Annotated in this window: 52 protein-coding genes and 1 pseudogene (1 of these 53 only partly in view); 33 read left to right on the forward strand and 20 right to left on the reverse strand. The window is 64.5% G+C overall.

The features are described from left to right. Window positions 1–36 precede the first annotated feature (36 nt). The 12 genes from BW990_RS13985 to mobC all read right to left on the reverse strand — a co-directional run bounded on the left by BW990_RS13985 (window position 37) and on the right by mobC (window position 10,068). Window positions 37–390 carry a hypothetical protein gene (locus tag BW990_RS13985; RefSeq protein WP_076448771.1) on the reverse strand — a complete coding sequence of 118 codons (354 nt, stop codon included), beginning with the start codon at window positions 388–390 and terminating at the stop codon, window positions 37–39. A gap of 1 nt (window position 391) precedes the next feature. Next, the gene (locus tag BW990_RS13990) at window positions 392–634 is read right to left on the reverse strand and encodes a hypothetical protein (RefSeq protein ID WP_076448774.1); all 243 of its coding nucleotides are present in this window, start codon (window positions 632–634) and stop codon (window positions 392–394) included. Window positions 635–707: 73 nt separating this feature from the next. Then, window positions 708–2,525, reverse strand: coding sequence for a type IV secretory system conjugative DNA transfer family protein (locus tag BW990_RS13995; protein WP_076448776.1), 1,818 nt, complete (start codon window positions 2,523–2,525; stop codon window positions 708–710). 129 nt (window positions 2,526–2,654) lie between these two features. Then, window positions 2,655–3,140 (reverse strand): hypothetical protein, encoded by a 486-nt coding sequence (locus BW990_RS14000; RefSeq protein WP_076448779.1) that lies wholly within the window; start codon window positions 3,138–3,140, stop codon window positions 2,655–2,657. A gap of 329 nt (window positions 3,141–3,469) precedes the next feature. Continuing rightward, window positions 3,470–3,847, reverse strand: a complete 378-nt coding sequence (locus BW990_RS21455) for a hypothetical protein (protein WP_143526202.1) — start codon at window positions 3,845–3,847, stop codon at window positions 3,470–3,472. Continuing rightward, on the reverse strand, window positions 3,840–4,214 hold the full coding sequence (locus BW990_RS21460; protein WP_159441659.1) for a hypothetical protein: 375 nt from the start codon (window positions 4,212–4,214) through the stop codon (window positions 3,840–3,842). Before BW990_RS21460 ends, BW990_RS21455 begins: the two co-directional genes overlap by 8 nt. 212 nt (window positions 4,215–4,426) lie before the next feature. Further along, window positions 4,427–4,690: a hypothetical protein gene (locus BW990_RS14005; RefSeq protein WP_076448782.1), complete on the reverse strand. Its 264-nt coding sequence runs from the start codon at window positions 4,688–4,690 to the stop codon at window positions 4,427–4,429. Between the two features lie 30 nt (window positions 4,691–4,720). Then, complete coding sequence (locus BW990_RS14010) at window positions 4,721–4,996, reverse strand: hypothetical protein (protein WP_076448784.1); 276 nt, start codon at window positions 4,994–4,996, stop codon at window positions 4,721–4,723. A gap of 443 nt (window positions 4,997–5,439) precedes the next feature. Beyond that, window positions 5,440–6,342: a hypothetical protein gene (locus BW990_RS21465; RefSeq protein WP_143526204.1), complete on the reverse strand. Its 903-nt coding sequence runs from the start codon at window positions 6,340–6,342 to the stop codon at window positions 5,440–5,442. 883 nt (window positions 6,343–7,225) lie between these two features. After that, entirely contained in the window at window positions 7,226–8,215 is a 990-nt protein-coding gene (locus BW990_RS21470) for a hypothetical protein (protein ID WP_143526205.1), read from the reverse strand. 454 nt (window positions 8,216–8,669) lie between these two features. Continuing rightward, on the reverse strand, window positions 8,670–9,659 hold the full coding sequence (locus BW990_RS14015; RefSeq protein ID WP_076448785.1) for a relaxase/mobilization nuclease domain-containing protein: 990 nt from the start codon (window positions 9,657–9,659) through the stop codon (window positions 8,670–8,672). Window positions 9,660–9,717: 58 nt separating this feature from the next. Beyond that, the gene (gene mobC, locus BW990_RS14020) at window positions 9,718–10,068 is read right to left on the reverse strand and encodes a plasmid mobilization relaxosome protein MobC (protein ID WP_076448786.1); all 351 of its coding nucleotides are present in this window, start codon (window positions 10,066–10,068) and stop codon (window positions 9,718–9,720) included. A gap of 761 nt (window positions 10,069–10,829) precedes the next feature. Here mobC and BW990_RS14025 point away from each other — a divergent pair. The 7 genes from BW990_RS14025 (at window position 10,830) to BW990_RS14055 (ending at window position 20,135) form a co-directional block, all read left to right on the forward strand. Next, window positions 10,830–11,969 carry a glycosyltransferase gene (locus BW990_RS14025; RefSeq protein WP_076448788.1) on the forward strand — a complete coding sequence of 380 codons (1,140 nt, stop codon included), beginning with the start codon at window positions 10,830–10,832 and terminating at the stop codon, window positions 11,967–11,969. 58 nt (window positions 11,970–12,027) lie between these two features. Further along, window positions 12,028–13,272: a 3-deoxy-D-manno-octulosonic acid transferase gene (locus tag BW990_RS14030; protein WP_234990266.1), complete on the forward strand. Its 1,245-nt coding sequence runs from the start codon at window positions 12,028–12,030 to the stop codon at window positions 13,270–13,272. 51 nt (window positions 13,273–13,323) lie between these two features. Next, window positions 13,324–13,773, forward strand: a complete 450-nt coding sequence (locus tag BW990_RS14035; protein WP_076448791.1) for a DUF1178 family protein — start codon at window positions 13,324–13,326, stop codon at window positions 13,771–13,773. An 8-nt stretch (window positions 13,774–13,781) separates the two neighbouring features. Continuing rightward, window positions 13,782–14,429 carry an SDR family oxidoreductase gene (locus tag BW990_RS14040; RefSeq protein ID WP_076448792.1) on the forward strand — a complete coding sequence of 216 codons (648 nt, stop codon included), beginning with the start codon at window positions 13,782–13,784 and terminating at the stop codon, window positions 14,427–14,429. Between the two features lie 242 nt (window positions 14,430–14,671). Then, the gene (locus BW990_RS14045) at window positions 14,672–15,928 is read left to right on the forward strand and encodes an aspartate kinase (RefSeq protein ID WP_076448793.1); all 1,257 of its coding nucleotides are present in this window, start codon (window positions 14,672–14,674) and stop codon (window positions 15,926–15,928) included. 145 nt (window positions 15,929–16,073) lie between these two features. Next, the gene (gene ptsP / locus BW990_RS14050; protein WP_076448794.1) at window positions 16,074–18,317 is read left to right on the forward strand and encodes a phosphoenolpyruvate--protein phosphotransferase; all 2,244 of its coding nucleotides are present in this window, start codon (window positions 16,074–16,076) and stop codon (window positions 18,315–18,317) included. 189 nt (window positions 18,318–18,506) lie between these two features. Then, window positions 18,507–20,135 carry a SulP family inorganic anion transporter gene (locus BW990_RS14055; RefSeq protein WP_076448991.1) on the forward strand — a complete coding sequence of 543 codons (1,629 nt, stop codon included), beginning with the start codon at window positions 18,507–18,509 and terminating at the stop codon, window positions 20,133–20,135. Window positions 20,136–20,361: 226 nt separating this feature from the next. On the opposite strand, the gene BW990_RS14060 is transcribed toward BW990_RS14055, so the two are convergent. Continuing rightward, window positions 20,362–20,967, reverse strand: a complete 606-nt coding sequence (locus tag BW990_RS14060) for a flavin reductase family protein (protein WP_076448795.1) — start codon at window positions 20,965–20,967, stop codon at window positions 20,362–20,364. 202 nt (window positions 20,968–21,169) lie between these two features. Here BW990_RS14060 and BW990_RS14065 point away from each other — a divergent pair, with 202 nt between their 5' ends. The 7 genes from BW990_RS14065 (at window position 21,170) to BW990_RS14095 (ending at window position 27,990) form a co-directional block, all read left to right on the forward strand. Then, window positions 21,170–21,655: a GNAT family N-acetyltransferase gene (locus BW990_RS14065; protein ID WP_076448796.1), complete on the forward strand. Its 486-nt coding sequence runs from the start codon at window positions 21,170–21,172 to the stop codon at window positions 21,653–21,655. A gap of 51 nt (window positions 21,656–21,706) precedes the next feature. After that, entirely contained in the window at window positions 21,707–22,450 is a 744-nt protein-coding gene (locus tag BW990_RS14070; RefSeq protein WP_076448992.1) for an EcsC family protein, read from the forward strand. Between the two features lie 450 nt (window positions 22,451–22,900). Further along, window positions 22,901–23,782: an S-methyl-5'-thioadenosine phosphorylase gene (locus BW990_RS14075; protein ID WP_076448798.1), complete on the forward strand. Its 882-nt coding sequence runs from the start codon at window positions 22,901–22,903 to the stop codon at window positions 23,780–23,782. A gap of 38 nt (window positions 23,783–23,820) precedes the next feature. After that, complete coding sequence (locus tag BW990_RS14080; protein WP_076448801.1) at window positions 23,821–24,351, forward strand: adenine phosphoribosyltransferase; 531 nt, start codon at window positions 23,821–23,823, stop codon at window positions 24,349–24,351. Between the two features lie 89 nt (window positions 24,352–24,440). Then, entirely contained in the window at window positions 24,441–26,588 is a 2,148-nt protein-coding gene (locus BW990_RS14085; RefSeq protein ID WP_076448803.1) for a malate synthase G, read from the forward strand. A 127-nt stretch (window positions 26,589–26,715) separates the two neighbouring features. Continuing rightward, the gene (locus tag BW990_RS14090) at window positions 26,716–27,144 is read left to right on the forward strand and encodes a GlcG/HbpS family heme-binding protein (RefSeq protein WP_076448806.1); all 429 of its coding nucleotides are present in this window, start codon (window positions 26,716–26,718) and stop codon (window positions 27,142–27,144) included. A gap of 69 nt (window positions 27,145–27,213) precedes the next feature. After that, window positions 27,214–27,990 (forward strand): gamma-glutamyl-gamma-aminobutyrate hydrolase family protein, encoded by a 777-nt coding sequence (locus BW990_RS14095; protein WP_076448809.1) that lies wholly within the window; start codon window positions 27,214–27,216, stop codon window positions 27,988–27,990. A 310-nt stretch (window positions 27,991–28,300) separates the two neighbouring features. Here BW990_RS14095 and BW990_RS14100 read toward each other — a convergent pair whose 3' ends face one another. Beyond that, window positions 28,301–29,053, reverse strand: a complete 753-nt coding sequence (locus tag BW990_RS14100; protein WP_076448812.1) for an SDR family NAD(P)-dependent oxidoreductase — start codon at window positions 29,051–29,053, stop codon at window positions 28,301–28,303. A 120-nt stretch (window positions 29,054–29,173) separates the two neighbouring features. Here BW990_RS14100 and BW990_RS14105 point away from each other — a divergent pair, with 120 nt between their 5' ends. From BW990_RS14105 to BW990_RS14120, 4 genes are all read left to right on the forward strand, one after another. Next, window positions 29,174–29,605, forward strand: coding sequence for a methyltransferase family protein (locus BW990_RS14105; protein ID WP_076448813.1), 432 nt, complete (start codon window positions 29,174–29,176; stop codon window positions 29,603–29,605). A gap of 122 nt (window positions 29,606–29,727) precedes the next feature. Next, window positions 29,728–31,302 (forward strand): Re/Si-specific NAD(P)(+) transhydrogenase subunit alpha, encoded by a 1,575-nt coding sequence (locus tag BW990_RS14110; RefSeq protein ID WP_076448815.1) that lies wholly within the window; start codon window positions 29,728–29,730, stop codon window positions 31,300–31,302. Between the two features lie 15 nt (window positions 31,303–31,317). Next, window positions 31,318–32,754 (forward strand): NAD(P)(+) transhydrogenase (Re/Si-specific) subunit beta, encoded by a 1,437-nt coding sequence (locus BW990_RS14115; RefSeq protein WP_076448817.1) that lies wholly within the window; start codon window positions 31,318–31,320, stop codon window positions 32,752–32,754. 597 nt (window positions 32,755–33,351) lie between these two features. Further along, window positions 33,352–34,653: a DUF3422 family protein gene (locus BW990_RS14120; RefSeq protein WP_076448820.1), complete on the forward strand. Its 1,302-nt coding sequence runs from the start codon at window positions 33,352–33,354 to the stop codon at window positions 34,651–34,653. A gap of 382 nt (window positions 34,654–35,035) precedes the next feature. Here BW990_RS14120 and BW990_RS14125 read toward each other — a convergent pair whose 3' ends face one another. From BW990_RS14125 to BW990_RS14140, 4 genes are all read right to left on the reverse strand, one after another. Beyond that, window positions 35,036–36,088, reverse strand: coding sequence for a YeeE/YedE family protein (locus BW990_RS14125; RefSeq protein ID WP_076448823.1), 1,053 nt, complete (start codon window positions 36,086–36,088; stop codon window positions 35,036–35,038). 210 nt (window positions 36,089–36,298) lie between these two features. Beyond that, window positions 36,299–37,279 (reverse strand): ABC transporter permease, encoded by a 981-nt coding sequence (locus tag BW990_RS14130; RefSeq protein WP_076448825.1) that lies wholly within the window; start codon window positions 37,277–37,279, stop codon window positions 36,299–36,301. Further along, window positions 37,272–38,309 (reverse strand): ABC transporter permease, encoded by a 1,038-nt coding sequence (locus BW990_RS14135; RefSeq protein ID WP_076448827.1) that lies wholly within the window; start codon window positions 38,307–38,309, stop codon window positions 37,272–37,274. Before BW990_RS14135 ends, BW990_RS14130 begins: the two co-directional genes overlap by 8 nt. 85 nt (window positions 38,310–38,394) lie before the next feature. After that, window positions 38,395–40,092: a peptide ABC transporter substrate-binding protein gene (locus BW990_RS14140; RefSeq protein WP_076448830.1), complete on the reverse strand. Its 1,698-nt coding sequence runs from the start codon at window positions 40,090–40,092 to the stop codon at window positions 38,395–38,397. A gap of 297 nt (window positions 40,093–40,389) precedes the next feature. Between BW990_RS14140 and BW990_RS14145 the strand changes: the two genes are divergently transcribed. The 8 genes and pseudogenes from BW990_RS14145 (at window position 40,390) to BW990_RS14170 (ending at window position 48,543) form a co-directional block, all read left to right on the forward strand. Next, a complete protein-coding gene (locus BW990_RS14145; RefSeq protein WP_076448832.1) occupies window positions 40,390–42,228 on the forward strand; it encodes an ABC transporter ATP-binding protein in 1,839 nt (612 codons plus the stop codon). Between the two features lie 35 nt (window positions 42,229–42,263). Continuing rightward, a complete protein-coding gene (locus BW990_RS21475) occupies window positions 42,264–43,271 on the forward strand; it encodes a DUF6602 domain-containing protein (RefSeq protein ID WP_143526206.1) in 1,008 nt (335 codons plus the stop codon). A 60-nt stretch (window positions 43,272–43,331) separates the two neighbouring features. After that, window positions 43,332–43,418 (forward strand): annotated as a pseudogene (locus BW990_RS22550) (glycosyl transferase); the annotation flags it as partial. Between the two features lie 151 nt (window positions 43,419–43,569). Beyond that, window positions 43,570–44,427: a DUF2189 domain-containing protein gene (locus BW990_RS14150; protein WP_076448834.1), complete on the forward strand. Its 858-nt coding sequence runs from the start codon at window positions 43,570–43,572 to the stop codon at window positions 44,425–44,427. 116 nt (window positions 44,428–44,543) lie between these two features. Continuing rightward, the gene (locus tag BW990_RS14155) at window positions 44,544–45,341 is read left to right on the forward strand and encodes a glycosyl transferase (RefSeq protein WP_076448837.1); all 798 of its coding nucleotides are present in this window, start codon (window positions 44,544–44,546) and stop codon (window positions 45,339–45,341) included. 134 nt (window positions 45,342–45,475) lie between these two features. Next, on the forward strand, window positions 45,476–46,735 hold the full coding sequence (gene fabF / locus BW990_RS14160; protein WP_076448994.1) for a beta-ketoacyl-ACP synthase II: 1,260 nt from the start codon (window positions 45,476–45,478) through the stop codon (window positions 46,733–46,735). 129 nt (window positions 46,736–46,864) lie between these two features. Then, a complete protein-coding gene (gene mltG / locus BW990_RS14165) occupies window positions 46,865–48,025 on the forward strand; it encodes an endolytic transglycosylase MltG (RefSeq protein ID WP_076448839.1) in 1,161 nt (386 codons plus the stop codon). Window positions 48,026–48,060: 35 nt separating this feature from the next. Continuing rightward, window positions 48,061–48,543, forward strand: coding sequence for an asparaginase domain-containing protein (locus BW990_RS14170; protein WP_234990267.1), 483 nt, complete (start codon window positions 48,061–48,063; stop codon window positions 48,541–48,543). 357 nt (window positions 48,544–48,900) lie between these two features. On the opposite strand, the gene BW990_RS14175 is transcribed toward BW990_RS14170, so the two are convergent. Further along, on the reverse strand, window positions 48,901–49,641 hold the full coding sequence (locus BW990_RS14175) for a YebC/PmpR family DNA-binding transcriptional regulator (protein ID WP_076448841.1): 741 nt from the start codon (window positions 49,639–49,641) through the stop codon (window positions 48,901–48,903). Window positions 49,642–49,765: 124 nt separating this feature from the next. On the opposite strand from BW990_RS14175, the gene BW990_RS14180 reads away from it, so the two are divergent. From BW990_RS14180 to BW990_RS14210, 7 genes are all read left to right on the forward strand, one after another. Further along, a complete protein-coding gene (locus BW990_RS14180) occupies window positions 49,766–50,359 on the forward strand; it encodes a LysE/ArgO family amino acid transporter (protein ID WP_076448842.1) in 594 nt (197 codons plus the stop codon). A 43-nt stretch (window positions 50,360–50,402) separates the two neighbouring features. Then, complete coding sequence (locus tag BW990_RS14185) at window positions 50,403–51,305, forward strand: DMT family transporter (protein WP_076448843.1); 903 nt, start codon at window positions 50,403–50,405, stop codon at window positions 51,303–51,305. A 125-nt stretch (window positions 51,306–51,430) separates the two neighbouring features. Further along, window positions 51,431–51,628, forward strand: coding sequence for a hypothetical protein (locus BW990_RS14190; protein ID WP_076448844.1), 198 nt, complete (start codon window positions 51,431–51,433; stop codon window positions 51,626–51,628). 127 nt (window positions 51,629–51,755) lie between these two features. Then, window positions 51,756–53,282 (forward strand): choline-sulfatase, encoded by a 1,527-nt coding sequence (gene betC, locus BW990_RS14195; protein ID WP_076448845.1) that lies wholly within the window; start codon window positions 51,756–51,758, stop codon window positions 53,280–53,282. 2 nt (window positions 53,283–53,284) lie between these two features. Then, window positions 53,285–54,748 carry a betaine-aldehyde dehydrogenase gene (gene betB, locus BW990_RS14200; protein WP_076448846.1) on the forward strand — a complete coding sequence of 488 codons (1,464 nt, stop codon included), beginning with the start codon at window positions 53,285–53,287 and terminating at the stop codon, window positions 54,746–54,748. Window positions 54,749–54,989: 241 nt separating this feature from the next. Next, on the forward strand, window positions 54,990–56,630 hold the full coding sequence (betA, locus tag BW990_RS14205; protein ID WP_076448847.1) for a choline dehydrogenase: 1,641 nt from the start codon (window positions 54,990–54,992) through the stop codon (window positions 56,628–56,630). A gap of 132 nt (window positions 56,631–56,762) precedes the next feature. Beyond that, window positions 56,763–57,008: a YdcH family protein gene (locus tag BW990_RS14210; protein WP_076448849.1), complete on the forward strand. Its 246-nt coding sequence runs from the start codon at window positions 56,763–56,765 to the stop codon at window positions 57,006–57,008. On the opposite strand, the gene BW990_RS14215 is transcribed toward BW990_RS14210, so the two are convergent. Continuing rightward, on the reverse strand, window positions 56,989–57,171 hold the final stretch of the coding sequence (locus BW990_RS14215; RefSeq protein WP_076448850.1) for a glutathione peroxidase. It continues 348 nt past the right edge of the window; only the last 183 of its 531 coding nucleotides appear in the window; the start codon falls outside the window, past its right edge; its stop codon occupies window positions 56,989–56,991. The genes BW990_RS14210 and BW990_RS14215 overlap by 20 nt on opposite strands.

The raw sequence follows: 57,171 nt of genomic DNA on the forward strand, positions 1-57,171 counted from the left end.
TCCTAAACCCGCGGTCCGTCTCCCAGACAGCCGCTCTCAAACCGAGGCAGATGGGAAAACGTCCTTCAAGTCAGACTTCTTCAGCAACCTGTTAAACGTGTAGCCCGGCATCGTCACGATCCGCCCTTCAATCCATGGGGTGTCGTTGGACGGGCCTTCACTGACTGAGGGTTCGGCCTTGCCGTTGTTCGGCTGCGGGCCGGATGCGTGGGACAGGCCCGTTTTAATCCCTGACATGCCCGGAGGGGCCAGGTTGAAGGCCGTTGTCTTCACGCCAGCGGGTGGCTGGATTCTGGGCTGCGCATTATCTTTATCGCGCAGGCCATTGATATCCTTTGTCTTATCTTTGCTGACTTCGTTGAAGTCGGATTTGGATGTACGGCGGGCCATCTCAGATATCCTCCCCGTTCCAGTTGAACATGTGCTGCCTCAGCAGACCGTGGAGGCCCGCAGCAGCGTTTTCCGTGACAAAGAGGCGCAGCTTTGGATTGTCCTGCATCGTGCCCCACAAGGTGGCGCACCCCAGCTGCTCATCAGACAGCCCGCCAAGAGCAGCTGCATGAAACGCCTCAGTCGGCGACAGTAAAACCGTCACCTCGACGCAAGGCGGCAATGGAAATTTGAGAACCGTCATGGATCATCTCGCTTTGATTGACGATGGAGAGGAGAGGCACAGCGGCTGTATGGCCGCTGTGCTAGTGTGATCTTCACTTTGCGTGCAGGTTGACGCCTTTGGCGGCCAGTTCCGGCTCCTCGTACCACCGGATTTTGGTCGCCATGATCGGGTTGGTGTTCTCGATCAGGATCAGCTGCTTGTCCTGGTCGAGCCGCATCAGCTCATCCGGATAGGCCAGCTTTCGTTGCGCGGCAGCGCGCGTGTCTGTTGTGGTTGTTGATTTGCTGCTTGAGCCACCGCCAGACCCGCCCGTGCTTGAGCTCAAGGCCGTCGCCACCGCTGAGCTGAAATTCCAGACCGTGGTCACACCGCACAGATCAGAGAAATACTCAGCCGAGGTCTTATCCGGTGACCCGAAATAAGCCACCACGCCGCTATTGCCGATAAAGCTCTCATAATCTTCGCCATAGACCCGGCGCAGCTGGCAGAGGTCCTGGGCGATGCCCCAGAGCTGGATGCCAAAGCCCGCCATCAGACCATAGGCCTGCTCGACCATCGTCAGTCGCCCGAGTGCAGGCATCTCATCGAGGATGAAGAGCACTGGCTTTGAAGGTTGGTCTTCGATGTTGCGGGCATTGACCGTGATGGCCTGCTGGACCAACAACCGCAGCCACCGGCCAAAGGCATGCAACCGGTCGGCAGGCAGGATCAGATAGATCGACATTGGCTCTTTTTTCAAATCCTCGAACCGGAAATCGGAGGCCGAGAGGTTCTCGCGAAGGCGGGCACTATCGAGGAAGTGGGTTTCTGCCTGGGCCGATGCCAACACATTGGCCAGCAGCTTTTCTTCCTTTTGCAAGGACCGGGCCCCGGTTGAACGCACAATGTGATGGGGTGATTTCGCCATCGCCTGAAACTGCTTGGCCAGATCATCGCCGCTCAGCAGCAGAAGATCACGGACAGTGCCCAGATGCCGCTGTCCCTCAAAGGCTTCATCGAAAGCGACATACAGGATCAGCCCTTGCAGTAGCGCCTTGGCCTCTTCAGACCAGAAGCTATCGGCATGGCTGTCCTTTTGGACGAGCGCGTCAGCCAGCAACATGGCGTTTTCGACAGCATCGACGTCACCAAGCTCCAGCCAATCGAGCGGGTTAAACCGGGCAACGTCGCCGCCAGAAATGCCCCAGGGATCAACACGATAGACCTTTTGGCCCATCGCTTCGCGCGCATCACTGGTGATCATCGCGTTTTCTGCCTTGGAGTCGATCACCACGACCGAGCCTGTATAGTTCAGCAGGTTCGGAATGATGTGCGACACACCCTTGCCTGAACGCGTGGGTGCATTGGTCAACAAGTGGCGGTCGCCCTTATACGAAAACACCCGTTGGACCGCTTGGCCAATCTCATCGATGTATTCGTCATCCGGAAACGATCCCAGGATGATCCCGTCACTGCCAAACAAATCTTTTGCGTCCAGATGGTCCGCATCGGCCCACTGGCTGGAGCCGAAGGTTGTCGGCGTTCGCAGCATGGCTTTCACACCCCGCCCGATCCAGTAGCCCAGAGCGATGAAAAATCCGAAGAACGAGATCAGCCAGGCGGTTCCCCAACCCAGCATGCCCTGATTGAAGATGGCGACGATTAGCGTAACGACACCAAGACCAATCAGAATGATCCGGCGCAGTTCCTTGGCCTGCGGTGACAGAAACCAGCCAAGCGCGAAACCACAGCCGATGGACAAGGCCATCATCGCGATCCTCGCCAGAGTCATTTCGAAGTAGTAATCGAATGGCCGGTAATTATACCGATTATTGCTGCCGAATAGGCTCTGTGCGATTACGCCGTCTGCATTGAGGGCGAATAGCATTGTTATAGCGGTGAAAACCGCCATTCGTTTTTGCCAGCTCATGGCACTCTCCTTGATAAGGTGAACGTGCCATCAGCTTAGAATTAAATAGTGGGAGCTATCCTGGGTATAAGGCAGGTCGAAACAGGTAAAGAAACCAGGCCCGAAAGCTTCACTAGACGAGAGTCTAACTTATGAGGCCAGCCCCCGAAGCCTTTTCAAATTGGCTTCGCGCTTCAAATAAAATCGAGATGCCACGTCCGGCGCGATGTCGAGGATGGTTGCAGCAAACCAAACAAATTCTGCCATGTCGACTTTCGCTAGAGGTAGGATATCAACTGGCCCGTGTCGTGCGTGACGCAACCAGATTAGCAGAGAAGATAACGTCTCATCGATCAGTGATGCAGTATTGGGCTTGCCAGTGTACTGCTCGAAGGCCGTATAGGCGATCAGGAGGGCGTGGAGCTGGTCCAGCGGCAGGTTGAAGGTCGCAAGTTCGCCGGACGTGAATATCCATGGCCGCTTGCCGACCGGCTTGGTATCCATCCGCACCAGGTCCCGCAGCGGGAAATTGACCTTGTAGGTTTCGACTTCCTGGGCTGCGCGGGATCGCAGAACGGACAGCTTATCCGGATCGAGATCGGTTATACGTTTGGCTCCATTTTCTGCAGTGTTCAAATCGCAGAAATCCTGCGGTTCTGCTGGACCTTGCCTTCACCATAACCGACCCTGTACCCCACTGGGGGTGGCATGCTGGGTCTATAGATCATCCTGTGCATCGCGACGGGCATATGACCCGATCCGTCGGAGCCGAGACACAGTTTTATGGGCGTCGGTTCAGATGGTGGTAGTAGATTGATAATTGAGGTTTTTGTACCAAAAAATATCTTGCTACTCTCAATCCACCAACGGTTCTTTGAGCCCTTTTCCACAGGTTCCAGACACACAAAACCCCACCATCCCTACGGCCCTAAGAGTGGGCGCGGAATGGTGGAATTTTCCAAATGTTAGCGCGTGTACCCGTCGTACATATCGCTGATTTTGTCGACCTTTTGATTCACGTCTTTCGAGATACCTTTCCGAGCACGACCTGTACCCGGAACGACATCATTCACGGGAGCCTGTCCCGAAATTGTTGCAACGCTGCGCATAGCTCCAAGGTAGGTGGAGAACCCTTGCTCAGTATCACGACGGATTTGCTCCTCCCAAGTTCCTTGCTGAGCATACGTACCGCTCTGAGAGGATGACCACGAGTATGTGTTGACAGTCATATGCCCGCGCTCTGCGCTAGCGAGGTTTCTATCTTCAGCTGAAGCTGTTGTTGCAATGCTTGCAGATCCAATGAATGCAGCACAACAAGCACGTTTCATCACAGATTTAGTCATTTGCCATCTCCTGCAAATGCTTGAGTTCCGATTGAACACCATCAAAAACAATTTTTTCCACTTCAGATATGACGAGTTTAGACGTTGCTGGCCGATAGATTTCCATTTCACTATCAGAAAAGTCTGACCTGTCTTTCCATGTGTCAGCTTCAACCGCGACGCGGTACTCTTCCCTATACTCTTGGCACAGGCTCCGTACTTGCGTTTCAATCTGTTTTGTCAGGCTGAAGTTATTTTTATAGCCAAGTGTGACGCCACCGCGGAACAAACAATATCCATATACATACCGTGCATCCGTTAGTTGTTGGGGCGAGGTATCGGTAGCTGGTACTGTTGGGGTCTGAACACACGCGCTTACGGCGGTCATGCCAAAGAGTAGCGCCCCTGTTAGAAGTTTTATTCTCACAAGCATTTGTCCTTTTCAGTAATTTTATTCAGCCTAGCAGAATCACATTAGATGTATAGAGAATACACTAATGCTGTGCAATGATGTGGTAAAAGGCCTTCCATTTGGAGCGGCTTTGGCCGATGCCGTTTCGGATACGCCCCACGGTTCTCCGTTTAGCTGGCTGCATTGGATTAACCCCGATCGTGCGCAGCCTGCACGGTCTCCATGATGAAATCATCATAGGTCCGTGCGCCCTCAATCTTAGCGGCTAGGGCATCGTAGGCAGCCCGGCCTCGCAGATGGAGGCCCAACAGCTGCAATGACAGATCGCCAGATGAGGCAAAGCTTGGAACGGGCGCATCGTTCTCATCGAGCACGAAACAGCCTCGCAGGCGTAGAGAATAGATGTCGCTCACGAGTTCGAGCAACGGATCGATATCGGCTTGCGTCAACATCGGAACCTCCGGATTGGGCGGGGAATCATATCAGAACGGAATGGCTTCAAATTCTTCATCTGTCAGGGGCGTCGGTTCGCTCAATACGCCCGACTTGATCAGCTCGCGTTCGACATCTTGCCAGATCGGCCAAACCCGATGAAACGCACTTTCCATACCCCGCTTGAACTCATCCGAAGGCGCTTCGCGCGCATGCAGTGCGACGATGTTTGTTTCCGGCTCAGGCCAACGGCACGCATCCTTAGACACGCGGGCCAGAGCTTTTTTCATAGCGGTCAGGACGACAAGAAGATCATCATCAGTCATACAGGATTCTGCCCTAAAATTAAGTTGGAAATCTAGGCCGAAGACCGGCCTTGCGCACCTTGTCACCAAACGTGATGATTACCCCATGACATCCGAGATTGACGAACAAGCCGAAGTTTCACCTTTTTGCGTTTGGTACTGGCAGTGGCGCAATCGCACAGTTAATCAGCGGGCCGCCGAAATGGCGCGGCTCTACTATCGATCGCCTCGGTCGAAGGCCCAATAGGGCAGGAGGCGGTGTCATGAAAAATCGTCCCGAGTGGTGCGGGCGCAGGCGAAGCCGAGCCACGGTCGTGGCGATTTTACTTGATACCGCACATGACCGTCCACAGCTTAGTCCAGCACCCTGAAAGACAAAGTCCTTTCGGGGTCTGCCCTGCGGCGAGCATATAGGTATCGCAAGGAGGAAGAAATCCTCCTCGCAAGATAACATCAAAAGAAGCTCATCTTTGCCGAAACTGGTTACCATCCCATCCAAACTTAAAATTGCTAAGGTCATGTTGGAGAAACGACACGGTTGGTCGCTCACCATGACCAACCTCTATTCCAGTACCATTGAAAGATGTTACCCGGTCAAGAGTGCTTCCTCTTCGCATATAGACGATTGCTTCGCACACTTTGGTTCCACAGGTTTTACTTTGTTGTTGCGCGCCTTCGCACTCAATCCACTCATCAGAGAGAATAAGATCATCCCGTCCGTCGCCATCCAGGTCTGTGATGGTAATCCCCTGCTCAGAAAATGAACCGCTCCTCCCCTCACAACCTTGGTGAATATGCTGCTGAACGAGATAGCGGGCCGCGTTTGAGAGAGTGGGAGCTGGATTCTTCCAAGCGCTCAGTTTTTCACAAAATTCTGAGTCGCGGATCAAGTACTTAAAGGGGTCCTTACTAATAACATCTGTTGTTCCCTGGTTAGCCAAGCTGATTACCGCATTGTTAGCTGCCATCCCCGGCCCGCCAAAGCGATCAGAGAAATATTGAAATAATTCACCCTCTGATGAGGCGCAGCTTCCAGACATATCAGATCCCGGACCAGCAGGCGAAATGGTAAATGCCATTTTTGCGCCGCCAGAAAGAATAGAGATAACCTTTCCTGCCGGAGTGTTATTTGCAATGATGCCTGGAATTTTCTTTGTGATTTCGTTTAACTTCTCGTTGGCTATCTCATCCAATAGACGTTCAGTCAAATTCTGTCGGATTTTCTTTTTTATCTGTGAATCGAAGTGTTGATCTACTGCCTCAGAAAATTCGTCACCAGATGAGCTGCTTTCATCGCTCTCTTGGGAGAAGGCGGGTTCCGCCACAGCGAAAAATGCGGCGCAGGCACTCAAAGCAATAGGTTTCATACGGTCTATTCCTGGTTTTCATGGCTTGAAATATCAAAGAGTACGTCTTGTTGGATTTCAAAAATTATGGTTTCTCTAACGTAACGCTTAGCTTCGTCAGGTGATAAGGCGTTCGTCTCCATAGATTGTGAAATTGGTCCCTCCTCTAGGAACTTACTAATGAATTTGTCTTGGTCTTCCCGGCACTCATACGAGCCGCGGCCTACTGATTTTATAGGGTCGAGGCCCTTGCTTTCGTGAAAATGTGTTGCGGCAATATGTATGCATAAAACAAGAGAGACATATTCTTCGTGTATTGGCTGAAGGCTTTCCGAGGGCTGACCTTTCGAGCCAGAGCAAATGATCATTGCCGTTGTGAAAGCTATGAAAATACAGCTAAATCTTAAGTAATGCATATTTTGATTTCCAATCTACCAGTCTCAGTAGCCCCATAATAACGAATTTTAATTTGAAGATCATTCATCATGTTGCGAATTTTGGCAAGGCGGCCAAGCAAAAATAGAGAGCTGATCCTGATCGAGAGGCCTGTCATGGACGCCCAAGTGGGAGCACGCTCGCGGCTAACAGACTGCGCGCTGTCCTATGATTAAACACCAAGGGGCGATCATAATGTTGAGCCGCCCCTCAGATATTAATATTATCAACTCTTGTTCGGTACTGCTGCGCCACCAGAGTGGATAGTACCGACAGACTTGGTTCCGTCTGTGTTGTGGATGATTACAGGCGCAGTTCCACCGTACGGCTTTTCCCCGTTCGTCGTCGAGATCGTTTTTCCGTTTGCATCTTTCATGCTTTAGTCCTCCAGTTTCGATCGCTACACCGCGTAGCGCCGATGCCTAGGGACGTAGGCTTAACTGACCATGAAGTCAACAAGTTTATTAACTTACGGACTTGTGTTTGACCGCAGTCTTGCCATACCTTCACGTGATGCGCTCCGTTGCTTCGTCACAATCTCTGCATCGCTGCGAGACAGATCACTAATGGAACGACCTTGCGAAGGTGGGAGTAGAACATCAAAATTTTCTATTTTATCCCTGCGCTTATAAAGAGCTTCGTATAAAGATTTATCCCACGCCTTAATGTGACTGCGTACAATTTTGGCAGGGCGTTCAGATGTTCCGGTGAGCCCCACATAGACACGCTCAAGAAAGGCTTCAGGTTTTTCAGACCGATGCTCGCGATCTTTGTAAAGCTCTGGTGCTCGATCTGGTAGCGGGGCCTCTTGCTCAGTTGACTGTGCAGTCAGTTCTGCCAAATCAGCCTTAAATGCTTGAAAAGTCTTTTCATCATTGCGCCCAACTTCACGCGCCTCGTTGAAGAGTTGCCGAATCTGTTTTTTAATATCGTTAAGTCTTAACTCCGTATCGCTCAAAATATGGTGGTCCAAATTATCGCTGTTTAATTTTTCACCTTTAAGATAGCATAATTCAGTTTTCGACAGGAAGAATTTTATTAGATTTATGCGGGATAGGCCGCGCTGATCTGAGAAGTCAGCCCCGGGAATGTTATCAAGTGTGATAAGTTGATTGATGTAGCTATTCTCAATCCTACAAATTTCTTCATACATTGCCTGATTTACATCTTTATTCTTTGCGGCAAGGATGTCTTCTAAACGAAAATTATTTATAGCCTGTAATTCTAGGGCATGGATGCGATCCATTGCCTGAGCTGCTACGAATTGCCGGTGCCTTTGAAAACCCATCTCAGATCGTAGATGGTCCCGTTCTTGTTCAAAACTTGTATTTTCGTTTTGTCGTTCTCTCAAACGTTTAAGAGTTTCCGGTGTTCTTTCAATTTGATGTATGACGCCAGAGCGTTCTTTGCGAATTGCATCGCTGTCAGTTGGTGTTGCTGTTTCGTACGTTCGGGGCATGGCTGCTCTCACAAATCAAAAGTCAATATCTTAATACAACTTGTTGACTTCTGGTGCCAGATATCATCTTGCGGACATCGTTGGCGGTCATGTCTACCCTCTCTCCCCAGACGTCACGACAAAGCGATGCACGGACGAGCGCTGATGATGAGCGCGCTTTCGTGGGTAAGCTAGCCGTTTCGGCTGCAGGTTTTTCTTAGGCAAAGTGAATAATTTCTATATAAATCAGATCGATATACTTGGTCCGCGGTGAAGGCTCTTTTGATGTTGAGTGACTTTTTGATCGCGATGATCCTTCAACGTTTGACCGATAGACCGCACCAAGATTTTCCTATCCTGGGCTTGCCTCAGCCGTAGCTTCCGAAACTGCTCTTGAAGGCGTTGACGGTCTCGCATCTGCGCAAGCACAAGATTGTCTCGCTGCTCCTGATCCCGCTTTGCACAGTGCGCAGCCTCAAACTCGTTCTGCTCTCTGATTTTTGCTGTTCTTACCCGTCAGCCGGTCAAACAGTCCGCGAAGGCCTTTGTTCAACCGCTCTTGACGTTCCTTTGTTTCTGCTTGCCAGCGCTTGTCCTGGCCTTCTTTGAGACGTTGTCGCTCTTGCATGTGCTGCGCCTTCATTTCAGCCCTTGCATCGAGCAGTGGCTGCGTATCACGACGATGTTTGGCTTTAGTTTGATCGATGAATGACAGCAGTTGCTGTGTCACCTTCGATCGCACTGTCTCACGCACTGCGGCAACGCTTTGAAGCTGATCAGGTGAGCCAAGCTTGTCTCGTAACGTTTTTGCTTTTTCACCGATCAGGCGCGGCAGGAAAAAGACATCGCCGTTGACGTCCAAAGCGACAAAGCCGCGTCGATCCCCCTTGGCCAGAAAATACCCTTTCTCCTCCAGCGCGTTGCTGAACGCACGCAGAGTGTCCGATCTCGTCCAAGCCTCTTGAAAGGCCTGTTTGATTTCCCGTGGGTCGATGTCTTGCCGCTTGGCCTGCTGCCACTCGGCCAAGGTAAAGTTGAGAGGATTCTTGTTACCGTACGCCGCCAACCCGTCAGGCAGGGGCCAGCCGTGATCAAGAAACAGATCACGAGAGACGTCACGCAGCCTGTTCTTGTAGTGGGGAAGATTGATCGCCTTCATCTCGTCCACGTTAATTCTCGACCAGACGACATGGGCATGCCTTCTTCCTTCCTTTTCATGAATGATGACGGCGCGCGGCTGACCGCCAAGTCCCAGCGCCTGCTCAGCTCTGTTGGCCGCATCTATAAAGCCTTGCTCTGAGGCAACATGATCACTCGGAGGATTAAGGCTCAGGGAAAACATGAACTGCTTGCACCGCGTAGCAGTGGAGATGGCGCGCGCCTCGGATAACGCGCCATGAAGATTGTCGGCGACGAATCCCCGAATCTGCAAAACCGTGACATGGTCATTGTCACGGTCGTTCATGAGGTGATCTGCCAAGGCGGCAGCACCCGCTCGTTGTGATCCAACCAGTATCATGGGTTCACCCTTTAAGAGCTTGGATCAGGGTTGCCCGCATCCATGCGATATCCGCGAGAGCGGCTCTGATATCCGCCTCAAGCTCATCATCGACATACAGCGTGCCCTGGTTCAGCGCTTTGGCGATCTGGTTAAGGTTGTTGGCGTGGCGCGTCTGGCCGAGACGGGCCAGGACCTCGGCCAAGAGCCGTTGATGTTCGACCGGTGGCTTGCGGCGCTTCCTATATTTTGGCGCTGCCTCACTCAGAACGACGGATTTTATGTACGAGGCAAGCGGCATCACCCCTGCTTTAGCTTCAAGCTGTTGCCGTTCCTGTTCGCTCAACCGCAATGAAAATGGTGCGGGGCGGCTCATGGCTTTGGCCTCCTAGCATTAGGAGACTTGGTCGCTAAGTTTTCGCTGCGACTATCAAGAGTACGCAGCCAGTAAGCGTACTCAGGTTCGGATCGCAGATACTTCTCCCAATCCTCAAAGACCGACAGCAACTCATTGGGATCAATCTGTTCGATGAAGATATTGGTCGGTGCACCACTTCCCCGCCTTCCATTTCCTTGACGTGCCAGCGGATTACCGCCTGCGCAGGATCCGGCGGGAAGCGCCTATTCCCGCAACCGCCGGTCCGCCCGGAATGAGCCCGCCCGGCGTCGCGTCGGCCGCGCGCGACCGCGCCCCGGCGCGGCGCGGCACAAGAAATCGCCCGGATGCCGTCCGCGCCTCCCCCTGCTGAGCGCGCTTTTCACCCCGATCCGCACCCGGTGCGGCGCCGCCGAAACCCAATCCCACCGCGCCAGTCAAAGGCAAAAACCGCCTCTCTCGCCGCCCCGCAGCGCCCCGCCGGCCCGGCCTGACGCAACGCCAAGGCCATGCCGGACGGAACAAAACCGCCCTCCCAAGGCTTCCTCCCCTGCCAATCCGGCCAGAAGGAGAACCCATCATGCGCAATATCATTTACCTCGTCGGCCTCGTCGTCATCGTTCTGGCCATCGTCCAGTTCGTCCTCTGAGCGGCGACCTCCGCATTCTGATCCCCGCACCAAGCGCAGGCGGCGGGCCTGCACTTGTCTGCGCGGAAGCCGGTTGCTAAGCCCGGGCGGTCACAGCCCAAGGCCCCGGAACATGCGCGCAGCCATCGCCACCAGCGACTACCACGTCCCCGGCGAGACCTTCATCAATCGTCACATCGCTCATCTGTTCGGCGGCGATACGGTGATCGTGACCGGCCGGTTCAACGGCGACGACGCCCATGGCAAGCCGATCTTCGAACGCCGCGCGACGCCGCCGCTCTCGGACCTGATCCGCGCGCCGTTCTGGACGCTGTGGAATCGCGCGCGGCACAAGACGACGCGGCTGCCCTTCGGCCACCAGAAAGCCGCACTCGCCGCCTTCCTGCGCACCGAACGGGTGGAGGTGATCCTGGCGGAGTTCGGTACCCAGGCCCTGGCGCTGGCGCCCTTGGCCAACGAATTGGGCATCCCGATCTTTTCCTATTTCCGCGGCACCGACGCGTCGAAATCGCTGCGTCCCGCGCGGATGCAGGCGGCCTACCGGCGAATGATGCCGCGCCTTGCCGGGGTCATATCGGTCAGCCAGTTCCTGCTCGACAACCTCGCGGCGCATGGCGTCACGCATCCGAACGCGCATGTGATCCCTTCGGGCGTTGATGTGCGCCGCTTCGCGCCCGGCGACAAGCAGACGCTCTCCTGCCTCGCGGTCGGGCGCTTTGTCGAGAAGAAGGCCCCGCTGACCACCCTGCGCAGCTTCGCCGAGGCGTCCGAAGGGCTCGATGCCGCACGGCTCGATTTCGTCGGCGACGGCCCGCTTCTGGAGCACGCCAAGGCGCTTGCGGCCGATCTCGGCGTGACCGCGAAGGTCCGCTTTCACGGCGCCCAGCCGCATGATTTCGTGCGGTCGGCGCTGGCCCGCACCGAGTTCTTCCTGCAGCATTCCGTGACCGCCGCCGATGGCAATACCGAAGGCCTGCCCACCGCGATCCAGGAGGCGATGGCCGCGGGCTGCATCACCGTCTCGACCCGGCATGCGGGCATCCCCGAGGCGATCGACGAGGGCGTCACGGGCTACCTCGTGGACGAACACGACGCGGCGGGCTTCACGACCGCGATCCGCACCGCACTGACCGCGCCCGACCGCGCCGAGATGCAGGCCCGGGCCCGCACGGTCGCGGAGACGCGCTTCGACAATGACCGCCTGCTTGCGAAGCTCGAGGACACGATCCGCACCAGTCTCGGACGCGGCTGAACCCGCGGGAGCCCGCGCGCGCTTCACAAGCCCCGCCCGCGCGGGGTAGGAGGGCGCGATGCGCCGCCACGGGACACCCATGCTGCTTTACCGATGCCTCATCTCGCTTTTCGCCCTCGGGGTGCTGTCGCGCGCCGCGTGGGGACAGGGGAAGGATGCGGTTGCCGCCCGGCTCGGGGGCGGGGCGGCCGGGGGCGGCCAGCCCCGGCTCTGGCTGCATGCGGCCTCGAACGGCGAACTTGCCTCGGCGCGCCCGGTGATCGAGGCGCTGCAGGCCGCCCGGCCCGACCTGCCGCTCATCGTGACCTGCAACACCGAAACCGGCTGCGCGCTGGCCCGCCGCATGGGGCTCGAGGCGCGGCTCGCCCCGCTCGATCTTGGCTGGGCCGTGGCGCGATTTCTGCGCGGCTGGGGCGTCGTCGGGCATATCACCCTCGAATCGGAGCTTTGGCCGAACCGGATCGCGCGCATGCCCGGACCGGTGATCGTGCTGGGCGGACGACTGACGGCGAAATCCGCCAAAGGCTGGGGCCGGGTGCCGGGCCTTGCGCGGCGGATGCTGGCGCGGGTCGATCTGCTGTCGGCGCAGGATGCGGGCTCGCGGGATCGGTTCCTCGCGCTCGGTCTGCCGCAGGCGGCGGCGGGGCCGGTCGTCGATCTCAAGGCGCTCTACAAGCCGCCCAGCGACATGGCGCCTGAACCGGACCTCGCCGCCGCCTATCCGCGTGCGCGGACCTGGCTCGCGGCCTCCACCCATCCCGGCGAGGAGGAGGTGGTGATCGCGGCGCATCTTTCGGCCCGCGCGGCGGAGCCGGAACTGCGCCTGATCCTCGCACCGCGCCATCCTCGGCGCGCCGACGCGGTGGCGTCGATGCTGGAGGCGGCGGGGCTTTCCGTGTCGCGCCGCAGCCGGGGCGAGGCGGGCGCGGAGGTGCTTCTTGCCGACACGATGGGCGAGATGGCGCGCTGGTACGCGCTGGCGGGCCGGGTCTTCATCGGCGGCACCCTGACCGATCGCGGCGGCCATACCCCGTTCGAGCCCGCGGCCTTCGGCGCGGCCCTGCTGCACGGGCCCGACGTGGCGAATTTCGCGCGGCCCTTCGCGCGGCTGGACCGGGGGCGCGCGGCGCGCGCGGTCGAGGATGCGGAGGGGCTCGCCGCCGCGCTCACGGCGCTGGCTGCGCCCGACGCGCAGACGGGTCTGGGAGGGGAGGCCGCCGAGGTTCTGCGCCCCGAGGCCGACCTCGACGCGCTGGTCGCGGCGATCCTCGCGCGGTTCCGGCCCGCAAGTGGCACCGCTTGAAGCCCGCGCGGGACGCAATATCTATATCTTGAGCCACATCAGAGCCCGAGGATGATCAGCTACACGCTCAAATGCGGGGCGGGCCACAGCTTCGACAGCTGGTTCCAATCCGCCCGTGCCTTCGAAACCCTGCAGGCGCAGGGCCATGTGGCTTGCGCGATCTGCGGCGACACCACGGTCGAGAAGGCGCTGATGGCGCCCGCAGTGTCGAAATCGCGCGATGCCGAGGCGCAGGAGCGGATGCCGAAGAAGTCCGACCGGCCCCTCTCGGGCGCAAAAAGCCCCGCCGAACAGGCTCTTGCCGCGCTCAAGGCGCATGTGGAAAAGAACCACCATTATGTCGGGCGCAACTTCGCCACCGAGGCCCGCGCGATGCATGACGGCGTGGCCCCCGAACGCCCGATCTGGGGTGAGGCGCGGCCGGACGAGGCGCGCAAACTCGCCGAGGAGGGCGTGCCCGTGGCGCCCTTGCCCTTCACGCCCACCCGCAAGACGAACTGAGGTCCCGGATGGCCCGTATCCTCATCACCGGCGCGAGCCGCGGCATCGGCGCGGCCCTTGCCGACAGCTTCGAGGCGCGCGGCGACGAGGTGCTGCGCACGTCGCGGAACGGCGGCGTGGGATTGACGCTCGACGTGACCGACCCGGCCTCGGTCGCGGCCCTGGCCGAAAGTGTCGGGGCGGGCGCCCTCGATGTGCTGGTGTGCAATGCGGGCATCTATCCCGACAAGGGTGAGCCGCTCGACGGAGGCTACCCGCCCGAGATGTGGGACGCGGCCTTCCGCACCAACGTCACCGGCGTCTTCGCCACGATCCAAGCGTTTCTGCCGGCGCTTCGGCGTGCCGAAAGGGCGCGGATCGCCATCATCTCCTCGCAGATGGGGTCGTCCGAACGCGCGCCGGGGAACAGTTATATCTACCGGGCGAGCAAGGCCGCGGTGACCAATCTCGGGCGCAATCTCGCCGTCGATCTCAAGCGCGAGGGCATCGCCGTGGGCATCTACCATCCCGGCTGGGTGCGCACGGATATGGGCGGGCTGTCCGCCGATCTGTCGGTCGCGGCCTCGGCGGCGGGGCTCACCCAGCGCATCGACCGGCTGGACCTCGAAACGACGGGCGCGTTCCTGACCTGGGACGGGCGGGCGCACCCGTTCTGACGCGCGGCCTTGGGGCGCGGGGCTTCGGCTGCGGCGCCATTGGCCGCAGGCTGGGCCACCGCCCGGGAAGCGCAGCGCGCCCTCGACCCGCTGACCCTGGCGGCCCGTAAAGCTTGCCCCCCACCGCATCCCGGGCCCGCGTTTCGGAAAGCACACGGCGCGCGGCGGGCACACGCGGTCTCTTGCGCGCGTCTCACCCCCCGATTAAAGCGCACGGGAAATCAGTCCCCGGGAGGCGCGCCATGCCCGTTCTCGTGATGAAGTTCGGCGGCACGTCCGTCGCCACGCTCGACCGTATCCGCCGCGCCGCCAAGCGCGTCGGCGTCGAGGTCGCGAAGGGCTACGACGTGATCGTCATCGTCTCGGCGATGTCGGGCGAGACCAACAAGCTCGTGGGCTTCGTCAACGAAACCTCGCCCTTCTACGATGCACGCGAATACGACGCCGTCGTCTCCTCGGGCGAGAACGTGACCGCGGGCCTGATGGCGCTGACCCTGCAGGAAATGGACGTGCCCGCGCGCTCCTGGCAGGGCTGGCAGGTGCCGCTCCTGACCACTTCGGCCCATGGCGCCGCGCGGATCGAGGAGATCCCCACCGACAACATCAACGCCAAGTTCGGCGAAGGCATGCGCGTCGCGGTCGTGGCGGGCTTCCAGGGCATCAGCCCCGAGGGCCGGATCACCACGCTGGGGCGCGGCGGGTCGGACACGACGGCGGTCGCCTTCGCCGCGGCCTTCGAGGCCGAGCGCTGCGATATCTACACGGATGTGGACGGGGTCTACACCACAGACCCGCGCATCTGCGACAAGGCGCGCAAGCTCGAGAAGATCGCCTTCGAGGAGATGCTGGAACTGGCCTCGCTCGGGGCCAAGGTGCTGCAGACGCGCTCGGTCGAGCTGGCGATGCGCTACAAGGTGAAGCTGCGGGTGCTGTCGAGCTTCGAGGAACCATCGGACGCGGCCGGAACGCTCGTCTGTGCGGAGGAACTGATCATGGAAAGCAAGGTCGTCTCTGGCGTCGCCTTTTCGCGCGACGAAGCCAAGGTCACGCTGGTCACCATCGAGGATCGCCCCGGCATCGCCGCGTCGATCTTCGGCACGCTGGCCGAGGCGGGGGTGAACGTGGACATGATCGTCCAGAACATCTCGGAAAAGAATTACCAGGGTCACAAGGAAGGGGTCACCGACATGACCTTCTCCTGCCCGGTGGATCAGCTCAAGCGGGCCGAAAAGGCGCTCGAGGCCGCCCGCGACAGCGGCGCGCTGGTCTTCGACCGGCTCGAGACGGAAACCGAGGTCGCGAAGGTGTCGGTGGTGGGCATCGGCATGCGCAGCCATGCGGGCGTCGCCGCCAAGATGTTCCAGACGCTTGCGCAGGAAGGCATCAACATCAAGGTGATCGCCACCTCCGAGATCAAGATCTCGGTGCTGGTGGACCGCAAATACATGGAGCTGGCCGTGCAGGCGCTGCACGATGCCTTCGAACTTGAGAAGGCATGAGGCCGTAAGGCATTGGTAATATTTTGTTTACACCTTTCGCATGCGAAAGGTTTTTGCTACTCAGCCTATGGGGGAGTGCCCCTTCCCCTGTCCGGGCCGCATCGCCTATAGGTGGTGGTAGCCGAATGAGAATTGGGAATTGAGTATGCCGGATCGCGGCGAGAGCGAGAGCGAGAGCCGGAAGCTGCTGCGCCGGTTGCGCGACACCATGGCCGAAGAAGCCGCGGGTCAGGCGCGGCTCGACAAGATCACGCATCTGACCGCCGATTCCATGGGCACCGAAGTGTGCTCCATCTACCTGTTCCGCGATGCCGAGACGCTCGAGCTGTGCGCCACGCACGGTCTCAAGAAGGAAGCCGTGCACCAGACCCGCATGCGCATCGGCGAGGGGCTCGTGGGCCGCGTCGCGCGTTCGGGCGAGGCGGTGAATGCCGCCGACGCGCCCTCCCAGCCCGGCTTCCGCTACATGCCCGAGACCGGCGAGGAGATCTTCTCGTCCTTCCTCGGCGTGCCGATCCAGCGGCTGGGCGAGATGCTGGGCGTGCTCGTGGTGCAGTCCAAGGTGGCCCGTGAGTTTTCCGCCGACGAGCTTTACGCGCTCGAAGTTGTGGCGATGGTGCTGGCCGAAATGGCCGAGCTCGGCGCCTTCGTGGGCGAGGGCGCGGCGCTGAAAGCCCGCCATACCGAGCCGCGGCTCATTCGCGGCACGCAGGGCCAGGAGGGCACCGCCGAGGGCCATGTCTGGCTGCACGAGCCGCGCGTCGTGGTCACCAACCTCGTGGCCGACGATCCGCAGAAGGAAAATGCCCGGCTCGCCGAGGCGGTGCAATCGCTGCAGGTTTCGGTGGACGATCTGCTCGCCTCGGCGGAAGATCCCGAACAGCGCGCCATCCTCGAGGCCTACCGCATGTTCGCCGCCTCCAAGGGCTGGGTGCGGCGTATGGAAGAGGACATCGCCCGCGGCCTAACGGCGGAATCGGCGGTCGAGAAGCAGCAATCCAACGCCCGCGCGCGGATGAGCCAGGCCACCGACCCCTATCTGCGCGAGCGGCTGCAAGATCTCGACGACCTGTCGAACCGGCTCCTGCGCATCCTGACCGGGCAGGGCCGCCAGACCGGCGCCGAGATGCCCGCCGACCCGATCCTCGTCGCGCGCAATATCGGCCCCGGCGAGCTTCTGGAATATGGCCGGTCGCTCAAGGGCATCGTGCTTGAGGAAGGCTCCGTCGGCAGTCACGCGGCCATCGTCGCGCGGGCCCTGGCCATCCCGCTCATCATCCATGCGGGCACGATCACCACCGAGGCGCTGAACGGCGATCACATCATGCTCGACGGCGATCAGGGCATCGTGCATCTGCGCCCCGACGACACCGTCGTGGGCGCCTTCCGCGAGAAGATCGCGATGCAGGCCAAGGCGCTGGAGCGCTACGCCTCGATCCGCGACGTGGATTGCGTGTCGGCCTGCGGGGCCCGGGTGCATCTGAACATGAACGCGGGCCTGATGGCCGACCTGCCGAGCCTCGACGGCTCGGGCGCCGAAGGGGTGGGGCTGTTCCGCACCGAGCTGCAGTTCCTCGTGCGGAACAAGATGCCCCAGCGCACCGAGCTCGCCGCGCTTTACGCCCGCGTGCTCGATGCGGCCCATGGCAAGCGGGTGAATTTCCGCACGCTCGACATCGGTTCGGACAAGGTGCTGCCCTACATGAAGCCCAATGACGAGCCGAACCCGGCGCTGGGCTGGCGGGCGATCCGCGTCGGGCTCGACAAGCCGGGCGTGATGCGCATGCAGCTGCAGGCGCTGTTTCGCGCCGCCAATGGCCGCCCGCTGACGCTGATGTTCCCGTTCGTCGCGCAATTCGACGAATACCGCGCGGGCCGGGCCGAGGTGGAAAAGACCATCGCCCGCGAGCAGCGCCTCGGCCATCCGGTGCCGGAGACGCTGGAAGTGGGGGCGATGCTAGAAACGCCGAGCCTCGCCTTCGCGCCGCGCAAATTCTTCGAGGAGGTGGATTTCGTCTCCATCGGCGGCAACGATCTGAAGCAGTTCTTCTTCGCCGCCGACCGCGAGAACGAGCGCGTGCGCCGCCGCTACGACACGCTCAACTGTTCGTTCTTGACCTTCATCGAGGGCATCGTGAACCGCTGCGCAGAGACCGGCACGCCGCTGTCGTTCTGCGGCGAGGATGCGGGCCGCCCGATCGAGGCCGTCTGCCTTGCCGCGGTGGGGCTGCGCACCCTGTCGATGCGTCCGGCCTCCATCGGTCCGGTCAAGCACCTGATGATGCGCGTGCGCCTCGACGAGTTGCGCGCGGTCATCAAGGGGGCCTGCGACGAGGGCCACCAATCGGTGCGCGGCCCGGTGATGGACTACCTGCGCAGCCTCGACTAGGGCCCGCCGGCAGAGGCCCGGAGGGCCCGCGGCGAAAGCCATGGGCCTCGGCGCGTTTCGCGCTACCTATGCATTCCGTGCATGGCGGGTATTCGTGCGGTGCGGTTTCGTCACCGCCCGTTTCCCGGTACCCGCCGGGACTTGCGCCCGACGACCCGCCCGATGACCTCGAAGGAGACCGCACCGCCCATGTCCCGCACCCCGCTTGCCCGCTTCGCCCAGAGCCTCGCCTCGGCCGATCTGAACATCCTGCCGCAGGAACGGCTGAGCCCCGCCCAGATCAAGACCGAGCTTTTGTCGGGCCTGACCGTGGCGCTGGCGCTGGTGCCCGAAGCGGTGGCCTTCGCCTTCGTGGCGGGCGTGCATCCGCTGGTGGGCCTTTACGCGGCGTTCCTCGTGGGGCTGATCACCGCGCTCATCGGCGGGCGGCCCGGCATGATTTCGGGCGCGACGGGCGCGCTGGCGGTGGTGATGGTGGCCCTGGTGGCGCAGCACGGGGTGGAATACCTTTTCGCCACGGTGGTGCTGATGGGCATCCTGCAGATGACCGCCGGGGTGCTGGGCTGGGGCAAGTTCATCCGGCTGGTGCCGCATCCGGTGATGCTGGGCTTCGTCAACGGGCTCGCCATCGTGATCTTTCTCGCGCAGCTGACGCAGTTCCAGGTGCCCGGCACGGCGGAGCCTTCGGGCCACGGCGCCTCGGGCGGGGAATGGCTGCCCATGGCGCAGATGATCCCGATGCTGGTGCTGGTGGCGCTGACCATGGCGGTCATCTGGGGCCTGCCGAAACTCACGAAAGTGGTGCCCGCACCGCTGGTGGGCATCGCGGTGACCGCGGCGATCGTGATCGGCTTCGGCATCGACGTGCCGCGGGTGGGCGACCTGGCCTCGATCAAGGGCGGGCTGCCGGACTTCCACATCCCCACGGTGCCGCTGACCTTCGAGACCTTCGAGATCATCCTGCCCTACGCGGTGATCCTCGCCGCCATCGGCCTGATCGAGAGCCTGCTGACCTTGAACCTTGTGGGCGAGATGACCGGCCAGCGCGGCGGCGCGAGCCAGGAATGCGTGGCCCAAGGCGTTGCCAACACCGTGACCGGCTTCTTCGGCGGCATGGGCGGCTGCGCGATGATCGGCCAGTCGATGATCAACGTGAAATCGGGCGGGCGCACCCGGGTCGCGGGCGTGGCCTCGGCGCTGTTCCTGCTGGCCTTCATACTATTCGGCTCGCCGCTGATCGAGCTGATCCCGCTCGCGGCGCTGGTGGGCGTGATGTTTATGGTGGTGATCGGCACCTTCGCGTGGAACTCGCTGAAGATCCTGACCCGCGTGCCCAAGATGGACGCCTTCGTGATCGGCCTCGTGACCGTGGTGACGGTGCTCGAAGACCTCGCCGTGGCGGTCGTGGTGGGCGTCATCGCCTCGGCGCTGGAATATGCCTGGACCAATGCGCGGCGGATCTCGGCCAAGACCTACACGACGCCCGAGGGCGCCAAGGTCTACCAGGTGCACGGGCCGCTCTTCTTCGGCTCCGCCGACGGCTTCATCGAGATGTTCGATCCCGAGGGCGATCCCGGCCTCGTCATCGTGGATTTCGTCGACAGCCGCGTTGCGGACCAGTCGGCGCTGCAGGCCATCGAGGCGGTGGCCGGCAAGTACGAGGCCGAGGGCAAGAAGATCGAACTGCGACATCTGTCGCGCGATTGCCACTGGCTCTTGCAGAAATCCGGCCATCTCGTGATCGAGGCCGACGACGATCCCGATTACGGCGTGGCGGTGAATTACGGCGTCCGCACCGGCATCATCGGCGGACACTGAGCGCGCGGCCCTTTTGTCTTCCGGCAGAAGTCTTTCGTCAGACGTCTTCCGGCAGATGGGCGGGCAGGGCGCGGCGTCCTTCGTCTCAGGTCGGACCCCGCAGCCGGAGCCCGCGCGGCCCCGCACCGGCGGAGGCCGGGCCTGCTTCACCTTTCCGACATGTCGCCCGGGGTGAATTGGGCCGCCTGCGGCCCAAGAGGGGCAGCGCCCCTGCCTGTTACGCCGCTCACTCGCCCGGCCGTTTGAGCGAGAACTTCTCGCGCACCACGGTGTAGTCGCGGTAGCCCATGCGCGAGAGCGGGTTGTAGCGCAGCACGTCGAAGACGCCGTCTATGAGGCAGTCGTCGCGCAGATGCACGCCGGTGACCTCGCCGAAGACCGCGAAGTTATGCGCGCCTTCGAGCTGGACGATCCGCGTCAGCCGGCATTCGAGATTGGCGGGCGCGCGGGCCACGCGCGAGCAGGCGATGGTTTCGCATTCCGCGCGCTCGATCCCCGCAAGCTCGAACTCGTCCACGTCGCGGTCCCAGGCTCCGGAGGTCTGGTTCATCGCGTCGCGCATCGCGTATTCGACGATGTTCACGCAGAAGACGCCGGTGTCGCGGATATTGGCGACGCTGTCCTTGGTGTCGCCGCGATCCTCCTTCGCCGAGGTCGAGGCGAACATGACCTGCGGCGGCACGTAGGCCACGGCGTTGAAGAAGGAATAGGGCGCGAGGTTCTCGGAGCCGTCCGAGCCGCGGGTGGAGATCCAGCCGATGGGGCGCGGTGTGACCACGGCGTTGAACGGGTTGTGCGGCAGGCCGTGGCCGTCTTCGGGGCGGTAGAACATGCTTTCTCCTTGGCTGCGTGCCGGCCCGCCTCGGCGCGCCTTGGCCTCAGATAGACCGGAGCGCGGCGGCGGCGACAAGCCCCGCGCGCCCGGTTTGCCGCCGCCGCCTCCGCGTGATACCCGGCGATGAGACCCCGCAAGGGGCGAAGAGCGGCGCCGCCCGGCGGCCGCGACGGGGCCGCAAGAAGGGCGGGGCAGGGACGTGTATATCCTCGAACAGGAACGGGCTGCGGATTGGTGGGAGGTCGAGGCGCTCTTCGACCTCACCTTCGCGCCGGGCCGCACCGCGCTGTCCTCCTACCGGCTGCGCGAGGACGTGGCGCCGATCGCGGCGCTCTGCCGCGTCGCCCGCGCCGAGGATGGCGGCCAGGTGGGCGGCGCCATCCGCTACTGGCCGGTGCGGGTGGGCGGCGCTGAGGCGCTGCTGCTGGGGCCCGTCGCGGTCCATCCCACGGCACAGGGCGAGGGGCTCGGCGGCGCGCTCATCCGCGACAGTCTCGAACGCGCGCGCCCGATCTGCCCGCGCATCCTGCTGGTGGGCGATGCGCCCTATTACGGCCGTTTCGGTTTCAGCCGCGCCGAGGGCATCGAGATGCCGCCGCCGACCAACCCCGACCGCGTGCTCTGGCAGGCGCTGAGCGACGGCGCCTGGGACGGCGTGGCGGGCGCGGTGACGCGCGCGGTCTGAGGGCGGGATGAGCGCTTGAAACGCGGGCCCGCAGCGCCGATCTTTGTGCACATGACCGGAACAGACATCATCCCCGCCGCCACCGAGCGCGAGATCGCAGCCCTCGCCCGCCGTCACAAGCGCGCGGGCGGCGTCGGGCTGCAATTGCTGAACGTGCTGGGCGCACAGGCGGAAAACCTGCTCGAACGGCTGCCCGACCGGGTCAAGATCCGGCTCGAGGCCGCGACCGAGCGCGCGCTCGAGACCGCGATGCGCGCGGCGGCCTCCTCGCGCACCGTCGTGCCGGACCAGAAGGGCTGGCTCAACACCGTGCTCACCACCGCGATGGGGGCGGCGGGCGGCGCGGGCGGCCTGCCCACCGCGATGGCGGAACTGCCGGTCACCACCACGGTGCTCTTGCGCGCGATCCAGGGCATCGCCGCGGAATACGGCTACGATCCCGCCGAGCCCGAGATCGCCAAGGAATGCCTGATGGTCTTCGGCTCCGCCGGTCCGCTGGAAACCGATGACGGCGCCGACATGGCGTTCCTGTCCGCCCGGGTCACGCTGACGGGCGCCACGGTGCACGGCGTCATCGCGCGCGTCGCGCCGCGGCTCGCCACCGTGCTGGGCCAGAAACTCGCCGCCCAGACCGTGCCCATTCTGGGCGCCGCCGCCGGTGCGGCCACGAATTACGCCTATACCAGCTATTACCAGGAAATGGCCCATGTGCATTTCGGCCTGAAACGCCTGGCCGAGCAATCGGGCACGCCGCGCGAGGCGCTGATCGCGCAGCTGCGCGAGGCGCTGCGGTAACACTTCGTTAAGGTTAACGCGGTAAGGCTGGGGGCACCGGTTCGGAACGGACCGGGCCGCGGGCCGAGAGGTCGGGAAAGGCAGCTCCCGACCGTGCAGGGCAGAATGCCCGGCGATGGCCCGCGGCCCTATTCCGTTTGTGGCTTGCACAGACATCTTCGCGTTCCGGGGCCTCCCGCGTCGGGCGCGCCCTGCGCGGCGATGGCGGGTGAGGCTGTGCCTTCCGCGCCCGCCCCCCGTCGCCACATCGCCGATCCCGTCGTTTCTTGCGCGTCCTTGCCGGGCGATGGCTTGCGGCGCTCTTGCGGCTCCCTGTCCCCGATCCGCCCGTGTCTTGCGCGCATTGGGGCACCAAGCGCGTTGCGCGGCCGGGGCGCGGGGCATTGCCAAGCCCCGTCCAAGCTGGTTCGATGCCGCCGAGCGAGAGCGGGCACGAACGGGGACAAGCGCATGCGGGAACGGCTGGGCGTGATCGGCGGATCCGGCGTCTACACGCTGAGCGGGCTCGCCGATGCCGAATGGGTCACGGTCGAGACGCCCTGGGGCGCGCCGTCCGACGCCATCCTGACCGGCACGCTCGACGGTCAGCCCATGGCCTTCCTGCCGCGTCACGGGCGGGGCCATGTCCACACGCCCGCCGAGGTTCCCTATCGCGCCAATATCGCCGCGCTGAAAATGCTCGGCGTCACCGACATCGTCGCGGTCTCGGCCTGCGGGTCGTTCCGCGAAGAGATGGCGCCCGGCGATTTCGTCCTCGTCGACCAGTTCATCGACCGCACGCGGCTGCGCCCGGCCTCGTTCTTCGGAAAGGGTTGCGTCGCGCATGTCTCCATGGCGCATCCGGTCTGCGCGCGGCTGTCCGGGATCGCGGGCGATGCCGCCGAGGCCACCGGCGTGACCGTGCACCGGGGCGGCACCTACCTGGCGATGGAGGGGCCGCAATTCTCGACCCTTGCGGAAAGCCGCATGTACCGCGAGGTCTGGGGCGCCGACGTGATCGGCATGACCAACATGCCCGAGGCGAAGCTCGCCCGCGAGGCCGAGTGCTGCTACGCGCCCGTCGCCATGGTCACCGATTACGATTGCTGGCATCCGGGCCATGACGCGGTCGAGGTAGCGGACGTGATCCGCGTGCTCGGGGCCAATGCCGATCACGCCCGCGCGCTGGTGCGGGGCCTCCCCGCGCGGCTTGCGGCGCGGCCCGCGCCGTGCCCCTGCGGCTGCGACCGGGCGCTCGAGCATGCCATCATCACCGCGCCCGAGGCGCGCGACCCGGCCATGATCCGCGACCTGGCGGGCATCGCGGGCCGCGTGCTCGCACCCCTGGACTGATCCCCAAAAAGGACCCGAACCCGCATGAAGGACGCCGCATGAAAAAGGTCGAGGATTACATCCGCACTATCGCCGATTTTCCCCATGAGGGGATCATGTTCCGCGATGTCACCACGCTTTTCGCCGATCCGCGCGGCTTCCGCATGGCGATCGACCAGCTTCTGCACCCCTATGCGGGTGTGCGGTTCGACAAGGTCGTGGGGCTCGAGGCGCGGGGCTTCATCCTGGGGGGAGCCGTGGCGCACCAGCTTTCGGCGGGTTTCGTGCCGATCCGCAAGAAGGGCAAGCTGCCCGGGCGCGTGATCTCGGAAAGCTACACGCTCGAATACGGCGAGGCGGTCGTGGAAGTGCATGACGACGCGCTGCAGGCCGGCGAGAAGGTGCTCGTGGTGGACGATCTGCTGGCCACGGGCGGCACCGCGGAGGCGGGCATCAAGCTCTGCGAGCGGCTCGGGGCGGAGGTGATCGGCTGCGCCTTCATCGTCGATCTGCCCGATCTCGGCGGGCGCGCGAAACTCGAAAGCCTCGGCATGGAGGTGCATGCGCTGTGTGCTTATGCGGGCCTGTGAGCGATATCATCGCGGGCTGACATTGCCGCAGGCGCGGCGCGCGGCTATATGGGCCGTCGACGAGTGTATACAAATCCACGGAGGATCCCATGGCAGACCGGACCGAGCGGCACGGATTGCAGGTCGACACGCTTCTTTGCGACTTCATCGAAAACGAGGCGCTGACCGGGACTGGCATCGACGCGGAGGCCTTCTGGTCCGGGCTTGCGGACCTGATCGCGGAGATGACGCCCGAGAACCGCGCGCTGCTGGAGACGCGCGAGAAGCTGCAGAGCCAGATCGACGCCTGGCACCGCGAGCGCGCCAACGCGCCGCGCGACCACGAGGCCTACAAGGCCTTCCTCGAGGAGATCGGCTACCTGCTGCCCGAGGGCCCGGATTTCGAGATCGAGACCGAGAACACCGATCCCGAGATCGCGACCGTGCCCGGACCGCAGCTCGTCGTGCCGATCACCAATGCGCGCTACGCGCTAAACGCCGCAAATGCGCGCTGGGGCAGCCTCTATGACGGGTTCTACGGCACCGACGCGATGGGCAAGGCGCCGCCCGCCGGTGGCTACGACCGGGGCCGGGGCGCGCGGGTCGTGGCGCGGGCGCGGGTCTTCCTCGACCAGGCGTTTCCGATCGAGGGGACGAGCCATGCGGATGCGCGGCGTTACCACGTCTCGAAGGGGCGGCTTCTGATCGACGACAAGCCGCTGGAAAGCCCGGAGAAATTCGTGGGCTATCGCGGTCATCCGAAAGCCCCCGACGCGGTGCTTCTGCGCAATAACGGCCTGCATGTGGAGCTGGTTTTCGACCGCACCCACAATATCGGCGCGCGGGATCAGGCGGGGCTTGCGGATGTGCGGCTCGAAAGCGCCATCTCGGCGATCATGGATTGCGAGGATTCGGTGGCCTGCGTCGATGGCGAGGACAAGACGCTCGCCTATCGCAACTGGCTGGGCCTGATGAAGGGCGATCTGCAGGACAGTTTCGAGAAGGGCGGCAAGACCGTCACCCGCGCGCTCAACCCCGATCCGGTCTATACCGGGCCCGACGGCAAGGATTTCGCGATCAAGGGCCGCGCGCTGATGCTGGTGCGCAATGTGGGCCACCTGATGACCAACCCGGCGATCCTCGACAAGGACGGCAACGAGGTCTTCGAGGGGCTGATGGATGCCATGGTCACGGTGCTGATCGCCAAGCACGACCTCGCCAAGACCGACGGGCCGCGTAACTCGGTCGAGGGCTCGGTCTACGTGGTCAAGCCGAAGATGCACGGCCCGGACGAGGTGGCCTTCACCGACCGCATCTTCACCCGCGTCGAGGCGGCGCTGGGCCTGCCGCAACACACCGTCAAGATCGGCATCATGGACGAGGAACGGCGCACCAGCGTCAACCTCAAGGAATGTATCCGGGCGGCCAAGCACCGGGTGGCCTTCATCAATACGGGCTTTCTCGACCGCACCGGCGACGAGATCCACACCTCGATGGAAGCAGGCCCCTTCAGCCGCAAGGATTACATCAAGCGCAAGGGCTGGATCGACGGCTACGAGACGCGCAACGTCGATATCGGCCTGAAATGCGGGCTGTCGGGCAAGGCGCAGATCGGCAAGGGCATGTGGGCCATGCCGGACCGTATGGCGGCCATGCTCGAGACCAAGATCGGCCATCCGAAGGCCGGGGCCAATTGCGCCTGGGTGCCGTCGCCCACCGCCGCGACGCTGCACGCGCTGCATTATCACCAGGTCGACGTGATGGCGCTGCAGGCCCAGATGAAGGCGTCGGACAATTACGCGCAGGTCGATGCGATCCTGCAGATCCCGCTTGCGGATTTCCGCAAGTGGAGCCCCGAGCAGATCCGCCGCGAGGTGGAGAACAACGCCCAGGGCATCCTCGGCTACGTGGTGCGATGGGTCGACCAGGGCGTGGGCTGTTCGAAAGTGCCGGACATCAACAATGTGGGGCTGATGGAGGACCGCGCGACCTGCCGGATCTCGGCCCAGCACATCGCCAACTGGATGCATCACGACGTGGTCAGCCGCGACGAGGTGATGGAGATCATGCGCCGCATGGCCAAGGTCGTGGACGGGCAGAACGCGGACGACCCGGCCTACCGGCCGATGGCGCCGGATTACGACGGCATCGCCTTCCAGGCGGCCTGCGACCTGGTGTTCCAGGGCCGCGAGCAGCCCTCGGGCTATACCGAGCCGGTGCTGCACCGGCGCCGGCTCGAGCTGAAGGCGGCGGGATAGGATCCGGTCCGGCCTTGCGGCCGGACCCGGGTGGGGGGCGCTGCCCCCCACACCCCCGGAGGTATTTTTGGTCCGATCGTGAGGGGCGGGGGCGCTTCGGGCGGCGGAATGCAGGGAGAGAGAGAGAATGGCCGAGATTTCGCTGCGCCGCGCGCGCACCATCATCCGCAAGACGCTGGAGCACGGCAAGGAGGCGGGGATGAAGCCCCTGTCGGTGATCGTGCTGGATACCGGCGGCAACATCCAGGCCTTCGAGCGCGGCGACGGGGCGAGCCCGGGGCGGTTCCAGATCGCCCATGGCAAGGCCTACGGCGCCATCATGCTGGGCATGGCGGGCACCGCGCAGATGCAGCGCGCCGAGGCACAGGCCTATTTCATCGCCTGCGCGAACGGCGCCTTCGGCGGGCAGCTCGTGCCGGTGCCGGGCGGGGTGCTGGTGCGCGACGCCAAGGGGCGGCTTCTGGGCGCGGTGGGCGTGACCGGGGACAGCTCGGACAACGACGCGGCTGCCGCGAAAGCGGGCATCGAGGCGGTGGGGCTTGCCGCGGAGATCTGAGCGGCCTTCACCTTTGGCGGGGGATGCCGTATCCATGGGCAATCCCCTTTCGAGGCATGCGAGGCATCCATGGCGCGGCCGGTCATCGGCATCATCACCAACCATCACCTGATCAACGATCAGTACGCCGCCCATGCGGGCGGCTCGATGAATTCCGAGGCGGTGAGCCAGGTCTCGGGCTGCCTGCCGCTCCTGGTGCCGGCCGATCCGTCGGTGGTGGCGCTGGACGAGCTTCTGGAGGTTTGTGACGGCTTCCTGCTCACCGGCGGGCGGCCCAACGTGCATCCCGAGGAATACGGCGAGCCCGCCACCGAGGCGCATGGCGATTTCGACCGCGACCGCGACGCCATCACCCTGCCGCTGGTGCGGGCCTGCGTGGAGCGCGGCCAGCCGGTCTTCGGGGTCTGCCGGGGCTTTCAGGAGATGAACGTCGCCATGGGCGGCACGCTTTATCCGGAGATCCGCGACCTGCCCGGGCGGATGAACCACCGGATGCCGCCCGATGGCACGCTCGAGGAAAAGTTCGCGCTGCGCCACAAGGTGGCCTTCACCGAGGGCGGCGTCTTCCACCGGCTGCTGGGGGCGCGCGAGGTCATGACCAACACCCTGCACGGGCAGGGCATCAAGAGCCCGGGCCGGCGTGTGGTGATCGACGGGCACGCGCCGGACGGCACGCCCGAGGCCACCTATATCGAGGGCGCCCCAGGCTTCACCCTGGCGGTGCAGTGGCATCCCGAATGGCAGGCGGGCAACGACCCGGTGTCGCGGCCCTTGTTCGAGGCGTTCGGCGAGGCGGCGCGGGCCTGGGCGGCGGGCAAGCAGGCGCGGGCGCGGCTGTCGGCGTGAGGGTTGCGGCCGCCGCGCCTCGGCGTGGCGCTTTTGGGGGTCTCTGCGGGCGGGTCTCGGGATGACGTTATTGCCGCATCGGTCGATCTGAGCGCCCGAGCGCGGAATCAAGGCTGCCTTGGCAGCCGCCGCGCTCCAGCGCCTGCCCGGCCCGGAGGGGCTGGCGCTTTGGGTCCGCCAGCGCATAGCTCCTCATGCGCCCGGATTTGGCCGGCATAAAGCGCCGCCGTTCGGATGTCGCAGCGCCACCCCACCGGGCAGGCGCGCCGGGCGTGGGGCAACTGTCATGGGGCGGTCCCGGCGCCGTGCCTCAAACCTCACCGCCCGCGATCTGGATCGCCTGGCCGTTCACGCTGCCAGAGTTCGGCCCGCAAAGGAACAGCGCAGCCTCGGCCACTTCCTCGGGGCGGATCAGGCGGCCATGGGCGTTCACGCCCACCATCGCCGCGGTCGCGTCGGCCTCGGACATGCCGGTGCGTTCCATGATCTTCGTCACGTTCGACGACACGATATCGGTGTCCACATAGGCCGGGCAGAGGGCGTTGAACGTGTAGGGCTTGCCCGCGTAATCGGCCGCCAGCGCGCGGATGAGTCCGATCATGCCGTGTTTCGAGGCGGTATAGGTCGGCGCGCCCTTCAGGCCGCGCAGCCCCGCGACGGAGGAGACCGCGATCACCCGGCCCCAATCGGTCTGCCGCATCGAATCCAGCGCCTCGCGGATGGTCAGGAAACAGCCGTCGAGATTGATTGCCATCATCTGCCGCCAGAACGCGAGGTCGGTCTTGGGCAGCGCGCGGCCCTCGGCGATGCCGGCATTGGCGACGCAGATCTGCACGGGGCCGCGGGACGCGACCGCCGCGGCGATGCCGTCCCGGACCGAGGCCTCGTCGGCCACGTCCATCACCTGGCCCGAGAGGCGCAGCCCTTCGGCCTCTTCCAGCACCGCGGCGCGGCGCCCGGTGATGGTGACATGGGCGCCCGCATCCGCCAGCGCGTGGGCGATGGCAAGGCCGATCCCGGTTCCGCCGCCGGTGACCAATGCGTGTTTGCCTGCGAGATGCATGGGCGTCCTCCCTTGATGCCGGGGCGAGCCTAGGAGGGGTGCGGCGCGGCCACAAGCCGCTTGCCGCCCATCGCGGCCTCGGGCAGGCTCCGGCGGGGCGATGCGCTGCGAGGATGCGAGATGAAATGGATCGACATGCCGCCCGTCTGGCTTCTGGGCGCGCTGGTGCTGGCGCGGCTCGGCGCGGGGCTGGGCGCGGTGCCGCGGCTGCCGATGTCGGGCGCAGTCTTCATAGCGATGGGGCTGGGGCTGATCGCGCTCGCGGCCTGGGAATTCCGCCGGGCGCGCACCACGATCATCCCGCGCGACGCCCCGAGCGCCCTCATTCGCACGGGCATCTTTGCGAAAACGCGCAACCCGATCTACCTCGGCGATGCGCTGATCCTCGCGGGATGCGCGCTCTGGTGGGGCTCGCTGCCGGGTCTCCTGCTGGTTCCGGTCTTTATCTGGCTGATAAACAAGCGCTTTATCGCGGGCGAGGAGGCGCGGCTGCGGGACACGTTTCTTGCGGAATTCGACGCATATGCGCAACAAGTGAGAAGATGGCTTTAACTCCGCTGCGACCTATGGTCTAGGGCGCAAAAGGTTGAGAACGTTCGGGCGGTACGTTATGCGTGCGGCCCGAATTCTGTATGCAAAAACGACGTATGATGGATCGAAAGGGGGCCTGACCTGTGAAGATTGGTACGCCAAAAGAGGTGATGGAGGGCGAAGCGCGCGTCGCGATGACGCCCGACAGCGCCAAGATGCTGCAAAAGCTCGGCTATGACTGCGCCATCGAAACCGGCGCGGGCGAGAAAGCGGGCTTCCCGGATGCCGCCTACGAAGAGGCGGGCGTCGAAATCATCAAGACCGCCGCGGCCCTCTGGAAAGAGGTCGACATCATCGCCAAGGTCCAGCCGCCCACCGATGCCGAGGTCAAGCGGCTGTCGGAAAAGAAGACGCTGATCTCCTTCTTCTGGCCCGGCCAGAACGAGGATCTGATGAAGGCCGCCGCCGAGAAGGGCGCATCGGTGGTCGCCATGGACATGGTGCCGCGGATTTCGCGCGCGCAGAAGATGGATGCGCTGTCCTCGATGGCCAATATCGCGGGCTACCGCGCGGTGATCGAGGCGGGCAACAATTTCGGCCGCTTCTTCACCGGTCAGGTCACCGCCGCGGGCAAGGTCCCGCCGGCCAAGGTGCTGGTCGTCGGCGCCGGTGTGGCCGGTCTTGCGGCCATCGGCACGTCCACCTCGCTGGGTGCGATCACGCTGGCCTTCGACGTGCGCCCGGAAGTGGCCGAACAGGTCGAGTCGATGGGCGCCGAATTCGTCTATCTGGATTTCGAGGAAGAGGTCGAGGACGGATCGGAATCGGGCGGCTACGCCAAGCCGTCCTCTCCTGAATTCCGCGAGGCGCAGCTGGCGAAGTTCCGCGAGCTCGCCCCCGAGGTCGACATCGTCATCACCACGGCGCTCATTCCGAACCGCGAAGCGCCCGAGCTCTGGACCAAGGACATGGTCGAGGCGATGAAGCCGGGCTCGGTGATCGTCGACCTCGCCGCCGAGAAGGGCGGCAATTGCAAGCTCACGCAGAAGGACAAGAAGATCGTCACCGACAACGACGTGACGATCATCGGCTATACCGACTTCCCGAGCCGGATGGCCAAGCAATCTTCGCTGCTCTACTCCACGAACATCCGTCACCTGATGACCGACCTGACCCCTGAGAAGGACGGCCAGGTCAATCACAACATGGAAGACGACGTGATCCGCGGCGCGACCATCGCGCATGAGAAAGAGGTCACCTTCCCGCCGCCGCCGCCCAAGACCAAGGCGATCGCGGCGCAAAAGCCCAAGCCCAAGGAAAAGGAGCTGACGGCGGAGGAAAAGCAGGCCAAGGAAGCGGCGGCCTTCAAGAAGCAGACGCAGAACCAGGTCGCGCTTCTGGGCATCGGCGCCGTGCTGATCCTCGGCGTGGGCCTCATCGCGCCGGCGAGCTTCATGCAGCATTTCATCGTCTTCGTCCTGTCGGTCTTCGTGGGTTTCCAGGTGATCTGGGGTGTCAGCCATTCGCTGCACACGCCGCTCATGGCGGTCACGAACGCGATCTCGTCGATCATCATCCTGGGCGCGCTGATGCAGATCGGCTCAAGCTCGTTCCTGGTGATCCTTCTCGCCGCGCTTTCGGTCTTCATGGCCGGGATCAACATCTTCGGCGGCTTCATGGTGACACGGCGCATGCTCGCCATGTTCCAGAAATCGTAAGCGGGAGGCAGGACAATGGATTTCGGATTTACGACAGCGGCCTATGTGGTCGCGGCGGTACTCTTCATCCTCTCGCTCGGTGGTCTGAGCGGGCAGGAAAGCGCGAAGCGCGCCATCTGGTACGGCATCGTGGGCATGGCGCTGGCCGTGGTCGCGACGCTTATCGGGCCCGGTTCGGGCCTTTGGGTGGTGTCGATCATTCTCGTCGCCATGGGCGGCGTGATCGGCTGGCAACTGGCCACGCGGGTGCAGATGACGCAAATGCCCGAGCTGGTGGCGGCGATGCACAGCCTTGTCGGTCTCGCGGCGGTCTTCGTGGGCTTCAACGCCGATTTCACCATCAACATGGTGGATGCGGCCAAGGCCGCGGGCGAGGCGGTCGAGGGCAACTTCGCCGAGCTTGTCGCCAAGAAAACGGGCGTCGAGATCGGCATCCTGATGGTCGAGCTGAGCTTGGGCATCTGGATCGGTGCGGTGACCTTCACCGGCTCCATCATCGCCTATGGCAAGCTTGCCGGTAAGGTCGACACCTCGGCCAAGCAGCTGCCGGGCGGCCACATGCTGAACCTTGCCGCGGTGATCGGCTCGGTGCTGATGCTGATCCTCTACATGTCGGGATCGGGCTCGTGGACGCTGTTCGTGATGGCCGCGCTCGCGCTTTTCATCGGCTACCACCTCATCATGGGCATCGGCGGCGCCGACATGCCCGTCGTCGTCTCGATGCTGAACTCCTATTCGGGTTGGGCCGCGGCGGCGATCGGCTTCTCGCTCGGCAATGACCTGTTGATCGTCGTCGGGGCGCTCGTGGGCTCCTCCGGTGCGATCCTGTCCTACATCATGTGCAAGGGCATGAACCGCAGCTTCGTCTCGGTGATCCTGGGCGGCTGGGGCGGCTCTGCCGGCGGCGCGCAGGCCGAGGTCGAGGGCGAGCAGGTCGCGATCGACGCCGATGGCGTGGCCTCGGCGCTCGAGGAGGCCGACAGCGTGGTGATCGTGCCGGGCTACGGCATGGCCGTGGCGCAGGCGCAGAACGCCGTGTCGGAGCTGACCAAGAAGCTGCGCGGGCAGGGCAAGACCGTCCGTTTCGCCATCCACCCGGTGGCGGGCCGTCTGCCGGGGCACATGAACGTGCTTCTGGCCGAGGCCAAGGTGCCCTACGACATCGTGCTCGAGATGGAGGAGATCAACGACGACTTCCCGGATACGGACGTGGTGATCGTTATCGGCTCGAACGACATCGTGAACCCGGCGGCCCAGGACGACCCGAACTCGCCCATCGCCGGCATGCCGGTTCTGGAAGTGTGGAAGGCGAAGTCCGTCTTCGTCTGCAAGCGCGGCCAGGGCACGGGCTATTCGGGCATCGAGAACCCGCTGTTCTTCAAGGACAACACGCGGATGTTCTACGGGGATGCGAAGGCCACGATCAGCGATCTGCTGACCAAGCTCGGCTGATCTTTTCGCCATACGAGATGCGGTGCGCCCCGGGGGAGATCCCGGGGCGTATTGCGTTTGGGGACGTGGTGCGGTGGGTGCGTCTGGCCGGGGGGTGGTTGTGGTTCGACGGTTGAGCGTGGGGGCTTTGTCGCGGCCAGATCGTCGCGCGGATAGAACGTCGGCGCTGGCGTCTCCGAAGCGTCAGCCCGCGGGACGGGTCATGCCGGAGGCATGCGTCCCGCATGACCGCTGGAGCGCGGCGGCTGCAGGCAGCCTTGGTTCCGCGCCCCCGGGGGGCCTTGTGCGACTGTTGGACACGTGCGGGTGTTCTGGGGCGGCACTGAGAGCCTCGGGGCAAGAGCGCAGAGAGAGGCCCTGTCGAGGGCGGAGTGCCGCCGGCTCCACGCGCCGGGCGTGGCCGCGAACGTACAAGCGCCTCACCCAAAGCCCCGCACACTCCAAGCAGTTCAAATCGCTCGATAAAGCCCGCTGCCCGAAACTTGCGCAGTATACCGTTGCATTCCCGCAACCTATTGAAATAGATAAAAAATCCCTTTTCCCGGACCCTCGGGCGGTTTACATGCGTAACAACGCATCCCCGACAAAGGCCCCGTCATGCCGCCGATCCAGGACCATCCGCTGCGCTACAAGCTGGCAAACGAGCTGCATGCGCGGCCCTTTCCCGCGCTCGCGCCGCCCTGCCGCGCGGTCTATCTCGCGATCAAGAAGGCCAAGGGGGCGGCGTCGCGGGACCGGTCGCTCGATCTCAAGCACCTGACCGATCTGCTCGACCGCTACGGCACCACGCATCCGCAGCCGGGAGCCACGCATTACCAGACGAAGATCGGCCAGCACATGCTCAAATGGGAGCAGCATACCGAGTTCGTCACCTATACCGTGTTCCTGAACGGGCTGACCGACCGGCCGTTCGACCCCGCGGATTTCGAGGTCTTTCCGAGCGAGTGGCTCGACGATGCGCCGGGGGTGCGGATCACCTCCTGCCTCATCCGGTGCTGCACGCGGCCCGAGGATGACGGCGAGATCGAGACCCCGCTCAGGGACTGGTTCGTGCCCGAAAGCCTCGCCGTTTCCTCGGTGATCGACGACGAGGCGGTGATCGCGGGCGATTTCCGGATCGATCCGGCGGGGCATATGCGCTTTGCGGTCTTCACCCGCGAACATGTGGGCGAACGGCGCGTCGGGCGCATCGTGCAGCGGCTCTGCGAGATCGAGACCTACAAGTCGATGTCGATGCTGGGCTTCACCCGGCTGAAATCGCTGAGCCCGCGGATGGGCGATCTCGACAACGAGCTCAGCCATCTCATGGAGGCGATGACCCACGGGCAGGGCCCGGCGGAGGACACGCTGAAGGCGCTGCTGTCGGTGTCGGCGGAACTCGAGAGCCTGTCGGCGCAGACCTCGTTCCGGCTGGGGGCCACGGGCGCCTACGAGGCCATCGTGGCGCAGCGCATCGAGGTCCTGCGCGAGGTGCGCTGGCGCGGGCGCCAGACCTTCGAGGAATTCATGACCCGCCGCTACGACCCGGCGATGCGCACCGTGAAGGCCACCGAGCGGCGGCTCGGCACCATGGCCGAACGGGCGATGCGGGCGGGCGATCTCTTGCGCACCCGAGTCGAGGTGGAGCGTTCAGCGCAGAACCAGCTGTTGCTGGAATCGATGAACCAGCGGGCGGACATGCAGCTGCGCCTGCAGCGCACGGTCGAGGGGCTGTCGGTGGTGGCCATCTCCTATTACGCGGTCTCGTTGGCGGCCTACCTGCTGTATCCTGTGGGCGAGATGCTGGGCCTGTCGCGGGGCTGGCTGACCGCGGCAGTGACGGTGCCGGTGGTGCTGGCGGTCTGGGGCATGATCCGGCGCATCCGCGTGCAGATGGAGAAGCAGGGCCCGGATTTGTAGCGGGGGATGCGGGGCGCATCTTGGGGTGTGGTCCTTGGTCTTTTGCCATGCCGCGCGAAGTTGGGCGCGCCTGCCCGGGGGATGGCGCTGTGACTGTTGAACGCAAGCGCTTTATGCCAGCCAAGTCTTTGCGCATGTCGAGCGCAAGCGCTGGCGTGACCAAAGCGCCAGCCCGCGGGACGGGCAGGCGCTGGAGCGCGGCGGCTGCAAGCAGCCTTGATTCCGCGCTCTCGGGAGTGTGCTCGGCGGTTGTATGATGAAGTCTCCTCCGTGGGATCGGGTCGGCACGCGGCGAACCACTCGCGCCCTCCGAACCAAGCACAGCGCAGAAACAAAAAGGCGGACCCGAAGGTCCGCCTTTGGCATGCCGGTCGGAGCCTCCTCACTCGGCCGGATGCAGAACTCCGGCGCGGGGCCCGCGCTGCAGCGCGGCCTGCGTGACGAGGGCACCGAGTGCGATGGCGCCGAGCGCCAGAAGGGCGGCCACCGACAGGGTCGGCACGCCGGCGAGGCCCGCGCCCACGGTGCAACCGCCCGCCAGCACGCCGCCCACGCCCATCAGCGCCGCACCCAGGCCGTAGCGGCCGGTCTGCGCGGGGCTCTCGAAGCTCTGCCAAGCGAAGCGGCCCGCGATCAGCGACGAGACCAGCGCGCCGGCCAGAACGCCGCCGATGAGGCCCGTGCCGAAGCCCGCGGGGATCGAGGTGGAGGCGATGGCGAAGAACAGCGTGTCGGCCCAGGGGGCGGTGAAGGAGAGGCTCTCCATCGCGATCGGGTCGAAATCGTCGAAAAGCACGAAGCCGGTTCCGACCCAGCCCAGCGGCACGAGCAGGCCGAGCGCGGCGGCGAGGCCCAGCAGGACAGGACGCGCGCCCGAGCGCGCGGCGAAGGCCAGTGCGGCCACGGCCAGCAGCGCCGTCCAGAGCGCGGGGCCGCCGGGCAGGGCGGCCAGCGACACGGCTTCGCCCAGGGGCAGCGTGACCGCGCCCAGCGTGGTGCGGAGCGGCGCCAGCACGCCTTTCAGCGTGGCATGGGCGACGATGGCGAAAAGGACCAGGACGAAGAGGCCGCGCAGGTTGCCGCTTGCGGTGAGGACGGTCAGGCGGGACACGCAGCCGCGTGTCAGGACCATGCCCGCGCCGAAGAGCAGCCCGCCCACGGCGATGGCCAGCACCGGCAGATCGGCGGCCATGAAGCGGTGCGCGTCGAAGCTGACGAGGCCGGTCAGCACGGCGGCCTGGGTGCCCAAAAGGGCCGCGGCGAAGGCGGTCAGCCAGACCCCGGCGGCGGAGCGGCGATCCTCGCCCACCAGCGCGCGGCGGAAGCAGAAGCGCGTGATCTCGGCCAGGATGCCGAAGAGCGCGCCGAGGCCCAGGCCGGGGAAGATGGCGGCCTGCGGTGCGGTCAGGGTCTCGAACCCGAAATCAGCGAACATGGGGTCACCTCATGAGAACAATCGGTCTCATCTGGCGCGGATTTGCCGGGGTTTCAACCGGTATGGACGCCGCTCGGGGGCGGTTTCAGAGAACGCTGTTCCGGTTGGCGCCGCAAAGGCGGAATGGGCGTGTCGCGCAGCGCGGCGCGGCATGACAGCCCTCCTGCCGGGCGGTGGCCGGGGCGAAAGGCTGTCCTTATTTTTCAGCCCCTAGCGCCCGCGCAACCGCGGATCGAGCGCGTCGCGCAGCCCGTCGCCCAGGTAATTCACCGACAGAACGGTCAGCGAGATGGCGGTGCCGGGCAGGACCACGCGTTCGGGGAATTCGGACATGCGCGGCACCGCGTCGGCCAGCATCTTGCCCCAGGTCGGGAAGTCGGACGGGAAGCCCACGCCGAGGAAGGACAGCGCCGATTCGGTGATGATCGCCGTGGCGAGGCCGAGCGTCGCCGAGACCATGATCGGCGACAGGACGTTGGGCAGAAGATGGCGGCGGATGATCTTGCCGGAGGTCGTGCCGATGGAGCGCGCGGCGAGAATGAACTCGCGTTCCTTCAGCGCGAGGATGTCGCCGCGCACGATCCGCGCGGTGGGCATCCAGGAGGTGATGCCGACGATGGTGACGATCAGGATGAACATGCCGCCCTCGGGTCCGAACGCGGCGCGCAGCGGCTGGCGGAAGAGCGTCACCGCGACCAGCAGCAGCGGCAGGATCGGCAGCGACAGGAACAGGTCGGTGATCCGCATGAGCGGGCCGTCGAGACGGCGGAAATAGCCCGCCAGCACGCCGACGCCGGTGCCGATCAGCAGCGACAGCACCATCGCCGCCCAGCCAACCGCAAGCGAGGCGCGCCCGCCCGCGATCATCTGCGCGAGCTGGTCGCGCCCGAGATTGTCGGTGCCGAAGGGATGCCCCCAGCTCACATTGGCGGTGCCGTCCCAGAGGGCGGTATAGATCGGCCTGAGATCCTTGTTGCGGATGTCGAGCCGCTGCGGATCGAGCGTCCAGATATAGGGGCCGAGCAGGACCGCGAGGGTGATGAAGATCAGCACCGCCGCCCCCATCATCGCGCCCTTGTGCTTGCGGAACTGCGCCCAGACATCCGCCGCCTGGCTGCGCGGCGGGGCGAGCGGGCCTTCGTCGCGCAGCGCTTCGATGGCCTTGGGGCTTGCGGGGACGGGCTCAGTCATAGCGGATCCTCGGGTCGAGCACGCCGTAGAGCACGTCGGCGATCAGGTTGAAGAGCACGATGAGTACCGCGAAGATGAAGGTCAGCGTCATCACCATCGGCAGGTCGTTGGCGAAGAGCGCCGTGATGAGAAGCTGGCCGATGCCGTTCACCTTGAAGACGTTCTCGGTGATGATCGCGCCGCCGAAGATCGCGGGCACCCCGAGGGCGATGACCGTGACCACGGGGATCATCGAGTTGCGCAGCACGTGGATATTGACCACGACCGCCTCGGACAGGCCCTTGGCCCGCGCCGTGCGGACGTAATCGGCGCCGAGATTGTCGAGCATCGCCGCCCGCATGTAGCGCGAGATCTGCGCGGTGGTCTGCAGCGCCAGCACCATCACCGGCATGATCATCTGCTGCAGCTGCACCACGAAGCTGTCCCAGTCGGTGACCTCGTGGGTGGTGTCGTAGATCGACGGGAACCAGCCGAGCCCCACCGAGAAGATCACGATCAGAAGCGGGCCGGTGAAGAAGGGCGGAATGGAAAAGCCGATCATCGTCACGAAGGTGCCCGCCTGGTCGAAGACGGAATATTGCCGGTAGGCGGAATAGACCCCGATGGGCAGCGCGATCAGCACGCCCACCACATAGGCCAGCCCCACCACCCAGAGCGTCTGCGGCATCCGCTGGACGACGATGTCCATCACCGGCGAGCGGGTCTGCCAGGAGATCACGCGCAGCTCGCCCTGATAGAGCGCCGTGTCGGGAAGCCAGGAGAAGAGCGTCGAGGAGGCGGTGAGGTAGTCGATCAGCACCTTGGGCTCGATCCAGAAGACCTGCACCAGCCATTTCCAGTATTGCACCAGCGGCGGCTCGCCGAGGCCGAGTGCCTCGCGCATCTTTTCCTTCACCGCGTCGGGCACGGTCAGCGGCACCTGCGCCATCGGATCGCCGGGTGCCAGCTGCAGCAGCATGAAGACCGCGAACGAGATGAAGAGAAGCGTCGGGATCGAGAGAAGCAATCGTCTCGCGATGAATGTCAGCATGCGGCGCCTCGGGTCAGGTCTGTGGGACGGTCATGCGATGGTGCAGGCCGGGCGGGGCCGGCCTGCACGTCTCGTCAGGGTCGGATCAGTCGATGCGGTACCAGTCCGCGACGTTCCACAGCTCGCTGTCCCAGACGTTCAGGACCACGCCGCCCAGCGTGTTGGAGGCCGCCGAGATGCGCCCGCGATGCACGAGCGGGATCATCATGCCGTTCTCGAAGGCGAGGCGGTTCAGCTCCTGGCTGATGCGCACGCGCTCCTCGGGATCGTCGATCTGGGTCAGCTGGGCATGAAGGGCGTCGTATTCCTCCATGCAGAAGCGCGACACGTTCTCGCCCTGCCACTGGGTCGCGGGCGAGGGGATCTTGTCGCACAGACCATTGCCGAAATAGCTTTGCGGATCGGTGCCGTCGAAGGTGTTCTGGTACATCTCGATATCGGCGTAGAACTTCTGGAACGTGTCCGGGCTGCCCGGATCGCCGCCGAAGAAGACCGAGGCGTCGATGTTGCGCAGCTCGGTCTCGATGCCGATCTCCGACCACCACTGCTTCAGCAGCGCCTGGAAGTCCTGGCGCACGGCGTTGGTCGAGGTCTGGAAGACCAGCGACATCGGCACGCCATTGGCTTCGCGGATGCCGTCGCCGTCGCTGTCGACAAAGCCTGCCTCATCCAGCAGCGCGTTGGCGCCGGCGATGTCCTGCTCGAAGCAGCCCTCGACCTCGATGGCGTAGATCTCGGGGCCCGCGACCCAGGAACAGGTGGGCTTGCCCGCGTCGCCGTAGCCCACTTCGCTGAGAAGCGGACGGTCGATGGCCATGGACATCGCCTTGAAGACCGCCGGTTCCTGCAGGAACGGGTGCGGCCCAATCACCGCGCGCTCATCGGGGCCGAGCGCCGGGTCGGGGTTCGTCCAGTTCAGCATGACGCGCTCCACGCCGGTGCCGAAGCCGGCCACGGGCGTGCCCATCCCGCCCTGTTCCATCGAGGCGATCACGTCGGGGGCGAGCTGCAGGTTCCAGGCGTAGTCGAACTCGCCCGTCTCCATCACCGCGCGGCCCGCCGCCGTGGCATCGCCGCCGCCCTTGAAGTTCACGGTCGCGAAGGCAGGCTTGGCCGGGTCGCGGAAATTCTCGTTGGCCTCGAAGGTGATGACGTCGTTCGGTTTGAACTCGGCCACGGTGAAGGGGCCGGTGCCGATCGGATAGAAGTTCTGGTCGGTGCAGGAGGGGGCATTGGCGCCGGTGCAATCGGCGAATTGCGCCTGCTGCAGGATCGGGCTCTGGGCGCCCACGAAGGGCTGGTAGGGGTTGGAGACGGGGCTGTCGAAGGTCACCACCACGGTCAGATCGTCCGGGGTCTCGACGCTGGCCACGTTCTCGAATTTCGCCAGCTGGGCGCAGCCGCCTTGGGGGTCGGTGCAATATTCGTAGGTGAACTTCACATCCGCCGAGGTGAAGGGCGTGCCGTCGGACCAGACGATGCCCTCCTGGATCTTCCATGTGAGCTGGGTCTTGTCCTCGCTGAACCCGCCATTGGCGAGTGTCGGCACCTCGGCCGCGAGCCACGGCACCAGCGCGCCGGTCTCGTCGTAGCGCGCCAGAGGCTCGAGCACGAGCGAGGCGGCCTCGATATCCTTGGTGCCGCCCGTCAGGAACGGGTTCAGGATCGACGGCGCCTGCCAATAGATGATGTTCACCTGGCCGTCCGACGCGCGCTCCGCGAAGGCAGCGGGTGCAAGGCCGGTGATGGCCACTGCCCCCATGAGCAAGGTCTTGATTTTCATGAAGTCTCTCCCGTGTTGGTGTCGGTCTCGTTCCGGACCGTCTTGCGTCTGGCGGGCAATGCCGCTGCCGGGGCGTCCGGCGGCGGGCCGGGCCCGACAAGGCATAGACGAAACCACAGACCGGGAAAAATGCAAGCTTTGGCGTCATGTCGGACCGCTCTGTTGCGCCGCTGCCCGCCCGATAGGCAGAGACCGGGGCCGGGCGGGTGCGGCGGCCCGGCGCGGATGCGCGGCGGTTTGACTTCCGCCCCGCGGTCTTCCTAGGGTTGCGGGCCGAGGCCTTCCGAAGGACATCCCATGCTCGACACCGAGACCCCCGATCCCATCGTTCGGATCGACAACCTGCGGGTGGAATTCCAGACCAAGAGCGGCCGGGTCGCGGGCGTCAAGGACGTCTCCTTCGCCATCGCGCCGGGCGAGACGGTCTGCATCGTGGGCGAAAGCGGATCGGGCAAGTCGGTCTCGTCGCTGTCGCTGATGCGGCTCATCGAGTTCTCGGGCGGCGATATCGCGGGCGGGCGCATCCTGTTCGACCGCAAGACCGGAGGCGCGCTGGACCTCGCCGGGGCGGATCAGGATCTGATGCGGCAGATCCGCGGCAACGAGATCGGCATGATCTTCCAGGAGCCGATGACCGCGCTCAACCCGGTCTTCACCATCGAACGCCAGCTGACCGAGGGGCTGCGGGTGCATCGCGGCCTGTCGCGCGGCGCCGCGCGGGCGCGGGCGCTGGAGCTTCTGCGCGAAGTGCGCATCCCCGAGCCCGTGCGGCGGCTGCAGCAATATCCGCACGAGCTGTCGGGCGGGATGCGCCAGCGGGTGGTGATCGCCATGGCGCTCGCCTGCAAGCCGCGGCTGCTGATCGCGGACGAGCCCACGACCGCGCTCGACGTGACCATCCAGGCGGAGATCCTCGCGCTCATCGACCGGCTGAAGCGCGAGACCGGCACGGCGGTGATGTTCATCACCCACGACATGGCGGTGGTGGCGCAGATGGCCGACCGCGTCGTGGTGATGTTCCGCGGCGAGAAGGTCGAGGAGGGGCCGGTCGCGCGGATTTTCGATGCGCCCGAGCATCCCTACACCCAGGCGCTGCTGGCGGCGGTGCCGAAACTGGGCGAGATGGCGGGCACCGATGCACCCGCGCCGATGAAGCTGGTGGGGCGCGACGACCAGGACACCGATCCGATCCCCGGCACGACCACGCCGCTGCTGCGGGTCGAGGGGCTGACCACGCGCTTTCCGGTGCAGGGCGGGTTCTTCCGGCGGATCGTGGCGAACGTGCACGCGGTGGAGGACCTGTCCTTCACGATCAACCGGGGCCAGACGCTGTCCCTCGTGGGCGAATCGGGCTGCGGGAAATCCACCGCGGGGCGGTCGGTCCTGCGGCTGGTGGAGCCGCTGTCGGGGACGGTCGATCTGGACGGCACCGATATCATCGGGCTCAACGACCGCGACCTGCGGCGCGCGCGGGTCCACATGCAGATGATCTTCCAGGACCCCTTCGCGTCGCTCAACCCGCAGATGCAGCTGGCCGACCAGGTGGCGGAGCCCCTGTGGAATTACGGCGGGATGGGACTCTCGAAGGACGAGATCGGCGACAAGGTGGCGAACCTCTTCGACCGGGTGGAGCTGCCGCGCAGCTTCATGCAGCGCTATCCGCACGAGCTGTCGGGCGGGCAGCGCCAGCGGATCGCCATTGCCCGGGCGCTGGCGCTGAACCCCAAGCTCATTGTCGCGGACGAGGCGGTCTCGGCGCTCGACGTGTCGGTGCAGGCGCAGGTGCTGAACCTGATGCTGGAACTGCAGGCGGAGCTGGGGCTGTCCTTCCTGTTCATCTCCCACGACATGGCGGTGGTGGAGCGCGTGTCGCACCATGTGGGGGTGATGTATCTGGGCCGGATCGTCGAGATCGGCCCCCGCCGCGCCGTCTTCGAGGACCCGCGCCACCCCTATACGCAGGCGCTGATGAAGGCGGTGCCCATCGCGGACCCTGCGCGGCGCAAGTCGGAGCGCGACCTGAACTTCAAGCCGATCCCGTCACCCATTCACCCGGTGGGGTATGAGCCTGTGGCGAATGTGTACGAGGAGGTGGGGCCGGGGCATCGGGTGTTGGTGTCGGAGAGTGGGTATTGAGTTAATGCAAATCTTTAGAAAGCTGTTTTTAAAATATGGAAAGTGAAAAGCATGATTTGGCGTTATTTTTGGATAGCGTTAATGCAAAGCTAAACTATGATTATAAGACAATACAGAAACGGGTGAAGGAAGATCCTGGAACAGCCGGTGACCAGGCTGAAGAAACTTGGGCGCAGATTTTAAGAGAGTGGCTGCCGAACCATTTTCATGTGGTAACCAAAGGAAGAGTTATCGGAAGTGATGGAGCAGCGTCTCCTCAGTGCGATGTGGTCGTCTTGTGGCCAAGTTACCCGAAGTTCTTGTTGGATAAGAAAATGTACTTGGCTTCTGGTGTTGCTGCAGTATTTGAGTGCAAGTTGACCTTAAGACGGCAGCATCTCGAAAAAATTTTTAAAAACTCAGTTGCTTTATCTGAAATCTCAAAAGGTGAGTATGAAGATCGTTTAAGAAGAAAAAAGATCAAAGGAGAAAATTTCTTCTATGAAAAATACCATAGGATTTTTGAGTTTGGCGTCCTTGCGCATTCCTATGAGAAAGAGCCTTCACAGGCTGCAGTTGACGAACTTTCCAAAGCTATCGAGGAACACGACAAGCTGCATGTCAAGGATCCAGTTCATATGGTTGATCTTTTCTGCGTACACAATATGGGGTCATGGGTGAGTGAGAAACTTGGTGTTACTCCAACGGTAATTGAAACTGAAAAGAATGAATTTGCTAGAATCGACTATGCGCCTATCGCTACAACAAATTACCATTGCTTGAGCGTCTTTTCTTGGGGTGAGGGGACAGGTCATAGAGAGAATTTCTCTGCTCTTGGGTCATTTATTTCTCGATTTTATCGAAAGCTATCACGCGTTGATGATACACTTGGCTTGATTTCTAATTACTATATCAAAGCGCTCTCTACGGGTGCAGGCGGTGGTGGTGCTAGGCGCTTATGGGAGTATGGTCCTGATAACGCTGAGATGCTCAAACTAATCCAAAATCGTCGAGGTTTGGATGAAAGAGTTTTCTACGAAGATTTTATTTTTTTAGGCTTCTAGGTAACGTGATATTTGAACTCGGCCTTCCCCCCACGGGACCCCTCCGCTAAACCCCACCCCATGACCCGTACCAACATCATCTGCATCAAGTGGGGCACGCTCTTCGGGCCGGAATATGTTAACCGGCTCTATTCCGGCGTGCGACGGCCCCCCCCCCGAAGCGCGCCCCCCGTCCCCCATTCGTGACTGACCGCGCCGCGGCGATCTGCTAGACTGGCCCCATGACACCATACTGCCTGGCCACCCGGGCGACGTCCGAGCTCTCCCGCATGTGGCGCAGCACACCGGAGGGTCTCTTATGGTCAAGACAATCGGCAATCCCCTGTCCTGGACGATGCACCGCCTCGCCGGTGCGGCCGGGCATGTCTCGCACAGCGTCGAGGGCATCGGCGGGGTCGAGGAGGTCACGCCCGAGGTGCAGGCGCTGACTCTCGAGGATCTGCGCCACGCGCTGCGGCAGGGCTGGGCGGATTTCGGGGCGGCGCGGACGGACGTCATGTTCATCTGCCTCGTCTACCCGGTCGTGGGCGTGCTGCTCGCGGCAATCGGGTTCAACATGAACATGCTGCCGATCCTGTTCCCGGTCGCGGCGGGCTTCGCGCTGCTGGGGCCGCTCGCGGCGGTGGGGCTCTACGAGGTCAGCCGCCAGCGCGAGACGGGGCAGCCGGTCTCCTGGCTGGTGGCGCTGCACGTGGTCCGGTCGCCGAATTTCGGCGCGATCCTGGTGCTGGGGCTCTACCTCGCGGTCCTGTTCCTGGCGTGGCTTCTGGTGGCCCATCTGATCTGGCTGGTCACGCTGGGCCCGGTGCCGCCCGAGACGCTGACGGGCTTCGCCGCGGCGGTGCTGACCACCGGGGCGGGCTGGGCGATGATCGTGCTCGGCATGGCGGTGGGATGCCTCTTCGCGCTGGCGGTGCTGATCACCGGCGCGATCAGCTTTCCGCTGCTGCTCGATCACAATATCGGCGTGCCGGCGGCCATCGCGACCTCCTACCGGGTGTTTCGCAGGAACCCGCGGACCATGATCGTCTGGGGCGCGCTGGTGGCGGCGCTGCTGGTGCTGGGGTCGATCCCGGCCTTCATCGGGCTGGTGATCGTGCTGCCGCTTCTGGGCCACGCGACCTGGCACCTCTATCGCCGGGCGGTGACGTTCTGAGGCCGGGGCCGGGCGCCGGGTCCGGCTGAGCCGGGGCGGGGCGGGCGGCAGCCCGGCGGCACGCGATGGCGGGCACGCACTTCCCCCGCCATCCCGGCTCTGCTAACCGGTCCCCCATGACCCAAGCCACCATCATCTGCATCAAGTGGGGCACGCTTTTCGGGCCGGAATACGTCAACCGGCTCTATTCCGGCGTGCGGCGGAACCTTGCGGGCCCCGTCCGTTTCCTTTGCATGACGGACGTGACCCGGGGCCTGCATCCCGATATCGAGGTGCTGGACCTGCCCGAGGAACCCTTCCGCGCCCAGATGGACGCGGCGCTCGCGGTGGCCAACCGGCAGGGGGCCATGCGCAAGACCTCGCTCTTTCGGCGCGGCCTCATTCCGAATCTCGAAGGGCCGGTGCTGGGCTTCGATCTCGACGTGGTCATCACCGGCGATCTGACCCCGATCCTCGAGCTTGCGCCGGGCGATGTCGCCATGCGCCACGACTGGACCGAGAAGCGCAAGGGGCGGCCCACCGGGCATGGCTCGGTCTTCCGCTTCGACCCGAAGCTTCACGGCTTTCTTTATGACGATCTGGCGGCCAACCCCTATGCGGAGGTGGAGAAGGCGCGCGGGTCCGAGCAGCGCTACACCTCGCACAAGGCGATGGACCGGGGGCTTTTCACCTACATCCCCGAGGCGTGGGTCGTGTCGTTCAAATACGATTGCAACCCGTTCCCCGGCAATTACCTGCGGCCCCCGCACCTGCCCGAAGAGGCGCGCGTCGTGTGTTTTCACGGCCATCCCAAGATGGACGAGGCGATCGACGGCTATCGCGGCTCGCTCATCCGCTTCTCAAAACCCTGTCCGTGGCTGCGCGAAAACTGGATCGACCGGGCGGCGGCGGATCTCGGCCCCGACTGGGCATGATCCGGGCATGATCCTGCCGGGGCGTGTTTTTCGCGGTCTTGCGCTGCGCTGCGGCGCGGGCGCGGTCTTGCTCCGTGGGCATGGCCGCGATAAGAGCCGGTGCTGACAGAGAAATGAGCGAGAAGGGCCGCCGCATGCGTCGTGTCGTCGTCACCGGAATGGGCCTCGTGACCCCGCTTGCCACGGGGGTCGAGGAAAGCTGGAGCCGCATCCTCGCGGGCCAATCGGGGGCGGGCACGATCTCCAAGTGGGACGCCTCGCACCTGGCCACGGATTATGCCTGCGAGGTGATCTGGGGCGACGGGTCCGACGGCAGCTTCAACCCCGATGACTGGATGGCCGCGAAGGATCGCCGCAAGGTGGACGACTTCATCCTCTATGGTGTCGCGGCAGCCGAGCAGGCGGTGCAGATGGCCGGCTGGACACCCGAGGACGAAGAGGACCGGCTGCGCACCGGCGTCATGATCGGCTCGGGCATCGGCGGGCTGAATTCCATCGCCGAGACCGCGATCCTGATCCGCGAGAAAGGGCCGCGCAAGGTGTCGCCGTTCTTCATTCCGGGCGCGCTCATCAACCTCATCTCGGGGCAGGTGTCGATCCGCTACGGCTTCAAGGGGCCGAACCACGCGGTGGTGACGGCCTGCTCCACCGGTGCCCACGCCATCGGCGACGCCTCGCGGCTAATCCAGCACGGCGATGCGGACGTGATGATCGCGGGCGGGGCCGAAGCGGCCATCTCCGAGATTGGCATCGCGGGCTTCAACGCCTGCAAGGCGCTCTCGACCAAGCGCAGCGACGATCCGCAGAAAGCGAGCCGGCCCTATGACGCCGACCGCGACGGCTTCGTGATGGGCGAGGGCGCGGGCGTCGTGGTGCTGGAGGAATACGACCACGCGGTGGCGCGTGGCGCCACGATCTACGCCGAGGTGTCGGGCTACGGCCTTTCGGGCGACGCCTATCACATCACCGCGCCCTCCGAGGATGGCGAGGGCGGTGAGCGCTCGATGCGGGCGGCGCTGAAGAATGCGGGGCTGAAGCCCGCCGATATCGACTATATCAACGCCCATGGCACCTCGACCATGGCGGATGTGATCGAGCTCGGCGCGGTGGAGCGGATGATGGGCGACGCGGCCTCCAAGGTCACCATGTCGTCGACCAAGTCGGCCACCGGGCACCTTCTGGGGGCCGCGGGCGCGATCGAGGCGATCTTCTCGATCCTCGCGATCCGCGACCAGGTGGCGCCACCGACGATCAACCTCGACAATCCCGCGGTCGAGACCAAGGTGGACCTCGCCCCGAACGCCAAGGTCGTGCGCGAGATCACCCATGCGCTGTCCAATTCCTTCGGTTTCGGCGGCACCAATGCCAGCGTGATCTTCTCGAAGCCCGCCTGAGCGGTCGGCTGAATTCCGCGCGCCCGGCGGGCCGGCGGGCTTTTCCCCGGCGCCGCGAGACGGCACAATTTGAACGAAGGGCCTGCCCGGACGGGCGGGCCTCTCGCAATAAAGAGCAGGACGAACCCCATGTGGCGCAATATCGCCTCGAACGCGCTGACCTTCCTGGTCGTCGTCGTCTTCCTTTTCGGCGGCATGCTGATCTGGGCGCAACGGGAATACGAGACATCGGGCCCGCTGACCGAGCCGATCTGCCTCGAAGTGCCGCGCGGGACGAACATGACGCGGGTCTCGGAGGATCTGGCCGCGCAGAACGCGGTGTCCTCGGGGATGCTGTTCCGGCTCGGGGCGGATTACGCCGACAAGACGCAGGAGTTGAAGGCGGGCTCCTATCTCGTGCCCGAGGGCGCCTCGATGCGGCAGATCGTCGAGATCGTGACCCGCGGCGGCGCGTCGACCTGCGGTACGGAAGTGGTCTACCGGATCGGCGTCACCAATGCCGAGGTCGAGGTGCGCGAGCTTGACCCCGCCACCGGCCGCTTCGTGGAGATCGCCGAGTTCGATCCCGCCGCCGAAGAGCCGCCGCAGCCCTTCCTCGACGTGCGCGCCCGCGCCGATACGCGCTACCGCGTGACGCTGGCCGAGGGCGTGACGAGCTGGCAGGTCATCGAGGAGCTGAAATCCGTCGACGTGCTCGAGGGCGAGGTCGAGGTGCCCGCGGAGGGATCGCTGGCGCCCGACAGCTACGAGGTGTCGGTGGGCGACACCCGCGCGAGCCTCGTCGAACGGATGCGCCGGGCGCAGGACATCATCCTCGCCGATGAATGGGCCAACCGCGCCGACGGGCTGCCGCTCGAAAGCCCGACCGAGGCGCTGATCCTGGCCTCCATCGTCGAGAAGGAAACCGGCGGCGCCGAGGAGCGTCCGCAGGTCGCCTCCGTCTTCATCAACCGCCTGCGCCAGGGCATGCGGCTGCAGACCGACCCGACGGTGATCTACGGCATCACCAATGGCGAGGGCACGCTGGGCCGGGGCATCCGGCAGTCCGAGCTGCGCGCGGAGACGCCCTACAACACCTACGTGATCGACGGGCTGCCGCCCACGCCCATCGCCAATCCCGGCCGCGCCTCGATCCGCGCGGCGCTCAATCCCGACGAGACGGAGTACCTGTTCTTCGTGGCGCGCACGCTCGATCCGGCGGACGGGCACCTCTTCGCCGAGACGCTGGCCGAGCATAACGAGAACGTCGCGGCCTATCGCCGCCTCGAAGCCGAGCGGGACAGCCAGTGATTGGGCAGGGGCATCCGGCGAGGAAGGACCTGCGCGTGATCGTGACCGGGGGGACCATCGACAAGGTCCACGACCCGGCCAGCGAAGGGCTCGCCTTCTCGCCCGACGGCGCCACGCATCTGCCGGAAATGCTGCGCATCGGGCGCTGCCATTTCCCGGTCGTGGAAAAGCTGATGCTGAAGGATTCGCTTTATTTCGACGATGCGGACCGCGCCGCCATCGCGGAGGCGGTCCGCGCCGCGCCCGAACCCGCGATCGTGCTGACCCACGGGACGGGCACGATGGGCCAGACCGCGCGCCACCTCGCCGCGACCCTGCCCGACACCGACAAATGCGTGGTCCTGACTGGCGCGATGCGGCCCTTCTCGCTTTACGCCTCGGACGGGGAATTCAACCTGGGCGGCGCCGTCCTGGCCGCGCAGATCCTGGCGCCCGGCATCTGGGGTGTGATGAACGGCCGCGTCTTCCCGGCGGACCGCCTCGACAAGAACGTCGATCAGGGCCGCTTCGACCTCTGAGCCCGCCGCCTGTCCGCCCGCGCGTCCCAGTTCCGGGTGGCGGCGCCGCGGGCATGTCACGATCGGACCAAAAATACCTCCGGGGAGCGCGAGGGGCAGCGCCCCTCGCTCTGCCGCGCGCCACCGGTCCGGCATGGCCGGTCCAGAGCGGATCGCGCAATCAGCGCATTTCCTTATCGTCTTTGGTGAGGGCGGGAAGTGTGCGGAATCTGGGCCGCCTGTCCGCGGCGCGCGCGGAAAAGCGAGGGGCCAGCCCCTCGCGCTCCCCGGAGGTATTTCCGGTCCGGCCGTGACAGGGGCGGCGCGCGCCCCGCAGAGCTGGGACGCGTGGATGGCAGGCGGGCCTGAGCGCGGGGCTCAGAGCTGCGCCATGACCTCGTCAGAGGCTTCGAAATTGGTGGTCACGCGCTGCACGTCGTCGTCGTCCTCGAGCGCATCGACGAGCTTCATCAGCGATTGCATGCCTTCGAGATCGAGCTCGGTCGTGGTGGCGGGTTTCCACACGAGCCGCGTCGTCTCGCTTTCACCGAGCTCGGCCTCGAGCGCGGTCGACACCTCGTTCAGATCCGTGTCGGCGCACCAGATCACGTGGCCGTCCTCGGAACTTTCCACGTCCTCGGCGCCCGCTTCGATGGCGGCCATCATCACCGTGTCAGCGTCGCCCGCTGAGGCGGGGTAGATGACCTCGCCCTTGCGCTCGAACATGAAGCCCACCGAGCCGGTCTCGCCCATGTTGCCGCCGTTCTTGGAGAAGGTGGAGCGCACGTTCGACGCGGTGCGGTTGCGGTTGTCGGTCATCGCCTCGACGATCACCGCGACGCCGTTGGGCCCGTAGCCTTCGTAGCGAATCTCCTCATAGGCCTCGCTGTCGCCGCCGGTGGCTTTCTTGATGGCGCGTTCGATCACGTCCTTCGGGACCGATTGCGACTTTGCTTCCTTCACCGCGAGTCGCAGGCGGGGATTCTTCTCGGGGTCGGGGTCGCCCATCTTGGCGGCGACAGTAATTTCCTTGGACAGCTTCGAGAACAGCTTGGAGCGCGCGGCGTCCTGCCGTCCCTTGCGATGCTGGATATTCGCCCATTTGGAATGGCCGGCCATGTCTGCCTCACTCACGTCTCATGTTGCGGGATCGGCGTTCATATAGGGGAGGAGGCGGGGCGGGGGCAAGCCCGGGGTTCCCGCAATGCTTGCAAGCCGATGCGGGTTTCGCCATGGATAGGCGATGCAGTCTGTCCTTGCGGGCTTCACGCTCGGTTTTTCCCTTATCCTGGCCATCGGTGCGCAGAACGCATTCGTCCTGCGCCAAGGCCTGATGCGCCAGCACGTCCTGCCCGTGGTGCTGACCTGCGCGATCTCGGATGCGCTCCTGGTCGCGGGGGGCGTGGCGGGATTCGGCGCGCTGGTGCAGCGCATGCCCTGGCTCGAGGACACGATGCGCATCTTCGGGGCGGCGTTCCTCTTCTGGTATGGCAGCCGCGCGCTTATCTCGGCCTGGAAGGGCAGCGACGCGCTCGAGGCGGGGCAGGCGGCGTCGAGCCTGCGCGCCTCGATCCTGACCTGTCTCGGGCTCACCTGGCTCAACCCGCATGTCTATCTCGACACGGTGGTGCTGCTGGGCGGGCTTTCGGCGCAATATCCGAGTCCGCTGCATTTCGGCTTCGGCGCGGTCACGGCCTCCTTCGTCTTCTTCTTCTCGCTGGGTTACGGCGCGCGGGCGCTGGCGCCGATCTTCGCGCGGCCCCGGGCCTGGCAGATCCTCGACGTGGCGGTCGGATTGACCATGTATGCAATCGCGGTCTCGCTTTTCCTTGGCTGAGCGCGACCTTGCAATCCCGGGCAGCGCCCCCTCAGATGGCGCCATGTTCCAAGCTGTGCAACGCCCGCTTGAGGGCATCCTCTGGATGGTCGTGACGGGCGTCTGCTTCGTGATGGTCACGGCGTTGGTCAAGGCGCTGGGCACGCGCATCCCGCCCGCCGAAAGCGCCTTTCTGCGCTACCTGCTGGGGCTCGTCTTCCTGATCCCGGTCTGGCGCGTGCTGGCGGCGGCGCGGCTCACGCGGCGGCATTGGGCGCTGTTCTCGATCCGGGGGCTGATGCACGGGCTGGGGGTGATCTGCTGGTTCTTCGCGATGACCCGCATCCCGATCGCCGAGGTGACGGCGATGAACTACCTCAACCCGGTCTTCGTCAGCCTGCTGGCGGTCGCCTTCCTCGGCGAGCGGATGAAGGCGCCGCGCATCCTTGCCATCGTGGCGGCGCTGCTCGGGGCGCTGATCATCCTGCGGCCGGGGATGCGGGTGCTCGATCCGGGGCATTTCGCGATGATGGTGACCGCGCTCAGCTTCGCGGGGGGCTATCTTCTGGCCAAGATCCTGTCGGACGAGCTGCCGGCCTCGGTGGTGGTGGCGATGCTGTCGGCAACGGTCACGCTGGCGCTGCTGCCCTTCGCGCTCTTGAACTGGGTCTGGCCGAGCTGGGGCGAGATCGGCATCCTCTTCGCCGTCGCCTTCTTCGCCACGGCGGGGCATTACACCATGACGCGCGCCTTCGCCGCCGCACCGGTCACCGTCACGCAGCCGGTGATCTTCCTGCAGCTCGTATGGTCGGTGCTGATCGGCGCGGCCTTTTTCGGCGAGCCGCCCGATCCCTTCGTCATCGCCGGCGGCACGCTGATCGTCGCGGCGGTGGTGTTTATGACCTGGCGCGAGGCGCGGGCGAACCGGCGGCGGATCACACCTGCGTTTCACGCAACGAAGCATTGATCTGTCCTTAACTGTTTCCGTTCCAGAAAAGATCACGCCGGAGGCAAGATCTTGCCCCATTTTTCCGGAAGATTGGTCCTGCGGGCGCCGGTTGTGCCCGTGTGTGACCGAATGGAGTAAATGGTATGTTTGCAGAAAACCAACTGACCGAAAATTTCGACGATGTGGCCAGCTTCGTGCTGGGAGAGCGCGCCAAGGTGCTGTCGGACACCGAATGGCGCTTCCGGATGCGCGGCTACGGCTACAACCTGCGCAAGACCGACCTGGGCTACGAAGTGGCCCGCCTGCCGCAGATGTCCGTCCTCGGAATGATCGAGGCCTGATCCGACACATGACTTATCCCGAACGGTGACGCCCGGAGCCATGAGCTGCCGGGCGTTTTCATGTCCGGATACCGCCGTTCCGGGATATTGATTGACGAGTCAATCAGTGCGCATTACCTCTAGGGGCATGAACACAGAACGCGCAACGCAACGGCCCAACATCCTTGTCGTCATGGTCGACCAGCTGACCGGAACGCTGTTTCCGGACGGCCCGGAGGCATGGCTGCATGCGCCGCATCTCGGCGCGCTGGCGGCGCGCTCGACGCGATTCGCCAATGCCTATACCGCCTCGCCGCTCTGCGCGCCGGGGCGGGCGGCCTTCATGTCGGGGATGCTGCCTTCCGAAACGGGGGTCTACGACAACGCCGCCGAGTTCGCCTCGTCGATCCCGACCTATGCGCACCATCTGCGCCGCGCGGGCTACCAGACCTGTCTTGCGGGCAAGATGCATTTCGTGGGGCCCGACCAGCTGCACGGCTTCGAGAGCCGCCTGACCACGGATATCTATCCCGCCGATTTCGGCTGGACGCCGGATTACCGCAAGCCGGGCGAGCGGATCGACTGGTGGTATCACAACCTCGGCTCGGTGACGGGCGCGGGGGTGGCCGAGATCACCAACCAGATGGAATACGACGACGCGGTGGCCTTCGAGGCCGAGCAGAAGCTCTACGATCTGGCGCGCGGACAGGACGCGCGGCCCTGGATGCTGACGGTCAGCTTCACCCATCCGCACGACCCTTATGTGGCGCGGCGGAAATACTGGGATCTCTACGAGGAGTGCGACCACCTGCTGCCGACGGTTCCGGCGATGGATTACGCGGATCACGACCCCCACAGCCAGCGCATCTTCGACGCCAACGACTGGCGCAGCTTCGAGATCTCCGAGGACGATATCCGCCGGTCGCGGCGGGCTTACTTTGCCAATATCTCGTATCTGGACGACAAGATCGGCGGAATCCTCGACGTGCTGGAACGGACCGGGCAGGAGGCCATCGTGGTCTTCGTCTCCGATCACGGCGACATGCTGGGCGAGCGGGGCCTCTGGTTCAAGATGAGCTTCTTCGAGGGCTCGGCGCGGGTGCCGCTGATGATCGCGGCCCCGGACATGGCGCCGGGCTTAGTGGAAACGCCGGTCTCGACCATCGATCTCTGCCCGACGCTTTGCGATCTTGCGGGGGTGTCGATGGCAGAGGTCATGCCCTGGACGACCGGGGAAAGCCTCGTGCGGCTGGGGCAGGGCGGCGCGCGCAAGAGCCCCGTGGCGATGGAATACGCCGCCGAAGGCTCCTATTCGCCGCTCGTGGCGCTCAGGCAGGGGCGGTGGAAATACACCGATTGCGCGCTCGATCCCGAGCAGCTTTTCGATCTCGCCGCCGATCCCGGCGAATTGACCAATCTCGCGGACGATCCCGCCACTGCGGCGACGCTGGAGGCCTTCCGGCAGGAGGCCGCGGCGCGCTGGGATCTCGAGGCCTTCGATGCCGAGGTGCGGCAAAGCCAGGCCCGGCGCTGGGTGGTCTACGAGGCCCTGCGGCAGGGCGGCTATTACCCGTGGGATTTTCAACCGCTGCGCGACGCGTCCGAGCGTTACATGCGCAATCACATGGACCTCAACGAGGTCGAAACACGCCAACGCTTCCCGAGAGGAGAATGACGATGGACGAGCATTACGACACGCAACCCAAGGCCAGCCACTACGTGGACGGGGCCTATCTGGAAGACACGGCCGGCGAGGCCTTCGACGTGATCTACCCCGCGACGGGGGCCGTCATCGGCCGCTTGCATCAGGCGACCGACGCGGTGATCGAGAAGGCCATCGCGGCGGCCCGCCGGGCGCAGGCCGAATGGGCCAGGACCTCGCCGCGCGAACGCGGCCGGATCCTGACCCGCGCGGCGCAGATCATGCGCGAGCGCAACCGCCCGCTGTCGGTGCTGGAGACCTACGACACCGGCAAGCCGCTGCAGGAGACGCTGGTGGCGGATGCCACCTCGGGCGCGGATGCGCTGGAATATTTCGGCGGCATCGCGGCGGGTCTGACCGGCGAGCATATCCAGCTCGGCGAGGACTGGGCCTACACGATGCGCGAGCCCTTGGGCGTCTGCGTCGGGATCGGTGCCTGGAACTATCCCACGCAGATCGCATGCTGGAAGGCCGCCCCGGCGCTGGCCTGCGGCAACGCGATGATCTTCAAGCCATCGGAGACGACGCCGCTTTCGGCGCTCAAGGTGGCCGAGATTCTGACCGAGGCGGGGCTGCCGGACGGGCTGTTCCAGGTGCTGCAGGGGATGGGGCCCGTGGGCGCCACGCTCACCACGCATCCGGGCGTCGACAAGGTGTCGCTGACGGGCTCGGTGCCCACCGGCCAGAAGGTCTATGCCGCGGCGGCGGGCGAGTTGAAGCACGTGACGATGGAGCTTGGCGGCAAGTCGCCCATGCTCGTCTTCGACGATGCGGATCTCGATGACGCGGTGGGCGGCGCGATCCTGGGGAATTTCTATTCCTCGGGGCAGATCTGTTCGAACGGCACGCGGGTCTTCGTGCAGAAGGGCCTGAAGGAGCGGTTCGTCGCGCGGCTCAAGGAACGGCTCGACGGCGCGGTGATCGGCGATCCGATGGACGAGGCCACGAATTTCGGCCCGATGGTGAGCCAGCGGCAGATGGAGATCGTGCAGGGCTACCTCAAGAAAGGCGTCGAGGAAGGCGCGAGGCTGGTCACCGGCGGCACGCGGCTCGATCGCGACGGCTTCTGGCTGACGCCCGCGATCTTCGACAACGTCACCGACGAGATGACCATCGCGCGCGAGGAGATCTTCGGGCCGGTGCTGTCGGTGCTGGAGTTCGAGACCGAGGAAGAGGGCATCCGGCGGGCCAACAACACGCCCTACGGGCTGTCGGCGGGGGTGTTCACCCGCGATATTTCCCGCGCGCACCGGGTGATCGGGCAATTGCAGGCCGGCACCTGCTTCATCAATTCCTACAACGACGCGCCGGTGGAAATGCCCTTCGGCGGCGTGAAGATGTCGGGCGTCGGACGCGAGAACGCGAAGGCGGCGATCGAGCATTATTCGCAGCTGAAGTCGGTCTATGTGCGCATGGGCCGGGTCGAGGCGCCGTTCTAGGGCCGCTCCTCCGCCCGTGCGGGCGTCCTCGCCGAGACCGTGCCGAGCGGTCGAGGCAGGCCTGCGGGCGTGGGATGTCGGAAATGTGCTGGAGAGGCGCCTGAGGGGCAGATCTGCCCTCAAGGCGCCATGACAAGTGTGAGGTGCCTCCGGTGCGCCTCAAGGACAGGCCGCGGCACGCCGCGGTGGCCCCAGGGGGGCCATCCTTGACCCGCCCCGGAGACACGTGAAGGAGCGTAAGATGCAAGCGGAATACGTGATCGTTGGGGCCGGCAGCGCAGGCTGCGCCATGGCCTACCGGCTCGCGGAAGCGGGCAAATCGGTGATCGTGATCGAAGAGGGCGGCTGGGATGGCGGCCCCTTCATCCAGATGCCGGGGGCGCTCAGCTACCCGATGAACATGAAGATGTACGATTGGGGGTACCAGTCGGAGCCAGAGCCGCATCTGGGCGGGCGGCGGCTGGCCACGCCGCGCGGCCGCGTGATCGGCGGCTCGTCGTCGATCAACGGCATGGTCTATGTGCGCGGCCACGCCAAGGATTACGACCATTGGCGCGACCAGGGCGCCGATGGCTGGGGCTATGCCGACGTGCTGCCCTATTTCAAGCGCATGGAGACCAGCCATGGCGGCCAGGACGGCTGGCGCGGCACCGACGGGCCGCTGCATGTCACGCGCGGGCCCCGCGACAACCCGCTGACGCGCGCCTTCGTCGAGGCGGGCCGCGAGGCGGGCTACGAGACCACCGACGATTACAACGGCGAAAAGCAGGAAGGCTTCGGACCGATGGAGGCCACCATCCACAAGGGCGTGCGCTGGTCCGCCGCGCATGCCTATCTGCGCCCGGCGCAGAAGCTGGGCGCCGAGGTCGTGCGCGGCATGGCGCGGCGCGTGGTGATGGTGAACGGCCGCGCGACGGGGGTCGAGGTGCGGTTCCCGAACGGGACCGAAGTGGTGAAGGCCAGCCGCGAGGTGATCCTCGCGGCCTCCTCGCTCAACTCTCCGAAACTGCTGATGCATTCCGGGATCGGGCCCGCCGCGCATCTGAAGGAGCACGGCATCGAGGTGGTCGCCGACCGGCCCGGCGTGGGGCAGAATCTGCAGGACCATCTGGAGCTTTACATCCAGATGGCCGCGAAGAAGCCGGTGAGCCTGTTCAAGTACTGGAGCCTTCTGGGCAAGGCCTATGTGGGCGCGCGCTGGCTCTTCACCAAGACCGGGCCCGGCGCGTCGAACCAGTTCGAGAGCGCGGCCTTCATCCGCTCGGACAAGGGCGTCGATTACCCGGACATCCAGTACCACTTCCTGCCGCTCGCGGTGCGTTATGACGGGCAGGCCGCCGCCGAGGGGCACGGCTTCCAAGCGCATGTGGGGCCGATGCGGTCGAAGTCGCGGGGCGCGGTCACGCTGCGGTCCGCCGATCCCGAGGACGCGCCGAAGATCGCCTTCAACTACATGAGCCACGAGGACGACTGGACCGAGTTCCGCAAGGCCATAAGGCTGACGCGGGAGATCTTCGCGCAGGACGCCTTCAAGCCCTACGCGGATTTCGAGATCCAGCCGGGCGAGGCGGTGCAGAGCGACGCGGCACTCGACGACTTCGTGCGGGAGCATGCGGAAAGCGCCTATCATCCCTGCGGCACCTGCCGGATGGGCCGGGCGGATGACGCGGACGCGGTGGTCGATCCGGAAGGCCGGGTGATCGGCGTGGACGCGTTGCGCGTCGCCGACAGCTCGATCTTCCCGCGCATCACCAACGGCAATCTCAACGGGCCCTCGATCCTCGTGGGCGAGAAGATCGCCGATCACGTGCTGGGCCGGTCGCTGCCGCCCGCCAATGCCGAGCCGTGGATACATCCGCGCTGGCAGGAGGCGCAGCGCTGAACGGACATGGCCGGGCCTCGCATGGCCCGGCTTTTTTCATGCAGGCCGATCCGGATTGATCCCGATCAAAGCGGTCGGAATCCCGCTCCGGCAAGGGTGGGGCGACACGTATCGCCAACAGGAGGCCTTCCCATGACCCATGTCCCGCACCAGCTTGCCGAGGATTTCCCCGAGCACAAAGCCCGCATCGCCGAGTTGCGCCAGAGCGACGCGCATTTCGCCCGGCTGGTGGAGCAATATTCCGAGGTGAACGCCGAAATTCACCGCATGGAAACGGATGTGACACCCACGGATGACGCCACCCAGACGCAGAAGCGGCGCACCCGCGCGGCGCTGAAGGACGAGATCTACGCCGCCCTTACCCGCGTGGCGGGCTGAGCAGCGCGTCAATCTCGCGCGTGAGCACCGCTGCGAGGGGCCGGGTGGTGGCGCCATAGGTGGCAACCAACTGGCCCTCGGGCCCGATCAGCACCTTGTTGAAATTCCAGGTGGGCGCGAAATCGGCCGTGTCGCGCAGCCAGGCGTAGAAGGGATGCGCCGC

The organism is Roseivivax lentus (assembly GCF_900156805.1).
In the GTDB taxonomy this organism is placed as follows: Bacteria; Pseudomonadota; Alphaproteobacteria; order Rhodobacterales; family Rhodobacteraceae; genus Roseivivax; species Roseivivax lentus.

Bases quoted from the DNA above. Each gene is read 5' to 3' on its own strand.
- BW990_RS14075 (WP_076448798.1), top strand. From the start codon at position 22,901: ATGCGGGAACGGCTGGGCGTGATCGGCGGATCCGGCGTCTACACGCTG.
- BW990_RS14035 (WP_076448791.1), top strand. From the start codon at position 13,324: ATGATCAGCTACACGCTCAAATGCGGGGCGGGCCACAGCTTCGACAGC.
- BW990_RS21470 (WP_143526205.1), bottom strand. From the start codon at position 8,215: ATGCCCCGAACGTACGAAACAGCAACACCAACTGACAGCGATGCAATT.
- BW990_RS21465 (WP_143526204.1), bottom strand. From the start codon at position 6,342: ATGAAACCTATTGCTTTGAGTGCCTGCGCCGCATTTTTCGCTGTGGCG.
- BW990_RS14055 (WP_076448991.1), top strand. From the start codon at position 18,507: ATGTCCCGCACCCCGCTTGCCCGCTTCGCCCAGAGCCTCGCCTCGGCC.
- BW990_RS14015 (WP_076448785.1), bottom strand. From the start codon at position 9,659: ATGAACGACCGTGACAATGACCATGTCACGGTTTTGCAGATTCGGGGA.
- BW990_RS14030 (WP_234990266.1), top strand. From the start codon at position 12,028: ATGCGCCGCCACGGGACACCCATGCTGCTTTACCGATGCCTCATCTCG.
- BW990_RS14140 (WP_076448830.1), bottom strand. From the start codon at position 40,092: ATGAAAATCAAGACCTTGCTCATGGGGGCAGTGGCCATCACCGGCCTT.
- BW990_RS14125 (WP_076448823.1), bottom strand. From the start codon at position 36,088: ATGTTCGCTGATTTCGGGTTCGAGACCCTGACCGCACCGCAGGCCGCC.
- BW990_RS14115 (WP_076448817.1), top strand. From the start codon at position 31,318: ATGGATTTCGGATTTACGACAGCGGCCTATGTGGTCGCGGCGGTACTC.
- betA (WP_076448847.1), top strand. From the start codon at position 54,990: ATGCAAGCGGAATACGTGATCGTTGGGGCCGGCAGCGCAGGCTGCGCC.
- BW990_RS13985 (WP_076448771.1), bottom strand. From the start codon at position 390: ATGGCCCGCCGTACATCCAAATCCGACTTCAACGAAGTCAGCAAAGAT.
- BW990_RS13990 (WP_076448774.1), bottom strand. From the start codon at position 634: ATGACGGTTCTCAAATTTCCATTGCCGCCTTGCGTCGAGGTGACGGTT.
- BW990_RS14190 (WP_076448844.1), top strand. From the start codon at position 51,431: ATGTTTGCAGAAAACCAACTGACCGAAAATTTCGACGATGTGGCCAGC.
- BW990_RS14150 (WP_076448834.1), top strand. From the start codon at position 43,570: ATGGTCAAGACAATCGGCAATCCCCTGTCCTGGACGATGCACCGCCTC.
- BW990_RS14080 (WP_076448801.1), top strand. From the start codon at position 23,821: ATGAAAAAGGTCGAGGATTACATCCGCACTATCGCCGATTTTCCCCAT.
- BW990_RS14095 (WP_076448809.1), top strand. From the start codon at position 27,214: ATGGCGCGGCCGGTCATCGGCATCATCACCAACCATCACCTGATCAAC.
- BW990_RS14060 (WP_076448795.1), bottom strand. From the start codon at position 20,967: ATGTTCTACCGCCCCGAAGACGGCCACGGCCTGCCGCACAACCCGTTC.
- BW990_RS14145 (WP_076448832.1), top strand. From the start codon at position 40,390: ATGCTCGACACCGAGACCCCCGATCCCATCGTTCGGATCGACAACCTG.
- betC (WP_076448845.1), top strand. From the start codon at position 51,756: ATGAACACAGAACGCGCAACGCAACGGCCCAACATCCTTGTCGTCATG.
- mltG (WP_076448839.1), top strand. From the start codon at position 46,865: ATGTGGCGCAATATCGCCTCGAACGCGCTGACCTTCCTGGTCGTCGTC.
- BW990_RS14090 (WP_076448806.1), top strand. From the start codon at position 26,716: ATGGCCGAGATTTCGCTGCGCCGCGCGCGCACCATCATCCGCAAGACG.
- BW990_RS14040 (WP_076448792.1), top strand. From the start codon at position 13,782: ATGGCCCGTATCCTCATCACCGGCGCGAGCCGCGGCATCGGCGCGGCC.
- BW990_RS21460 (WP_159441659.1), bottom strand. From the start codon at position 4,214: ATGACCGCCGTAAGCGCGTGTGTTCAGACCCCAACAGTACCAGCTACC.
- BW990_RS14005 (WP_076448782.1), bottom strand. From the start codon at position 4,690: ATGTTGACGCAAGCCGATATCGATCCGTTGCTCGAACTCGTGAGCGAC.
- BW990_RS14155 (WP_076448837.1), top strand. From the start codon at position 44,544: ATGACCCAAGCCACCATCATCTGCATCAAGTGGGGCACGCTTTTCGGG.
- BW990_RS21455 (WP_143526202.1), bottom strand. From the start codon at position 3,847: ATGACTAAATCTGTGATGAAACGTGCTTGTTGTGCTGCATTCATTGGA.
- BW990_RS14085 (WP_076448803.1), top strand. From the start codon at position 24,441: ATGGCAGACCGGACCGAGCGGCACGGATTGCAGGTCGACACGCTTCTT.
- BW990_RS14070 (WP_076448992.1), top strand. From the start codon at position 21,707: ATGACCGGAACAGACATCATCCCCGCCGCCACCGAGCGCGAGATCGCA.
- BW990_RS14010 (WP_076448784.1), bottom strand. From the start codon at position 4,996: ATGACTGATGATGATCTTCTTGTCGTCCTGACCGCTATGAAAAAAGCT.
- BW990_RS13995 (WP_076448776.1), bottom strand. From the start codon at position 2,525: ATGAGCTGGCAAAAACGAATGGCGGTTTTCACCGCTATAACAATGCTA.
- fabF (WP_076448994.1), top strand. From the start codon at position 45,476: ATGCGTCGTGTCGTCGTCACCGGAATGGGCCTCGTGACCCCGCTTGCC.
- BW990_RS14130 (WP_076448825.1), bottom strand. From the start codon at position 37,279: ATGACTGAGCCCGTCCCCGCAAGCCCCAAGGCCATCGAAGCGCTGCGC.
- BW990_RS14175 (WP_076448841.1), bottom strand. From the start codon at position 49,641: ATGGCCGGCCATTCCAAATGGGCGAATATCCAGCATCGCAAGGGACGG.
- mobC (WP_076448786.1), bottom strand. From the start codon at position 10,068: ATGAGCCGCCCCGCACCATTTTCATTGCGGTTGAGCGAACAGGAACGG.
- BW990_RS14045 (WP_076448793.1), top strand. From the start codon at position 14,672: ATGCCCGTTCTCGTGATGAAGTTCGGCGGCACGTCCGTCGCCACGCTC.
- BW990_RS14185 (WP_076448843.1), top strand. From the start codon at position 50,403: ATGTTCCAAGCTGTGCAACGCCCGCTTGAGGGCATCCTCTGGATGGTC.
- BW990_RS14105 (WP_076448813.1), top strand. From the start codon at position 29,174: ATGAAATGGATCGACATGCCGCCCGTCTGGCTTCTGGGCGCGCTGGTG.
- BW990_RS21475 (WP_143526206.1), top strand. From the start codon at position 42,264: ATGGAAAGTGAAAAGCATGATTTGGCGTTATTTTTGGATAGCGTTAAT.
- BW990_RS14120 (WP_076448820.1), top strand. From the start codon at position 33,352: ATGCCGCCGATCCAGGACCATCCGCTGCGCTACAAGCTGGCAAACGAG.
- BW990_RS14210 (WP_076448849.1), top strand. From the start codon at position 56,763: ATGACCCATGTCCCGCACCAGCTTGCCGAGGATTTCCCCGAGCACAAA.
- BW990_RS14180 (WP_076448842.1), top strand. From the start codon at position 49,766: ATGCAGTCTGTCCTTGCGGGCTTCACGCTCGGTTTTTCCCTTATCCTG.
- BW990_RS14100 (WP_076448812.1), bottom strand. From the start codon at position 29,053: ATGCATCTCGCAGGCAAACACGCATTGGTCACCGGCGGCGGAACCGGG.
- ptsP (WP_076448794.1), top strand. From the start codon at position 16,074: ATGCCGGATCGCGGCGAGAGCGAGAGCGAGAGCCGGAAGCTGCTGCGC.
- BW990_RS14135 (WP_076448827.1), bottom strand. From the start codon at position 38,309: ATGCTGACATTCATCGCGAGACGATTGCTTCTCTCGATCCCGACGCTT.
- betB (WP_076448846.1), top strand. From the start codon at position 53,285: ATGGACGAGCATTACGACACGCAACCCAAGGCCAGCCACTACGTGGAC.
- BW990_RS14025 (WP_076448788.1), top strand. From the start codon at position 10,830: ATGCGCGCAGCCATCGCCACCAGCGACTACCACGTCCCCGGCGAGACC.